This window comes from Kitasatospora sp. NPDC001664 (assembly GCF_053596675.1).
Map to the genome: position 1 here is coordinate 1 of NZ_JBSFGS010000029.1, position 54,953 is coordinate 54,953.

55 protein-coding genes and 1 pseudogene (1 of these 56 running past the window's edge) are annotated in these 54,953 nt (G+C 73.5%); 30 read left to right on the forward strand and 26 right to left on the reverse strand.

The genetic code is table 11. The annotated features are described in order from the left end of the window. The 3 genes and pseudogenes from ACWCYY_RS31935 to ACWCYY_RS31945 form a co-directional block, all read left to right on the forward strand. Positions 1-744: pseudogene (locus ACWCYY_RS31935) on the forward strand (hypothetical protein); the annotation flags it as partial. Next, on the forward strand, positions 741-1,262 hold the full coding sequence (locus tag ACWCYY_RS31940) for a hypothetical protein (protein WP_345280782.1): 522 nt from the start codon (positions 741-743) through the stop codon (positions 1,260-1,262). The pseudogene ACWCYY_RS31935 and the gene ACWCYY_RS31940, both read left to right, overlap by 4 nt. 265 nt (positions 1,263-1,527) lie before the next feature. After that, positions 1,528-2,511 (forward strand): hypothetical protein, encoded by a 984-nt coding sequence (locus tag ACWCYY_RS31945; RefSeq protein WP_449798021.1) that lies wholly within the window; start codon positions 1,528-1,530, stop codon positions 2,509-2,511. Positions 2,512-2,668: 157 nt separating this feature from the next. On the opposite strand, the gene ACWCYY_RS31950 is transcribed toward ACWCYY_RS31945, so the two are convergent. Next, entirely contained in the window at positions 2,669-3,073 is a 405-nt protein-coding gene (locus ACWCYY_RS31950) for a Rid family hydrolase (RefSeq protein WP_345280778.1), read from the reverse strand. A 211-nt stretch (positions 3,074-3,284) separates the two neighbouring features. Between ACWCYY_RS31950 and ACWCYY_RS31955 the strand changes: the two genes are divergently transcribed. After that, positions 3,285-3,872, forward strand: coding sequence for an HD domain-containing protein (locus ACWCYY_RS31955; RefSeq protein WP_345280776.1), 588 nt, complete (start codon positions 3,285-3,287; stop codon positions 3,870-3,872). 15 nt (positions 3,873-3,887) lie between these two features. Here the strand turns inward: ACWCYY_RS31955 and hemC are convergent, their stop codons facing one another. Then, on the reverse strand, positions 3,888-4,823 hold the full coding sequence (hemC, locus tag ACWCYY_RS31960) for a hydroxymethylbilane synthase (protein ID WP_449798022.1): 936 nt from the start codon (positions 4,821-4,823) through the stop codon (positions 3,888-3,890). 87 nt (positions 4,824-4,910) lie between these two features. Beyond that, positions 4,911-5,834 carry a LysR family transcriptional regulator gene (locus tag ACWCYY_RS31965; RefSeq protein WP_345280772.1) on the reverse strand — a complete coding sequence of 308 codons (924 nt, stop codon included), beginning with the start codon at positions 5,832-5,834 and terminating at the stop codon, positions 4,911-4,913. A 353-nt stretch (positions 5,835-6,187) separates the two neighbouring features. On the opposite strand from ACWCYY_RS31965, the gene ACWCYY_RS31970 reads away from it, so the two are divergent. Continuing rightward, positions 6,188-10,243: a molybdopterin-dependent oxidoreductase gene (locus tag ACWCYY_RS31970; protein WP_449798023.1), complete on the forward strand. Its 4,056-nt coding sequence runs from the start codon at positions 6,188-6,190 to the stop codon at positions 10,241-10,243. Positions 10,244-10,258: 15 nt separating this feature from the next. Here ACWCYY_RS31970 and ACWCYY_RS31975 read toward each other — a convergent pair whose 3' ends face one another. Beyond that, on the reverse strand, positions 10,259-10,534 hold the full coding sequence (locus ACWCYY_RS31975) for a DUF6343 family protein (protein WP_449798024.1): 276 nt from the start codon (positions 10,532-10,534) through the stop codon (positions 10,259-10,261). A 62-nt stretch (positions 10,535-10,596) separates the two neighbouring features. On the opposite strand from ACWCYY_RS31975, the gene ACWCYY_RS31980 reads away from it, so the two are divergent. Then, positions 10,597-10,776 (forward strand): I78 family peptidase inhibitor, encoded by a 180-nt coding sequence (locus tag ACWCYY_RS31980; protein ID WP_345280766.1) that lies wholly within the window; start codon positions 10,597-10,599, stop codon positions 10,774-10,776. Here the strand turns inward: ACWCYY_RS31980 and ACWCYY_RS31985 are convergent. The 3 genes from ACWCYY_RS31985 to fabG form a co-directional block, all read right to left on the reverse strand. Next, the gene (locus tag ACWCYY_RS31985) at positions 10,727-11,491 is read right to left on the reverse strand and encodes a phosphatase PAP2 family protein (RefSeq protein ID WP_449798025.1); all 765 of its coding nucleotides are present in this window, start codon (positions 11,489-11,491) and stop codon (positions 10,727-10,729) included. The two genes, ACWCYY_RS31980 and ACWCYY_RS31985, sit on opposite strands and share 50 nt — an antisense overlap. A 315-nt stretch (positions 11,492-11,806) precedes the next feature. Continuing rightward, entirely contained in the window at positions 11,807-12,001 is a 195-nt protein-coding gene (locus tag ACWCYY_RS31990) for a hypothetical protein (protein ID WP_380149869.1), read from the reverse strand. Positions 12,002-12,092: 91 nt separating this feature from the next. Then, entirely contained in the window at positions 12,093-12,857 is a 765-nt protein-coding gene (fabG, locus tag ACWCYY_RS31995; protein ID WP_345280762.1) for a 3-oxoacyl-ACP reductase FabG, read from the reverse strand. A 466-nt stretch (positions 12,858-13,323) separates the two neighbouring features. Here fabG and ACWCYY_RS32000 point away from each other — a divergent pair, with 466 nt between their 5' ends. Beyond that, positions 13,324-14,148, forward strand: coding sequence for a MarR family winged helix-turn-helix transcriptional regulator (locus ACWCYY_RS32000; RefSeq protein ID WP_345280760.1), 825 nt, complete (start codon positions 13,324-13,326; stop codon positions 14,146-14,148). A 145-nt stretch (positions 14,149-14,293) separates the two neighbouring features. Here the strand turns inward: ACWCYY_RS32000 and ACWCYY_RS32005 are convergent, their stop codons facing one another. Then, on the reverse strand, positions 14,294-15,151 hold the full coding sequence (locus tag ACWCYY_RS32005; RefSeq protein ID WP_345280758.1) for an aldo/keto reductase: 858 nt from the start codon (positions 15,149-15,151) through the stop codon (positions 14,294-14,296). 371 nt (positions 15,152-15,522) lie between these two features. Between ACWCYY_RS32005 and ACWCYY_RS32010 the strand changes: the two genes are divergently transcribed. The 10 genes from ACWCYY_RS32010 to ACWCYY_RS32055 all read left to right on the forward strand — a co-directional run bounded on the left by ACWCYY_RS32010 (position 15,523) and on the right by ACWCYY_RS32055 (position 24,314). After that, on the forward strand, positions 15,523-17,322 hold the full coding sequence (locus ACWCYY_RS32010) for an ABC transporter ATP-binding protein (RefSeq protein WP_345280756.1): 1,800 nt from the start codon (positions 15,523-15,525) through the stop codon (positions 17,320-17,322). Then, entirely contained in the window at positions 17,319-19,091 is a 1,773-nt protein-coding gene (locus tag ACWCYY_RS32015; protein ID WP_345280754.1) for an ABC transporter ATP-binding protein, read from the forward strand. The genes ACWCYY_RS32010 and ACWCYY_RS32015 overlap by 4 nt, the downstream gene beginning before the upstream one ends. Positions 19,092-19,226: 135 nt before the next feature. Continuing rightward, a complete protein-coding gene (locus tag ACWCYY_RS32020; protein ID WP_345280752.1) occupies positions 19,227-19,610 on the forward strand; it encodes a hypothetical protein in 384 nt (127 codons plus the stop codon). A gap of 15 nt (positions 19,611-19,625) precedes the next feature. Next, positions 19,626-19,979: a hypothetical protein gene (locus ACWCYY_RS32025; protein ID WP_345280750.1), complete on the forward strand. Its 354-nt coding sequence runs from the start codon at positions 19,626-19,628 to the stop codon at positions 19,977-19,979. A 621-nt stretch (positions 19,980-20,600) separates the two neighbouring features. Beyond that, positions 20,601-20,801, forward strand: a complete 201-nt coding sequence (locus ACWCYY_RS32030) for a hypothetical protein (protein WP_345280748.1) — start codon at positions 20,601-20,603, stop codon at positions 20,799-20,801. A gap of 79 nt (positions 20,802-20,880) precedes the next feature. Continuing rightward, positions 20,881-21,123: a LapA family protein gene (locus ACWCYY_RS32035; protein ID WP_345280746.1), complete on the forward strand. Its 243-nt coding sequence runs from the start codon at positions 20,881-20,883 to the stop codon at positions 21,121-21,123. 5 nt (positions 21,124-21,128) lie between these two features. Then, positions 21,129-21,875 carry an amino acid ABC transporter ATP-binding protein gene (locus ACWCYY_RS32040; protein WP_345280817.1) on the forward strand — a complete coding sequence of 249 codons (747 nt, stop codon included), beginning with the start codon at positions 21,129-21,131 and terminating at the stop codon, positions 21,873-21,875. A gap of 13 nt (positions 21,876-21,888) precedes the next feature. Continuing rightward, positions 21,889-22,776 (forward strand): glutamate ABC transporter substrate-binding protein, encoded by an 888-nt coding sequence (locus tag ACWCYY_RS32045; RefSeq protein WP_345280744.1) that lies wholly within the window; start codon positions 21,889-21,891, stop codon positions 22,774-22,776. Between the two features lie 21 nt (positions 22,777-22,797). After that, complete coding sequence (locus tag ACWCYY_RS32050) at positions 22,798-23,442, forward strand: amino acid ABC transporter permease (protein WP_345280742.1); 645 nt, start codon at positions 22,798-22,800, stop codon at positions 23,440-23,442. Continuing rightward, positions 23,439-24,314 (forward strand): amino acid ABC transporter permease, encoded by an 876-nt coding sequence (locus ACWCYY_RS32055; protein ID WP_345280740.1) that lies wholly within the window; start codon positions 23,439-23,441, stop codon positions 24,312-24,314. The genes ACWCYY_RS32050 and ACWCYY_RS32055 overlap by 4 nt, the downstream gene beginning before the upstream one ends. Positions 24,315-24,357: 43 nt before the next feature. On the opposite strand, the gene ACWCYY_RS32060 is transcribed toward ACWCYY_RS32055, so the two are convergent. Both ACWCYY_RS32060 and ACWCYY_RS32065 read right to left on the reverse strand, forming a co-directional pair. Then, positions 24,358-25,242: a hypothetical protein gene (locus tag ACWCYY_RS32060; RefSeq protein ID WP_449798026.1), complete on the reverse strand. Its 885-nt coding sequence runs from the start codon at positions 25,240-25,242 to the stop codon at positions 24,358-24,360. A 71-nt stretch (positions 25,243-25,313) separates the two neighbouring features. Continuing rightward, positions 25,314-25,748 carry a peptidase inhibitor family I36 protein gene (locus ACWCYY_RS32065; protein WP_345280736.1) on the reverse strand — a complete coding sequence of 145 codons (435 nt, stop codon included), beginning with the start codon at positions 25,746-25,748 and terminating at the stop codon, positions 25,314-25,316. Positions 25,749-25,917: 169 nt separating this feature from the next. Here ACWCYY_RS32065 and ACWCYY_RS32070 point away from each other — a divergent pair, with 169 nt between their 5' ends. The 5 genes from ACWCYY_RS32070 (at position 25,918) to ACWCYY_RS32090 (ending at position 30,635) form a co-directional block, all read left to right on the forward strand. Further along, on the forward strand, positions 25,918-26,823 hold the full coding sequence (locus ACWCYY_RS32070; RefSeq protein ID WP_345280734.1) for a LysR family transcriptional regulator: 906 nt from the start codon (positions 25,918-25,920) through the stop codon (positions 26,821-26,823). Between the two features lie 132 nt (positions 26,824-26,955). Continuing rightward, positions 26,956-27,513, forward strand: coding sequence for a cysteine dioxygenase (locus tag ACWCYY_RS32075; protein ID WP_449798027.1), 558 nt, complete (start codon positions 26,956-26,958; stop codon positions 27,511-27,513). A gap of 7 nt (positions 27,514-27,520) precedes the next feature. Continuing rightward, positions 27,521-28,720, forward strand: coding sequence for a YeiH family protein (locus tag ACWCYY_RS32080; protein WP_449798028.1), 1,200 nt, complete (start codon positions 27,521-27,523; stop codon positions 28,718-28,720). 76 nt (positions 28,721-28,796) lie between these two features. Continuing rightward, positions 28,797-29,894 (forward strand): hypothetical protein, encoded by a 1,098-nt coding sequence (locus ACWCYY_RS32085; RefSeq protein ID WP_449798029.1) that lies wholly within the window; start codon positions 28,797-28,799, stop codon positions 29,892-29,894. 48 nt (positions 29,895-29,942) lie between these two features. Beyond that, positions 29,943-30,635: a spermidine synthase family protein gene (locus ACWCYY_RS32090; RefSeq protein WP_345280728.1), complete on the forward strand. Its 693-nt coding sequence runs from the start codon at positions 29,943-29,945 to the stop codon at positions 30,633-30,635. 13 nt (positions 30,636-30,648) lie between these two features. Here ACWCYY_RS32090 and ACWCYY_RS32095 read toward each other — a convergent pair whose 3' ends face one another. The 6 genes from ACWCYY_RS32095 to ACWCYY_RS32120 all read right to left on the reverse strand — a co-directional run bounded on the left by ACWCYY_RS32095 (position 30,649) and on the right by ACWCYY_RS32120 (position 38,775). Next, positions 30,649-32,895, reverse strand: coding sequence for a glycosyl hydrolase family 18 protein (locus ACWCYY_RS32095; protein ID WP_449798030.1), 2,247 nt, complete (start codon positions 32,893-32,895; stop codon positions 30,649-30,651). A 347-nt stretch (positions 32,896-33,242) separates the two neighbouring features. After that, a complete protein-coding gene (locus ACWCYY_RS32100; RefSeq protein WP_449798031.1) occupies positions 33,243-35,288 on the reverse strand; it encodes a hypothetical protein in 2,046 nt (681 codons plus the stop codon). A gap of 307 nt (positions 35,289-35,595) precedes the next feature. Continuing rightward, positions 35,596-37,134, reverse strand: a complete 1,539-nt coding sequence (locus ACWCYY_RS32105; protein WP_449798032.1) for a CATRA conflict system CASPASE/TPR repeat-associated protein — start codon at positions 37,132-37,134, stop codon at positions 35,596-35,598. Beyond that, positions 37,121-37,426: a hypothetical protein gene (locus ACWCYY_RS32110; RefSeq protein WP_449798033.1), complete on the reverse strand. Its 306-nt coding sequence runs from the start codon at positions 37,424-37,426 to the stop codon at positions 37,121-37,123. Before ACWCYY_RS32110 ends, ACWCYY_RS32105 begins: the two co-directional genes overlap by 14 nt. A gap of 45 nt (positions 37,427-37,471) precedes the next feature. Further along, positions 37,472-38,242 (reverse strand): TetR/AcrR family transcriptional regulator, encoded by a 771-nt coding sequence (locus ACWCYY_RS32115; RefSeq protein WP_345280718.1) that lies wholly within the window; start codon positions 38,240-38,242, stop codon positions 37,472-37,474. A 26-nt stretch (positions 38,243-38,268) separates the two neighbouring features. After that, on the reverse strand, positions 38,269-38,775 hold the full coding sequence (locus ACWCYY_RS32120; protein ID WP_345280716.1) for an NUDIX hydrolase: 507 nt from the start codon (positions 38,773-38,775) through the stop codon (positions 38,269-38,271). A gap of 129 nt (positions 38,776-38,904) precedes the next feature. On the opposite strand from ACWCYY_RS32120, the gene ACWCYY_RS32125 reads away from it, so the two are divergent. Then, positions 38,905-40,140: a serine hydrolase domain-containing protein gene (locus ACWCYY_RS32125; protein WP_449798034.1), complete on the forward strand. Its 1,236-nt coding sequence runs from the start codon at positions 38,905-38,907 to the stop codon at positions 40,138-40,140. Between the two features lie 64 nt (positions 40,141-40,204). Here the strand turns inward: ACWCYY_RS32125 and ACWCYY_RS32130 are convergent, their stop codons facing one another. After that, a complete protein-coding gene (locus ACWCYY_RS32130) occupies positions 40,205-41,677 on the reverse strand; it encodes an MFS transporter (RefSeq protein ID WP_449798035.1) in 1,473 nt (490 codons plus the stop codon). 91 nt (positions 41,678-41,768) lie between these two features. Continuing rightward, a complete protein-coding gene (locus ACWCYY_RS32135) occupies positions 41,769-42,092 on the reverse strand; it encodes a nuclear transport factor 2-like protein (protein WP_345280710.1) in 324 nt (107 codons plus the stop codon). A gap of 162 nt (positions 42,093-42,254) precedes the next feature. Between ACWCYY_RS32135 and ACWCYY_RS32140 the strand changes: the two genes are divergently transcribed. After that, the gene (locus ACWCYY_RS32140) at positions 42,255-42,749 is read left to right on the forward strand and encodes a GNAT family N-acetyltransferase (RefSeq protein ID WP_345280708.1); all 495 of its coding nucleotides are present in this window, start codon (positions 42,255-42,257) and stop codon (positions 42,747-42,749) included. Positions 42,750-42,805: 56 nt separating this feature from the next. Here the strand turns inward: ACWCYY_RS32140 and fdxA are convergent, their stop codons facing one another. After that, positions 42,806-43,129, reverse strand: coding sequence for a ferredoxin (fdxA, locus tag ACWCYY_RS32145; RefSeq protein WP_345280706.1), 324 nt, complete (start codon positions 43,127-43,129; stop codon positions 42,806-42,808). A 112-nt stretch (positions 43,130-43,241) separates the two neighbouring features. On the opposite strand from fdxA, the gene soxR reads away from it, so the two are divergent. From soxR to ACWCYY_RS32165, 4 genes are all read left to right on the forward strand, one after another. Further along, positions 43,242-43,709 carry a redox-sensitive transcriptional activator SoxR gene (soxR, locus tag ACWCYY_RS32150; protein ID WP_380149873.1) on the forward strand — a complete coding sequence of 156 codons (468 nt, stop codon included), beginning with the start codon at positions 43,242-43,244 and terminating at the stop codon, positions 43,707-43,709. 119 nt (positions 43,710-43,828) lie between these two features. After that, positions 43,829-44,260 (forward strand): DUF6325 family protein, encoded by a 432-nt coding sequence (locus ACWCYY_RS32155; protein ID WP_345280700.1) that lies wholly within the window; start codon positions 43,829-43,831, stop codon positions 44,258-44,260. A gap of 12 nt (positions 44,261-44,272) precedes the next feature. After that, positions 44,273-44,629, forward strand: a complete 357-nt coding sequence (locus tag ACWCYY_RS32160; protein ID WP_449798036.1) for an SHOCT domain-containing protein — start codon at positions 44,273-44,275, stop codon at positions 44,627-44,629. A 140-nt stretch (positions 44,630-44,769) separates the two neighbouring features. Beyond that, positions 44,770-45,348 carry a GNAT family N-acetyltransferase gene (locus ACWCYY_RS32165; RefSeq protein ID WP_380149874.1) on the forward strand — a complete coding sequence of 193 codons (579 nt, stop codon included), beginning with the start codon at positions 44,770-44,772 and terminating at the stop codon, positions 45,346-45,348. A gap of 111 nt (positions 45,349-45,459) precedes the next feature. Here the strand turns inward: ACWCYY_RS32165 and ACWCYY_RS32170 are convergent, their stop codons facing one another. From ACWCYY_RS32170 to ACWCYY_RS32190, 5 genes are all read right to left on the reverse strand, one after another. Continuing rightward, positions 45,460-45,891 carry a GNAT family N-acetyltransferase gene (locus ACWCYY_RS32170; RefSeq protein ID WP_449798037.1) on the reverse strand — a complete coding sequence of 144 codons (432 nt, stop codon included), beginning with the start codon at positions 45,889-45,891 and terminating at the stop codon, positions 45,460-45,462. 18 nt (positions 45,892-45,909) lie between these two features. Beyond that, positions 45,910-46,461 (reverse strand): YbaK/EbsC family protein, encoded by a 552-nt coding sequence (locus tag ACWCYY_RS32175; protein ID WP_380149875.1) that lies wholly within the window; start codon positions 46,459-46,461, stop codon positions 45,910-45,912. Further along, the gene (locus ACWCYY_RS32180) at positions 46,458-47,684 is read right to left on the reverse strand and encodes an MAB_1171c family putative transporter (protein ID WP_449798038.1); all 1,227 of its coding nucleotides are present in this window, start codon (positions 47,682-47,684) and stop codon (positions 46,458-46,460) included. The genes ACWCYY_RS32175 and ACWCYY_RS32180 overlap by 4 nt, the downstream gene beginning before the upstream one ends. After that, entirely contained in the window at positions 47,681-48,256 is a 576-nt protein-coding gene (locus ACWCYY_RS32185; RefSeq protein ID WP_449798039.1) for a ParH-like protein, read from the reverse strand. Before ACWCYY_RS32185 ends, ACWCYY_RS32180 begins: the two co-directional genes overlap by 4 nt. Before the next feature lie 95 nt (positions 48,257-48,351). After that, entirely contained in the window at positions 48,352-48,774 is a 423-nt protein-coding gene (locus ACWCYY_RS32190; protein ID WP_345280690.1) for a helix-turn-helix domain-containing protein, read from the reverse strand. A gap of 89 nt (positions 48,775-48,863) precedes the next feature. On the opposite strand from ACWCYY_RS32190, the gene ACWCYY_RS32195 reads away from it, so the two are divergent. After that, complete coding sequence (locus ACWCYY_RS32195; protein ID WP_449798040.1) at positions 48,864-49,322, forward strand: hypothetical protein; 459 nt, start codon at positions 48,864-48,866, stop codon at positions 49,320-49,322. 60 nt (positions 49,323-49,382) lie between these two features. Here the strand turns inward: ACWCYY_RS32195 and exaC are convergent, their stop codons facing one another. Beyond that, positions 49,383-50,906, reverse strand: a complete 1,524-nt coding sequence (gene exaC, locus ACWCYY_RS32200; protein WP_449798041.1) for an acetaldehyde dehydrogenase ExaC — start codon at positions 50,904-50,906, stop codon at positions 49,383-49,385. A gap of 219 nt (positions 50,907-51,125) precedes the next feature. After that, a complete protein-coding gene (locus ACWCYY_RS32205; protein WP_345289161.1) occupies positions 51,126-52,076 on the reverse strand; it encodes a terpene synthase family protein in 951 nt (316 codons plus the stop codon). A gap of 283 nt (positions 52,077-52,359) precedes the next feature. On the opposite strand from ACWCYY_RS32205, the gene ACWCYY_RS32210 reads away from it, so the two are divergent. Further along, positions 52,360-54,953, forward strand: the 5' portion of a protein-coding gene (locus ACWCYY_RS32210) for a helix-turn-helix transcriptional regulator (RefSeq protein WP_449798042.1). It continues 340 nt past the right edge of the window; 2,594 of the gene's 2,934 nt are visible here — the first part of the coding sequence; its start codon is at positions 52,360-52,362; its stop codon lies off the right edge, out of view.

Sequence of the window (54,953 nt, forward strand, 5' to 3'; positions counted from 1 at the left end):
GACCCCAACCGCACCCCCACCACCCCCGACCACCACACCACCGACCCCACCCACAACCCCGACCACGACCGCACCGCCCCCGAAGAAGCCGCCGGCACGGATCCGAATTCGGGTGGCGATCATGGTTCTGACGGCACTGAAAACTGGGGCACGCACAATGGTGAGCCGGTCAACTACGCAACGCCGCCCGACGAAAAGGCTGTAGCGGCTTATGACCGAATCCGGGCAACCGAGGGTGATGTCGAAAGGATTGCCGAAGAGTATGGATTCGATCCTGCGGTGATCGAGCGGGCGAAGAACAATTTGTTCATGGAAAAGCATGACGCGCAGGTGGGGCCGGGGCCGGAGAACCTCAAGCAGGACATCTACTTCACTGCCTATGATGAGATCGCGGATCTTTGGACCAAGGCCATGAATGGTAGGTTGAAGCCCGACGAGATCGGGCCCTTCCGTGGGCTGATCGTTCATGAGTATGTGGAAAGTCGCCTCATGGAAGCTGGCATGCCGTACACGTCGGATCATCCGCTAGCATGGGTTGACCAGGGGCGCGACTGGGGGAATGGGCATATCGGGGCCCATGATGTAGCCCCGATTTCTTTCCGAGGGGCGCCAATTACGGTGAGGGGCACGCTTGTGCTCTGGCCGAAGATGGGGCTCACGCCCCCAGACACGCCCATTGCTGATGACCTGTCGAACCTGGATCTGCTCGTTGAGGCTGCCAAGAAGGGACTTGATCTGCCGTGAACGTCAAGGCTGCGGAAGTGATGTTGGAGCGCCTGTCAGCCGTTGACTGGGTAGCGTGGGAGCCCGCGTTCGAGCATGCGGAGTCGCGTGCGCGGCTGTTGCGTGAGTACCTCCGCCGCGCCGCGCTCTGGGCAGAAGCACTGGGCGGGGCTCCCTCCTGGCCGTTCTTCGACATCGCGGGGCTGGTTCACCCGGAAGGGGAGATCGAGCCCGAGCTCACCACGAAGCTCGAGGAGCTCATCGAGGAGAAGGTCCCGGGTGTCACGGCCCCCGATGCATGTCGGTCCGCTGTGCGCTGGGCGTCTCTCCCGGAGGCCGAGCAGTTGCGCTTCCCGCAGCTTCCTGACCCGTTCGAACCGCTGATCCGCATGTTCGAGCGTGGAGGGGGGGTCAGCCTGGAGAACGGCATGGTGGACTTCGTTACTACGCGTGTACGGATTCGTGATTGGCAGTCCAACATCGCGAGTGAGCCGGTCGTCTCGATGGATGATGCTGCCCTCGATGCTCTGGACTCCTGAGGGCGCTGGTGTCCGGTAGCGCCAGCGTTCTCGCTGGACGCGCATGGCGCCGGGTATGCCAGTGGTGGTGGGCGGCGGACTTGCTCAGGCTGCCGCCCACACCCGCGGTCTCGTTCATGTCGGCGTACGGAATCAGCGTCAGTCGGGTGGCCGCTCCTGATCTGAGGCACTTCCGGCGAGTCGACTTCTACCGGGAGCGGCTGGAGGAGTGGATCGCCGAGCGGGGTGGGCGGGTGCGGGTGATTCCGCCACGGGGAGAGAAGGGGTGCGCGCAGTGAGCCGGGCCGCTGCCGTGGCCGCGCGGTTGATGGCGGTCGACTGGCGGGACGAGCGCGACCGGGCGTTGGCGGAGGCGGACACCCGGGCGGTGCTGCTGCTGGAGTACTTCCGGCGGGCCGCGAACTGGGTGGAGTGGTGCGGTGGGACGGAGGACTGGCCGTTCGTCGATCTGGCGGAGCTGGTCGATCCCACGGTGGTGATCCCGGCGGAGGTCGCGGCGCCGTTCGAGGCCTACCTCCACGACAACGTCGGGCTGTTCAGCGCGAGCGAGATGTCCCGCGCGGCCGTGCGGTGGGCGGTGCTGACCGAGGTGTCGACCGTCCCGAGGCCGGCTCTGGAGGATCCGTACGAGCCGCTGATCCGGTGTTTCGAGCTGGGCGGTGGGCTCGCCACCGAGGGGCACTGGGTGGACCTGTGGATGATGATGATCCCCAAGCGGAAGCCGGCCGACTACGCGGGGCCCGACCGAGTGACCCTGCTGCTGGACCGTCTGGCGGCGGTCGGCTGGAACGACGACCGGGCCGCGACGCGGCACGAGGGGTCGAGGGCCGCGCTGTTCGCCGAGTACCTGCGCAGGATGGGGAGTTGGGCGCTGGAGCACGAGGCCGGGCGGCCGTGGCCGACGCTGGATCCGGTGGAGTTCCTCGATCCGTCGGTGCGGGTGGACGAGCGGCACGCGGGGCACCTGGAGCGGATCGTCGCGGAGCACTCGCTCGGGCCGCTGACGGCGCGGCTGTGCCGCAACGCCGTCCGCTGGGCGGAGTTGGGCAGGTGGCGGGCGGTGGGGGAGGAGGACCTGTTCGAGCCGTTGTTGCGCTGCTTCGAGCGGGGTGGGCAGCTCTTCACCGAGAACCGGGTGGCGTTGTTCGGCGCGGGCGGGGTGCCGTTCCGGACGGCGGCGGAGTGTGCGGGGTGGCGGCCGCTGGAGTCCCTGGAGGCAGGCCGCCTGGACGCGTTGGACCGGGGCTGAACCGTGGTGGTCAGTGCCGCCGGGCAACGGCGCGCTCCTCCGCCGGTTGCCCGGGCCCGGCGACGCCGACCCGGGCAACCACGCTCGTCACGACCCGGGCAACCACGCTCGTCACGACCCGGCGAGCGCGATCCGGAAAGCCGGAGCGCAGCCTCGCCTACGGCTTCGCATCGAGGCGCACGAGCGCGCCGATCTCGACGAGTTGGTCCGGCAGCGCCAGGTCGGACACGCCCATGACCGTGCTGGCGGGCCGGTGCTCCCCGAAGTACTCGGAGTGGAGGCGGGCCGTCGCGTCGAAGTTCTCGCGCAGGTTCCGCACCAGCACCGTGGTCTCGACTATCTGGCCGCGCTCGGCGCCGAACTGCCGCAGGACCAGGTCCAGGTTCTCCAGCGCGGTGCGGACCTGCAGTTCGAAGTCGTCGGCGCCCACGAAAGTGCCCTCGCCGTCATGGGACAGCTGCCCCGACACGTAGACCGTGTCGCCGACCCGAGTGGCCTGGCTGTATCCGTACAGCGACTCCCACGGCATGCCGAACCCGAACGCCTGCACCTGAGTACTCATGACCCGCTCCCTTGCCGCAGCTCGTGGGCCGTCCGTCGCGGACGGGCCCCTCATGTGAAGAAGCTACGGATTCGCGTGGACCGTGGTTGCCCGACAGTGCCACCGAAGTGTCCTCCGTGCGCACGGCCGGTCGGGTGGGACCGGATGGTCGGCGAGGTGGCCGATTCTCCGTCAGATCGGCGCCCCGCCGCGGCACGGTAGGGTCCTGCGGATGGCTACCCCGTTGCTGGTCCGTGCCCTGACCGCCCCCGCCGAGCCGCCGTTGCGGCCGCTGCCCGAGGAGGTGGCCGGGCTGCTGCTCGCCCTCGACGCCCCGCCGCGGCTGGCCGCGCACCTGCGGGCGGTGCACGACGTGGCGTACCGCCTGCTGGAGTGGACGGGGGAGCACCACCCGGAGCTGGGGGTGGACCGGGAGGCGGTGCTGTTCGGGGCGGCGACGCACGACATCGGGAAGGTGCGGCACCCGGAGGAGCTGTCCGGGCCGGGCTCGCGGCACGAGGAGGCGGGGCGGGAGCTGCTGCTGGAGCACGGCACCGCCCCGGAGTTGGCGCGCTTCGCCGCCACCCACGCGAGCTGGACGGCACCCGGCACCACGGTGGAGGAGCTGCTGGTGAGCACCGCCGACAAGGTGTGGAAGAACAAGCGGGTGCCGGAGCTGGAGGACCTGCTGCTGGACCGGCTCGCCGAGGCGGCGGGCCGGGAGCGGTGGGAGGAGTACCTGGCCCTGGACGAGCTGCTCACCGCGCTCGGGGACGGCGCGGAGGAGCGGCTCGCGTTCCAGGGGGCGTTCCCGGTCTGACGCCTGGTCGAGGGCTCAGTGCGGGATGGCCGCGATCAGGTCGGAGGCGCCCTGGCGCTTGAGGGCGAGGGCGGTGGCGGTGCCGAGGTCCTCGGGGGTGAGGGAGCCGGCCCACTCGTGGGCGTCGAGGATCTGCTTGCCGTCGGGGGAGAAGACGCGGCCGCGCAGGGAGAGGCGGCCGTCCGGTTCGGCCTTGGCGTAGCCGGCGATGGGGGAGTTGCAGTGGCCCTGGAGGACGTGCAGGAACATCCGTTCCGCCGTCGCCTCGCGCCAGGTGTCGTGGTGGGCCAGGCCGCGCACGGTCTCGATGGTGCGGTCGTCGTCCTCGCGGCACTGGAGGGCGAGCACCCCGGCCCCGATCGGCGGGCACATCGTCTCGACGGACAGCACCTCGGTGATCCGGGCGGTCTCGCCGATCCGCTCCAGGCCGGAGACGGCGAGCAGCAGGGCGTCGTACGCGCCGGCTTCCAGCTTGGCGAGCCGGCTGTTGGCGTTGCCGCGGATCGGGAGGCACTCCAGGTGCGGGTGGGTGGCGGCGAGTTGGGCCACCCGGCGCACGGAGGAGGTGCCGATCCGGGCGCCGGGCGGGAGCTGGTCGAGGGTGAGGCCGGCCGGCTGGACGACCGCGTCGCGGATGTCGTCGCGGCGCAGGTAGGCGGCGAAGACCGTCCCGGCCGGCAGCGGCCGGTCGGCCGGGACGTCCTTGAGGCAGTGGACGGCGAGGTCCGCCTCGCCGGCCAGCAGCGCGGCGTCGACCTCCTTGGTGAAGGCGCCCTTGCCGCCGAGCCGGGCGAGGTCACCCATCCAGCGGTCGCCCGAGGTGGTGACGGGCACCACCTCGGTGCGCAGGGCCGGGTGGAGGGCGGCCAGCTCGGCCTGGACCCGCTCGACCTGGGCGAGGGCCATCGGTGAGGAGCGGGAGACGATGCGGATCAACTCGGCTGCGGGCATGGAGGGATGATAGTCCGTCACGCTCGACCGGCCGTCCAGCCGCCGTCCAGCCGCCGTCCACCGGAGGCGGGCGGGCGCGGCGCCCCGTCAGAGCAGGACGGCCTGCCGGGCGGTGGCACCCGGGGCCTGCCGGACGAGGTCGAGGAAGGCCGAGACGGCGGGGGAGAGGCGGGCGCCCGCCGACCACAGGGCCTGGGCGTAGGTCTCGGCCCGGGGCAGCCAGGGCAGGACGGAGAGGCCCTGCCCGGCCAGGCCCGCGCCGCTGACCGCGCTCTCCGGGACCATGGCGACCCCGAGTCCGGCCTGGGCCATGCTGAGGGCGCCGCGGGTGGAGCCGGTCTCCATCACGGCCGGGTCGATGCCGTGCTCGCGGCGCAGGTGGTGGACGAGGGCCTCCTGGGAGGCGCAGTCCGGGTCGACCACCAGGACGCGTTCGATGGAGTCGGTGCTGGGCGGCGTGGTGGTGCCGTTCGGCTGCGGCTCGCCGACCGGGACCATCGGGACGCGGAACAGGGACTGGCGGCTGACCCCTGGCAGGCCGGTGGCCTCGTCGTCGGGGTCGGCGGTCAGGGTGAGGGCCACGTCCACCTCGCCCTCGGCGACGGCGCTCTCCACCTCGGTGGCGGTGAGCACCTTGGGCGAGATCCGGACCTCCGGGTAGCGGAAGCGGCACTGCCGGACCAGCTCGCCCATCTCGTACTCCATCAGGAGGGTGGTGGAGCCGACCACCACCCGGCCGGTGGCCTGGCCGCCGATCTTCATGGCGGAGTTGAGCTCGTCGAGCACGGAGAAGATCCGGGCGACGTAGTCGCGGGTGGTCTCGCCGGCCGGGGTGAGGCGGACCCCGTGGGGCAGGCGGTGGAAGAGCTGGGCTCCCAGCCGGCTCTCCAGGGACTGGATGTGGGTGGTGACGCTCGACTGCGAACAGCCGAGGTTCTTCGAGCTCCTGGTCAGACTGCCGGTCTTGGCGACGTCCCAGAAGGTTCTCAGCTGACGGACCGTGAAATCCACGTATGCCCCCCGACGGCACATGGCGACGTTGAGAATCTAATGGCTATGGTGCTCTCTAGGCATTAGATGGTGGCACGCGTGTTCGGGTTTCTCAAACCCCCGTCGGCCGGGGTGTGACGCAAGGGTCGGGATTCTCCGTCAGTTACGCGCGAGTAGGGGCAACCAGAGGGGCGGTAGGTCAGTCACAGGGTTCGTGACGCGCATGATGACGGGCCGCTGAGCTGCGCGAGCTCACAGCTGAGCGGCCGTCAGGTGCGCCGTGCGTAACGCGGTGGGCCCGACCCTCGTCATCTGATCGCAACAGGGGCTTCTTACGGTGGAGCGCCAGGATCCGCCGGAGGAAGGGACGCAGCGTGGACGAGGGACGCGGCGTGGACCAGCGACGCAGTGTGGACCAGGTACGGACCGCCTGCTCGTACTGCGGGGTCGGCTGCGGCATCGTGCTCGACCTGGCCGCCGGCCCCGACGGCCGGACCACGGCCGCCAAGGTCTCGGGCGACAGGGAGCACCCGGCCAACGCCGGACGCCTGTGCACCAAGGGCGCGACCCATGCCGAGCTGCTCGCCGCCCCCGGCCGGCTCTCCACCGCGCTGGTCCGGGCCGAGCGGGGCGCGCCGCCGGCTCCGCTGGACGTGGACGAGGCGATCGCCGAGACCGCCCGGCGGCTGCGCGCCGTGCTGGACGAGCACGGCCCCGACGCGCTCTCCCTCTACGTCTCCGGTCAGATGTCCATGGAGGCCCAGTACCTGGCGAACAAGCTGGCCAAGGGCTACTGGCGGACCAACAACATCGAGTCCAACTCGCGCCTCTGCATGGCCAGCGCGGGCAGCGGCTACAAGCTCTCGCTCGGCGCCGACGGTCCGCCCGGCTCGTACGAGGACCTGGACCGGGCCGACCTCTTCCTGGTGATCGGCTCCAACATGGCCGACTGCCACCCGATCCTCTTCCTGCGGATGATGGAGCGGGTCAAGGCCGGGGCGAAGCTGATCGTGGTGGACCCGCGCCGCACCCCGACCGCCGACAAGGCCGGCCTCTTCCTCCAGGTCCGCCCCGGCACCGACCTGGCCCTGCTGAACGGGCTGCTCCACCTGCTGGTCGAGAACGGCCGCACCGACCGGGCCTTCATCGACGCGCACACCGAGGGCTGGGAGGAGCTGCCCGCCTTCCTCGCCGACTACACCCCCGCCGCCGTCGCCGCGCTCACCGGCATCCCCGAGGCCGACCTGCGCACCGCCGCCGAGTGGATCGGCGCCGCGGGCGAGTGGACCAGCTGCTGGACCATGGGCCTCAACCAGTCCACCCACGGCACCTGGAACACCAACGCCCTGGTCAACCTGCACCTGGCCACCGGCGCGATCTGCCGTCCCGGCAGCGGCCCGTTCTCGCTCACCGGCCAGCCCAACGCGATGGGCGGCCGCGAGATGGGCTACATGGGCCCCGGCCTGCCCGGCCAGCGCTCCGTCCTGGTGCCCGAGGAGCGGGAGTTCACCGAGCGGGTCTGGGGGATCCCCGGGGGCAGCCTGCGCACCGAGGTGGGCAAGGGCACGGTCGAGATGTTCGAGCGGATGGCCGCGGGGGAGATCAAGGCCTGCTGGGTGATCTGCACCAACCCGGTGGCCTCGGTGGCCAACCGGGCCACCGTGATCCGGGGGCTGGAGGCGGCCGAACTGGTCGTCACCCAGGACGTCTTCGCCGAGACCGAGACCAACGCCTACGCCGACCTCACCCTCCCCGCCACCCTGTGGTCCGAGTCCGACGGCGTGCAGGTCAACTCCGAGCGCTGCCTGACCCTGATACCGGGCGTGCTGGACGCCCCCGGACAGGCGCTCCCCGACTGGAAGCTGATCGCCGAGGTGGCCCGCGCGATGGGCTACGCCGAGGGCTTCACCTACGCGAGCGCCGAGGAGGTCTACCAGGAGATCCAGCGGTTCTGGAACCCGGCCACCGGCTGGGACCTGCGCGGCGCCGACTACGAGCGGCTGCGCCGCACCCCCGTGCAGTGGCCGGCCGCGCCGGGCGGCCCGGAGCGCAACCCCGTCCGCTACCGCAACGACGGCGTCAGCCAGGCCCTGCTGGAGCGGCCGGACGGCAGCCGCCCCGCGCTGGTCTTCGCCACCCCGTCCGGCCGGGCGAGGTTCTTCGCCCGCCCGCACCTGCCGCCGGCCGAACTCCCGGACGCCGAGCACCCGTTCACCCTCACCACCGGCCGGGTCCAGCACCAGTGGCACACCCTCACCAAGACCGGCAAGGTGGCCAAGCTCAACAAGCTGGACCCGGGCTCCTTCGTCCAGGTCCACCCCGAGGACGCGGCCGAGCTGGGCATCGCGGAGGGGGACCAGGTGGAGGTGGCCTCGCGCCGCGGCCGCGCGGTGCTCCCGGCCCGGGTCACCGACCGGGTGCTGCCCGGCACCTGCTTCGCGCCGTTCCACTGGAACGACCTGTACGGCGAGTACCTGAGCGTCAACGCCGTCACCAACGACGCCGTCGACCCGGTCTCCTTCCAGCCCGAGTTCAAGGCCTGCGCGGTGCGGCTCACCAAGGTCGCGACGGCCCCGGCCGCCCTCCCGGCGCTCGACGCCCCCGCCGAACTCCCGCTCACGGTCCCGCTGTTGGCGGCTGCCCTGGGCCTCGGCGAGCTGACCCCGCCGGTGCTGGCGGCGGAGGAGCGCAGCTACCTCGCCGGGTACCTGGCCGGGATCACCGCCGCCCCGCCGGAGAGCGGGGTGCCGGTGCTGCCCGCGCAGGCGCCGCTCGCCCCCGCCACCGCCCGGTGGGTGGACGGCCTGCTGGCCGGGATGTACTCGCGCACCCCGCCGCCCGCGGACGGCGGGCCGCAGGTGCTGGTGCTCTGGGCGTCCCAGACCGGCACCGCGGAGGAGGCCGCCGCCGCCGTCGCGGCCCGGCTCACCGCGGCCGGCCGGTCGGCCAGGCTGCTCGCCATGGCCGACTGCACGCCCGCCGAACTCGCCGGGGGCGCCGACCTGTTGGTGGTCAGCAGCACCTTCGGCGACGGCGAGGCCCCGGACAACGGCGCGGCCTTCTGGCAGTGGCTCAGTGCCGAGGACGCACCCCGGCTGGAGGGCACCCGCTACGCGGTGCTGGCCTTCGGCGACCCGAGCTACGCCGACTTCTGCGGCCACGGCCGCCGCCTGGACGAGCGCCTGGCCGAGCTGGGCGCCGAGCGGGTGCTGCCGCGCACCGACTGCGAGCCCGGGCAGGAGCAGCGCGCCGCCGACTGGTCCGCCCGGGCGGCGGAGGCGCTGGCCGTCGCCCCGCCGGCCGCGCCGAAGGCCTCGAAGCGTCGCGAGCACCAGGCCAGGCTGACCGGCAACCGGCTGCTCAGCCTGCCCGGAGCCGCCAAGGAGATCCGCCGCTTCACCTTCGAGCTCGGCGAGGACGGCCCCGAGTACGAGGCGGGCGACGCGCTGGGCGTCCGCCCGGTCAACTGCCCCTCCCTGGTGGAGGAGTGGCTCACCCTGACCGGCCACCACCCGGACACCGCCGTCACGGTGGACGGCCTCGGCGAGCTCCCCTTCGCCGAGGCGCTCACCCGCCACCTGGACATCACCCGGCTCACCCCCGACCTGCTCCGCCTGGCCGCCGAGCGGACCAGGGACCGCGAACTGCGTGCCCTGCTCCGTCCGGACAACAAGGACGGCCTGGCGCAGTGGAGTTGGGGCCGCCAGGCGGTGGACCTGCTGGCCGAGCACCCGCTCAAGCTGAGCGCCCAGGAGTGGGCCGAGGCGTTGCGGAGGCTCCAGCCCCGCCTCTACTCCATCTCCTCCAGCCCGCTCACCGAGCCCCGCCGGCCCAGCATCACCGTCTCGGTGCTGCGCTACGAGGGCCCGCGCGGCCAGCAGCGCAAGGGCGTGGCCTCCACCTTCCTGGCGGACGCCGCACCTGACCTCCCGGTCCCGGTCTTCGTCCAGCGCTCCCCGCACTTCCGCCCGCCCGCCGACCCCTCCGCCAAGACCGTGATGATCGGCCCCGGTACCGGGGTGGCCCCCTTCCTCGGCTTCCTGGAGCACCGCCGTGCGCTGGGCCACCTGGGCTCCAACTGGCTGTTCTTCGGAGAGCAGCGCCGCGCCACCGACTTCTACTACCGCGACGAGCTGGACGAGCTCTACCGCTCCGGCACCCTCTCCCGCCTGGACCTCGCCTTCTCCCGCGACCAGCGCGCCAAGGTCTACGTCCAGGACCGGATGCGCGAGCACGGAGCCCAGCTCTGGCGCTGGCTCCAGGACGGCGCCCACCTCTACGTCTGCGGCGACGCCACCCGGATGGCCAAGGACGTGGACCGCGCCCTGCGCGAGATCGCCGTCACCCACGGCGGCCTCACCGAGGAGGAGGCCGAGGTCCACCTCAAGCAGCTGGCAGCCGACCGCCGCTACGCCCGGGACGTGTACTAGACGCGCACCGGAGGTCTACCGCTCCGTCCGGCGCCGCCGGACCACGACCGCCAGGTCCACCGCCGCCAGCAGGGTGAGCACCCCGCAGACGATCGCGAAGGTGCGCAGGCTGGTGTCGCTGGGCACGTCGGCGGGGCCGTTCACCGCCGCCCAGACCGCGAAGCCGGCCGTCATCAGGGCGAAGAGGGGGGTGAAGAGGACGGAGAGCAGGAAGCGGAGCCTGAGGTCGCTGCGGGCCGTCATCGGCTCGGTGCCGCTGCGCCAGTCGTGGGGAGTCCTGGTCGGTCGCATCGCCGCACCACCTCCTGGGCCTACGATCGGCATGTACCCACGAGGGGAGAGGGGTAACGGCGATGGACGAGGACGAGTACCTGGGGCTGACCGCGGAGCGGGCGCGGCTCCTGGCCGCCGAGCGCGGCTGGTCGGCGGTGCGGGTGCTGGAGCCGGGGGCGCTGATCACGCTGGAGTACCGGGAGGACCGGCTCAACCTCCAGGTGCGTGACGGCCTGGTGGAGCGCTGCTGGCAGGGCTGAGCCTGCCCGGGGCGGCGCGGACGGGGGCGGCCCGCCAGAGGCCGGTGATCCTGCGGTCGACGGCTGTGACCAGCGGCTCGCCGGCCGGCAGGGCGAGCAGCACCAGGGCGCCCGCGGCCCATCCGGCGAGCACGTCCGAGAACCAGTGGGTGCCCAGGTAGACGGTGGTGAGGCCGACCGAGGCGGCGACCAGTGCGACCAGCGCCGTGCCGGTCCGCCGCCAGCGCACCGCCAGGTAGGCGAGCACGCCCCAGGTGACCACCGAGTTGGCGGTGTGCCCGGAGGGGAAGATGGTGCCGCCGAGGAAGAGCTCGGGGTCGTCGAGGTAGTGCGCGTAGTGCGGGCCGAGGCGGCCGGTGAGGATCTTCACGCTGCCCACCGTGACGTTGAGCAGCAGCAGGGCCCCGACCATCACCAGCAGGGGCCGCACCGTGCGCTGCCTGACGCTCCGCCAGCCCAGCCAGAGGCAGGCGGCGATGGCGGAGGGCCCGCGCTGGCCGATCACCACCCAGAGGTCGAGGAAGTCCAGCACCTGCGGCCAGCGCTTGTACGGGCGCAGCTGCTTGAGCCACCAGTCCAGCTGTACCAGTGAGGTGTCGAGCACCACCGCCAGCACGATCAGCAGGTAGGCCAGCCCGACCAGCACGGTGAGCGCCCGGTGGCCCCGGCTCATCGGGAACGGCGGGCTGACGGATCGTCGGGAAGCGGTCGGCACAAGCCAGACACTACCCGGACAGAAACGGACATTACGTCAGCCCGGAGCCGGGACGGCCGCTTCCGCAGGGTGGGGGTCCCGCGGAAACGGCCGTCGTACCTGGCCCGAACACGGGCCGTCCCGCAGGTGTCGGCCGACTTGTTCGGACACCGGTTGCAGAGGAACTTAGCAGCCCCCCAGGGCCCGTGGTCACTCGATTCGGTCTCGATTTCCCGGCGCGGCCGGTCCGCCGGAAGCCCCCGGGCCCCGCACGGTGTGCGGGGCCCGGGGGCTTCGTCCGGCGCTGCGGCGCGCGCTGCAGTATGTAAGGAGTGGTCAGGGGGTGAGCCGCTCTACCGCGGCCGCCCCCTCCAGCTCCAGCTGGCGCCGGGCGCGCTCGATCAGCGCGGGGGTGGGGGTCCGGCCCGAGGCCATCACCAGGTCCTCGGGGTCGACCGGGTGCTCGGCGCCGGTGTGCAGCAGCCGGTCGGGCGTGGGCATGGAGTCGGCGTCGTCCGCGGGGTTCATCATCGTGCTGCCTCCAGGGTCCTCGGGGGGTGCGCACCGGCACCCGTGCCCCGAGTCTGCCCCCGCCGCCCCGGCCCCGCGAGCGGACGCTCCGTCAGTCCAGCGGGCCGCCCGCCACGTAGATGACCTGGCCCGAGACGAAGCCGGCCGCCTCGGCCGCGAGGAAGGAGATGGTGTTGGCCACGTCCTCCGGCAGGCCGACCCGGGCGACCGGGATCTGGGTGGCGGCGGCCGCCTTGAAGGCCTCGAACTCCATGCCGACCCGGGCCGCGGTGGCGGCGGTCATCTCGGTGGCGATGAAGCCGGGGGCGACCGCGTTGGCGGTGATGCCGAACTTGCCGAGCTCGATCGCCAGGGTCTTGGTGAAGCCCTGCATGCCGGCCTTGGCGGCGGAGTAGTTGGCCTGGCCGCGGTTGCCCTGGGCGGAGGAGGAGGAGAGGTTGACGATCCGGCCGAAGCCGGCGTCCACCATGTGCTTCTGGCAGGCCCGGGACATCAGGAAGGCGCCCTTGAGGTGCACGTCCATCACGGTGTCCCAGTCCGACTCGGACATCTTGAAGAGCAGGTTGTCGCGCAGCACGCCGGCGTTGTTGACCAGCACCACCGGGGCGCCGAGCTCGGTGGCGATCCGCTCCACGGCGGCGGCCACCTGGGCCGCGTCCGAGACGTCCGCGCCGACCGCCAGGGCCCGGCCGCCGGCCGCGGTGATCCGCTCGGCGGTCTCCTTCCCGGCCTCCTCGGTCAGGTCCACCACCGCGACCGCGTAGCCGTCGGCGGCCAGCCGCTCGGCCGTGGCCGCGCCGATCCCGCGCGCGGCTCCGGTGACCACCGCGACGCGGGGGGTGCTCTGCTCGGTCATGTTCGTACTCGTCTCTCTCTCGGGGGTGACGGGAGAACGCCATCGGTGCCGCCGAACGTTCGGACGGGCGCCGCAGGCGCTAGATTACCGACCGGTAGGAATGCTGACCAGGGGGCAGAGCCGCAGGTGACGCAGGGTGAGGATGGCTCATGTTCGGAGCCGCGGAGGCCGGGTCGACGTGGACGCGACACCTGGCGGAAATATGCCAACTCCGCCGAACAAACATCTACTCTTGGCCCCCGCCTGCCAGTTCTGGCCGACCGTTTGTATAGTGTGCGCCAGCAGCCACCGGCTGCACGGCTGGCGCGCTCACCCTCACAGCGGGTCGCTCACTCGCCGTTACTGCCCGCCCGGGTGTCCCACACACACCGGGTGTGACATCGGGACGGATTTCATGGTGCTGGGGGAGATCCCGACAACCCGCGTGCCCGGCCGACTTCAGCAGTCGCCCGGTCACCTCATCCGCGTGGCCCAGCAGGTGCACACCCGCCTCTGGTCCGAGCATGTCGGCAACGAGTTGACGGCGCCTCAGTTCGCCGTGCTGCTCGTGCTGGCGCTCGAACCGGGAGCGGACCAGCGCACCGTCGGCGAGCGGGCCTCGCTCGACAAGGCCACGATGGCCGAGATGGTCGCCCGGCTGGTCCGGCGCGGCCTGGTCCTGCGCCGCCGCGATCCTGCGGACGGCCGGCGCAAGCTGCTGGCGCTCTCGCAGAACGGCGCCCAGGTGGTCCGCGAGGCCACCGGCGGCGTGGTCCGGGTCCAGCGGACCCTGTTCGAGCCGCTCACCCCTGAGGAGCAGCTCGAACTGGTCCGGGTGATGGCCCGCATCGCCCGTCTGGAGCCCGCCGCGGTGGCGGCGATGACCGACGCCAGGCCCCTGCTGGACGCGCAGCGCGCCGTCGGCTACCTCATCCGGGTGGCGCAGCAGGTGCACACCAAGCTCTGGTCCGACCAGGTCGGTTCCGACCTGACGGCGCCCCAGTACGCGGTGCTGGACGCGCTGGAGACCGAGCCGGGCGCCGACCAGCGCACCGTCGGCGAGCTGGCCTCGTTGGACAAGGCGACCATGGCCGAGATGGTCAGCCGACTGGTCCGGCGCGGTCTGGTGCTCCGCCGCCGCGACCCGCTGGACGGGCGCCGCAACCTGCTCTCGCTCTCCCCGGCCGGCCAGGAGCTGCTCCACCGCTCCTCGGCGGGGGTGCGCGCGGTGCAGGAGCTGCTGCTCGCCCCGCTGGAACCGCACGAGCACGCGCCCGCCATGGTGCTGCTGGCCAAGGCGGCCCGGCTGTAACGATTCATCAGGCTCCAAGGACCTGGCAGGAACGATTTTGCCCAGATTTTTCCGGAGCGCCTGACCGGCCGGCCACCACCCTTTCCGCAGAGGGTGGTGGCCGGCCGGTTTCGGTCCGTCGCCGGGCCGGTGCCGCGGTGGGCCGTCAGTTCCAGTCGAACTGCTGCGGGTCCGGGCCGAGGCGGGTGCCGGTCTCGACGGAGGCGACCGCGGCCAGGTCCTCGGCGTCCAGCTCGAAGCCGGCCACGTCGAGGTTCTCCCGGATGCGCGAGGGGGTGACCGACTTCGGGATCGCGATGATCCCGCTCTGCAGGTGCCAGCGGAGCACCACCTGGGCGACGGTGCGGCCGTGCTTCTCGGCCACCTTCACCAGGGCCGGCTCGGAGAGCAGGTCCTTGCCCTGGCCCAGCGGGCTCCAGGCCTCCGTCGCGATGCCGTGCTCGGCGTGGTAGGCGCGCAGCTCGTGCTGCGGGAAGTGCGGGTGCAGCTCCACCTGGTTGAGCACCGGCACCAGCTCGCTGCGCTCGCGCAGCTTGTCCAGCTGCTCGGGGCCGAAGTTGGAGACGCCGACCGAGAGGGCGCGGCCGTCGGCGGCCAGCTTCTCGAAGACCGTCCAGATGTTGAGGAAGCTGTCCCCGTGCATCGGGCGCGGCCAGTGGATCAGGTAGAGGTCCACGTGGTCGAGGCCGAGCTTGGTGAGGGACTCCTCGAAGGCGCGCTCCACCCGGGCCCGGCCCTGCTCGCCGGACCAGTCGAGCTTGCCCGAGTTCCACAGCTTGGTGGTGACGTACAGCTCCTCGCGCGCCACGCCCGAGGCGGCGAGGGCCTTGCCGGTGCCCGCCTCGTTCTCGTAGATCGCCGCGGTGTCGACGGAGCGATAGCCCGCCTCGATCGCGGTGGCGACGGCGGCGGTGGCCTGGTCGTCCTCGACCTGCCAGACGCCGAAGCCGAGCTGCGGGATCGAGCGGCCGTTGTTGAGGGTGATGCTCGGGATGGTGCTCACGGGAAGGGGTGCCCTCCAGGTCGTACGGTCTTTGCCGTCAAGCACCCAACTGGTGGTCCAGGCCACTTGTTCCCGTCTCGGCCGAATTCGTCCGAAAATTCCCGCACACGGAGCACACCGGCCACCCCCGCCCCGGCCGGCGACCGTCGTGGGGCGTCCTGACGTGGCCGGACCGGACGGGCCGGGCGGAAAAGCGGTTGCGGCGCGCGCCCGGCCCCCGGCACGCTCGATGGCCATGACCTCGTGACGGAGCATCACCTCCCCCTGCCGCAGGCCGCCTCCCTCCCGCCGGAGCCCGCCTCCCCCTCCGCCGCCCCCGGTGATCCGGGCCCGGCCGTCCTCCCCCGCCCGCACCACCGCATCGGAGCGTCATGCCGCTCACCACCCTTCCGATGGCCGATCCCGGCCGTCCCGACCTGAACTCCCCGCTGGCGTTCCTGCGCTGGCTCCAACGCAGCCAGCGCCGGGGCAGCTGGCTCGCCACCCTCTGGGGCACCGTCGAGATGGCCGCGATGGCGGCCCTCCCGGCCGCGCTCGGCCTCGGCATCCAGGCCGTGGTCGACGGCGACAGCGGCGCACTCTGGCGGGCGGGGGCGCTCGCCGTGCTGCTCACCACCCTCCAGGCCGTCGGCAGCGTCCTGCTGCACCGTCAGGCGGTGTGGAACTGGATCACCGCCGCCGCCCAGGTCCGCCAACTGGTGGCCCGTCAGGCCAGCGCGCTCGGCGCCGGGCTCTCCCGGCGGATCGCCACCGGCGAGATCGTCGCCGTCAGCAGCGGCGACGTGGAGAAGATCGGCTGGTACGTGGAGCTGGTCGCCAGGGTCCGGGCCGCCGTCCTGGTCTGGCTGGCCGTCAGCCTGGTGGTGCTGGTGCAGCAGCCGCTGCTCGGCACCGCCGTGCTGCTCGGCGTCCCGGTGCTCGCGCTCTCCGTGCTGCCGCTGCTCGGCCCCTTCGAGCGCCGCTACGACGAGCAGCGCCGGCTCGGCGGCAGGGCCACCGAGCTGGCCGCCGACACCGTCGCCGGCCTGCGGGTGCTGCGCGGCATCGGCGGCGAGGAGCTCTTCCTCTCCCGGTACCGCGAGGCCTCCCAGAAGGTGCGCGGCGCCGCCGTGCGGGCGGCGAAGGTCTGGTCCCTGATGCAGGCCCAGCAGGTCCTGCTGCCCGGCCTGTTCGTGGTCGGGGTCACCTGGTACGGGGTCGAGCTGGCCGCCGAGGGCCGGATCACCGTCGGCGAGCTGGTCGCCGTCTACGGCGCCACCGCCTTCCTGGCCGCCCCGCTGCGCATCCTCGGCGAGGCCGCCCACGCCTGGAGCGTGGCCCGGGTCTCCGCCGCCCGGGCCACCCGGGTGCTCGCGCTGCACCGGACCGACGGCAGCCGCCCGCTCACCGCCGAGCTGCCCGCCGCCCCCGGCCTGGCCGACCTGCACGACCCGGTCACCGGCCTCACCGTCCGGGCCGGCCGGCTCACCGCGGTGGTCTGCGGCGACCAGGAGACCGCCGGATCGCTGGCCGCCCGGCTCGGCGGCCACGTGCCGCTGGCCGAGGACGAGAGCGCGGCGCCCTCCGTCCGGCTGGGCGGCGTCGAGCTGGACGCCGTACCGCTGGACGAGGCCCGGGCCGCGGTGCTGGTCCACGACAAGGAGCCGGTGCTGCTCTCCGGCACCCTGGCCGAGCTGCTCGCCGTGCCCGCCTCCGGGCGGGTCGGCGCCGAGGAGGCGGTGCGCGCCGCCCAGGCCGAGGACGTCCTGGACGCCCTGGTCGACGGCTCGCCCGAGGCCGGCGGGGACGCCCTCAAGGCCGTGATCACCGAACGCGGGCGCTCGCTCTCGGGCGGCCAGCGCCAGCGCCTGGCACTGGCCCGGGCCCTGGTGGTCGACCCGCCGGTGCTCGTCCTGGACGAGCCCACCAGCGCCGTCGACGCCCACACCGAGACCAGGATCGCGGCCGGCCTGCGCGCCGTCCGCGAGGGCCGGACCACCGTGGTGCTGGCCACCAGCCCGCTGCTGCTCGACCAGGCCGACACCGTCGTGCTGGTCGAGGACGGCAAGGTGGCCGCCACCGGGCGCCACCGCGAACTGCTGCGCACCACCCCGGCCTACCGCGCCGTGGTCACCCGCGAGGACGACGAGGCCGCCGCCTCCGTTCCCGCCGTCGTCGAGGAGACCGTGTGAAGCCGCCCCTGGTCCAGGAGCAGGGCCCCGCCACCGTCCTGCCCGTCGCCACCCCCGCCACCGTCCGCGGCTACGTCCGCCACCTGGCGCGCCGTCACCGGGGCGGCTTCGGCGCGGTGGTGGGCCTGCACACCGTGGCCACCCTGGCCGGTCTGGTCGGGCCCTGGGTGCTCGGCTCGCTGGTCGAGGACCTGAGCGCCGGCACCGCGGAGGGCAAGGTGCTCGCCGCCGTCGGCTGGTACCTGGCCGCGCTGGTGGTGCAGGCCGCCTTCATCGGCTGGTCCCGGCTGCGCGGTGGGGTGCTCGGCGAGGAGGTGCTGGCCGACCTGCGCGAGGACTTCCTGGTGCGCTCGGTCGCCCTGCCGCCCGGTGTGCTGGAGCGGGCCGGGACGGGCGACCTGGTCTCCCGCGGCACCACCGACGTGGACCGGCTCGCCAAGTCCGTCCGCGAGGCGGTGCCCGAACTGGCCGTCGCCGTGGTCTCGGTGGTGCTGGTGCTCGGCGCCCTGGTGCTCACCTCCCCGCTGCTGGCGGTCTCGGTGGCGCTCGCGCTGCCGCTGCTGCTCTCCACCTCCCGCTGGTACTTCCGGCGCGCCCCGCAGTCCTACCGCTCCGAGTCCGCCGGCTACGCGGCCGTCAACACCGTGCTCGCCGAGACGGTGGACGCCGGCCGCACCGTCGAGTCGCTGCGGCTCGGCGGCCGGCGGGTGGAGCTGACGGACCGCAAGATCCACGAGTGGCAGGCCTGGGAGCGGTACACCCTCTGGCTGCGCTCGGTCTGGTTCCCGACCGTCTCGGCCTCCTACGCGATCGTCATCATCGGCACCCTGGTGCTCGGCGGCTGGTTCGCGCTGCGCGGGTGGCTGACGGTGGGCCAGCTGACCGCCGGGGTGCTCTACGCCCAGGCGCTCACCCACCCGGTGGACCTCATCCTGCGCTGGTACGACGAGCTCCAGGTCGGCCAGGCCTCGCTGGCCCGGCTGGTCGGCGTCCGCGAGGTGGCCGACCCGGAGACCGACGCCTCCGTCCGTCCGGCGGGCCGCCGGGTGGCCGCCGACGACGTGCGGTTCGGCTACCGCGAGGGCGCCGACGTGCTGCACGGCATCAGCCTGGACGTCGCCCCCGGCAGCCGGGTCGCCCTGGTCGGCCCGTCCGGGGCCGGCAAGTCCACCCTCGGCCGGCTGCTCGCCGGGATCTACGCCCCGGGCCGCGGCAGCGTCACCCTCGGCGGCGCCGCGCTCTCCCGGATGCCGGCCGAGCGGGTCCGCGCCGAGGTGGCCCTGGTCAACCAGGAGCACCACGTCTTCGTCGGCACCCTGCGGGACAACCTGCGCCTCGCCCGGCCGGAGGCCTCCGACGCCGAGCTGCGCGGCGCGCTGGCCGCGGTCGACGCCGACGAGTGGGCCGACGCCCTCCCCGAGGGCCTGGACACCGAGGTCGGCTCCGGCGGACTCGCCCTGACGCCCCCTCAGGCCCAGCAGCTGGCCCTCGCCCGCCTGGTCCTCGCCGACCCCCACACCCTGGTCCTCGACGAGGCCACCTCCCTCCTCGACCCGCGCGCCGCCCGGCACCTGGAGCGCTCGCTCTCCCGCGTGCTGGCCGGCCGCACCGTCATCGCCATCGCCCACCGCCTCCACACCGCCCACGACGCCGACGTCATCGCCGTCGTCGAACGCGGCCGGATCAGCGAGTACGGCCCCCACGAAGCGCTGGTCAGCGCCGACGGCCCGTACGCGGCCCTCTGGCGCTCCTGGCGCGACGAGGGCTGACGCCCCGACGGCGGACGGCCGCCCGGCGAGGGCCGCCAGCCCTCGTCCGGGCAGCCCGAAGAGGTAGGCGGCCCGGACCGAGGGCTCGCGGGTGGCGAGCACCCGGTCGGTCAGCAGCTCGGCCAGGGAGTGCCGTTGCGCCTCGGTCAGCAGGGCGGCGAGCACCAGCAGGTCACCGGTCCGCCTGACCCGCGCGGCGTGCTCGACGGCGTGCCGGACCGTCGAGGTGAGGTGGAAGGCCGTCTCCAGGCGCAGCAGGGTCGGGACGAGCTGCTCGGGCGGCTGGTGCTCGGCGGCGGCGGTCGCCACCGCGTCAGCCGGGGCGTGCGGGAGCCTGCGCCGGTGGAGGTGGAGCACCAGGTTCCCGACGGCCTGGTGGTCGTTCTCCCGGACGAAGACCGCGGCGGCGGCCGAGACCTGGTCGGTCAGGCCGAGGCCGGCGAACGCACCGACCAGGTCGGCCGCCTCGACGACGTCGCGGCCCCGCACCGCCTCGGGGAAGGCGGCCAGGGCGGGTGACGAGGGCGCCGCCCCGTGCAGGGCCGTCAGGAGCGAGACGGCCTCGCCCGCCGGACGGTGCCGGGCCGTGGCGCGGACCAGCTCGACGATCACGTCCCGGTACCGGGCGTCCGGGTGGACGGCGAGGTGGAACAGCTGCTCGGCCGAGGCGCAGCGCAGGTCGTTCATCAGCTCGTCGGCCCGGGCGACCGGGGACACCAGGTCGAGGGCGAGCCGCTGCTCCCAGAGCAGCTGGCGGACCCGTTCCTCCGCCGCCAGGGTCCGGGCCCGCTCCCTGAGCAGCTCCTCGCGGAGGTGCAGGACCTCCCGGTGGAGCGTGTCGCGCTCGTGGCGCAGCCGCAGGTGTTCGGAGTCGTCGGTGGTGAGTGACTGCCGCAGGGCACGGAGCCGGTCGTCGGAGAGCGCCAGCGCCCTCTCCCGCTCGGCCAGCCTGCCGGCCAGGACCTCCTGCTCCTGGTGGCTGCTGGACAACTCCGCCCGCGTGCGTTCGAGTTCGAGCCGCAGGTGCTGCGAGTCGCTCCGGCCGGCCGAGGCCCGCTCCAGCAGGGCGAGCAGTTCGGTGCGCACCTCCGGGCCGACCGGCCGTCCGGCCGCGTCCAGCTCCTCGCAGAGGCCGGTGACGAAGGCCGGTTGCGGCAGGCGTTGGCCGGCCACGTAGCGGTACACCGCCGAGTGGTCCAGGTTGTGCCGCTCACCGTACTCGCGGTAGGTGCTGCCCAACTGCTCGTACAGGGGGCGCAGCCGGGCCGCGAAGGCCGACCGGTCGGAATGGTCTTGCTGGGACACCGCACCGTCCTCGCTCTCGCCGTGGATGGCTCGATCCTCCCGGCTCCGTCGCGCCGTGGCCGGTGTTGCGGACGGATCGTCAACACATGGGTGGGGAAACGGCGATGACGGTTGCCGGGACGACCGGCAACGTGTTGCGGCTTACGCAACGCGCACGCCGCACGGCACGGTGGGGTCCTCGTCCCCGCACACCCTGGAGCTCCGGTGTCCCGTACCGCCCTCGTCCTGCTCGCCGCCGCCGTGGTGGCGCTCGCCGCCCTGCTGGTCGCCGCCGCGGCCGCCGGGCTGGCCCGTTGGGAGGGGGCCGGGCGTCCGGCGGCGGTGCGGGCCGGGGCGGTGGCGTTCGCGGGCACCGTGACGCTGGCGGTGGTGGTCGCCTCGTACCTGGGGGACGTGCTGGGCTGACTGGGCCGTACGGATGGTGTCGGTGCGATGGTCGGAGTGGTGCGGCGGGCCCCGGCGGGGGTGGGCGCATGCTCGGCGGGTGACCAAGACAACGGGTGATGGGTCGGGGAAGCGGAGCGAGATCGCGGGGATCCCCACGCGGGTGATCGCGATCGGGGCGATCGTGGTGCTGGCGGTGTGGTTCCTGCTGGCCAACCTGGACAAGGTGAAGATCCAGTTCTGGGTGTTCACGGTGTCCTGTCCGCTGTGGATCGCGCTGCTGGCGACCCTGCTCGCGGGCGGGGCGCTGGGGTGGCTGCTCAAGGGGCGGCGCTCGAAGTGAGCGGGGTGGCCGCGTTCACCCCGCTGATCGAACTCCGGGGGGTGAACAAGCACTTCGGGGCGCTGCACGTGCTCCAGGAGATCGACCTGACGGTCGGCCGGGGCGAGGTCGTGGTGGTGATCGGGCCGTCCGGGTCGGGCAAGTCGACGCTCTGCCGGGCGGTCAACCGGCTGGAGCAGATCGAGTCGGGGACGATCACCATCGACGGGGTGCCGCTGCCCGCGGAAGGCAAGGGCCTGGCGAAGCTGCGCGCCGAGGTGGGGATGGTCTTCCAGTCCTTCAACCTGTTCGCCCACAAGACGGTGCTGCAGAACGTGGTGCTGGCCCAGGTGAAGGTCAGGAAGCGCGCCAGGCCGGAGGCCGAGGCCAAGGCCCGCGCCCTGCTGGACCGGGTCGGGCTGGCCGCGCACGCGGACAAGTACCCGGCCCAGCTCTCCGGCGGGCAGCAGCAACGGGTGGCGATCGCCCGGGCGTTGGCGATGGACCCGAAGGCGCTGCTGTTCGACGAGCCGACCTCCGCCCTCGACCCGGAGATGATCAACGAGGTGCTGGACGTGATGAAGGGCCTCGCCGACGAGGGCATGACGATGGTGGTGGTGACGCACGAGATGGGCTTCGCCCGCAGTGCGGCCCACCGCGTGGTGTTCATGGCGGACGGGCGGATCCTGGAGGACCGCGCGCCGGAGGAGTTCTTCGCCAGCCCGCGGACGGACCGGGCCAAGGACTTCCTCTCCAAGATCCTGAAGCACTGAGGGGCGGTCAGCGATGCGAAGGATCGCGGTCGTTGCGGTGCTGCTCCTCGCGGCCGCCGCCTGCGGCAAGCCCGGCACCCCGCCGCCCAAGGGCCCGCAGCCCAGCGCGCTGCCGAGCTACCAGGTGAACAGTGCGGACGCCGTGCAGGGCTCGCCCACCCTGGAGGCGGCCCGCGGGCGCGGCCGGCTGGTGGTCGGCGCCAAGGAGGACCAGCCGTACCTGGGTCAGAAGAACCCGGCCACCGGCCAGTACTCCGGCTTCGACATCGAGATCGCCAAGATGGTCGCCGCCGACCTGGGCTTCGCCCCGGAACAGATCCAGTTCCGCACCATCGCCTCGGCCAACCGCGAGACGGCGCTGCAGAACGGCCAGGTGGACTACTACGTCGGCACCTACACCATCAACGACAACCGCAAGAAGCTGGTCGGCTTCGCCGGGCCGTACTACATCGCGGGCCAGGGCCTGTTGGTGCGTCAGCAGGAGAAGGACATCGCCGGGCCGCAGGACCTGGGCGGCAAGAAGGTCTGCTCCGCCGCCGGCTCCACCCCGTACCAGCGGATCCAGAAGGACTACCCGCAGGCCACCCTGGTCGGCTACGACACCTACTCGGCCTGCGTGGACAACCTGATCACGGCCCAGGTGGACGTGGTGACCACCGACGACACCATCCTGATGGGCTACGCGGCCAAGGTCCCGGACGAGTTGAAGCTGGTCGGGCAGCCGTTCTCCAAGGAGCCGTACGGCATCGGCACGCCCAGGAACGACACCGTGCTCAGGGGCGCGATCAACGACGCGCTCCAGCACCACGAGCAGAACGGCGACTGGAAGAAGGCGTACGACGCCACCCTCGGCCTCTCCGGGGTGCCGGCACCGGCGCCCCCGCCGATCGACCGTTACTGACGCTACCGAGAGGCGCCCGGGTTGAAGGTCCTGACGGACAACTGGTCCACGTACTGGGAGGGTTTCCTCGGCACGCTGGAGCTGACGGCGGTCAGCGCGGTGCTGGCCCTGGTGCTCGGGGTGCTGATGGCGGCCTGCCGGGTCTCGCCGGTGAAGCCGCTGCGCACGCTGGGGACGGCCTGGGTGACGGTGCTGCGCAACACGCCGCTGACCCTGCTGTTCTTCGCGGTGCTGCTGGGGCTGCCGCGGTTCGGGATCTCGCTGCCGTTCTTCACCTTCGCGGTGATCGCGCTCGGCTGCTACACCTCGGCCTTCGTCTGCGAGGCGCTGCGCTCGGGCATCAACACGGTGCCCACCGGGCAGGGCGAGGCGGCCCGCAGCCTGGGCATGACCTTCGGTCAGACCCTGGGCCTGGTGGTGCTGCCGCAGGCCTTCCGCTCGGTCGTGGCGCCGGTCGGCAGCGTGATGATCGCGCTGGCGAAGAACACCGCGATCGCCGGCTCCTTCTCGGTGGTGGAGCTGCTCGGCACCTACCGGACCGTCAACGAGCTGGGGTACAGCATCATCTGGACCTTCGTCTGGATCGCCGTCGGGTACCTGGTCATCACCCTGGCGATCAGTGCGGTCTTCAACCTGATGGAGCGACGGCTGGCGGTGTCCCGGTGAGCGCGGAGGGTACGCCGGCCTCGGCGCTGTACGACGTCCCCGGGCCGAAGGCGGCCGCCCGGCACCGGCTCTACGGGGTGCTGACCACCGTCCTGCTGGCGGCGGCGCTCGGCTGGGTGGTGTGGAAGCTCTTCGACACCGAGCAGTTCACGTACCAGAAGTGGATGCCCTTCGAGTACGAGGGCGTCCAGGAGCTGCTGCTGCGCGGCCTGGGCAACACCCTCAAGGCCTTCGCGCTGACCGCCCTGTTCGCCCTCCCGTTCGGCGCGCTGTTCGCCGCCGGGCGGCTCTCCGACCACCGGCCGGTGCGCTGGGCGTGCACGGTGGTGGTGGAGTTCTTCCGGGCCATGCCGCTGCTGGTGATGATCTTCTTCATCTTCGTCGCCATGCAGGTGCAGCCGCTCTGGGCGCTGGTGGCCGGGCTGACCCTCTACAACGGCTCGGTGCTGGCCGAGGTCTTCCGGGCCGGGGTGCTCGCGGTGCCCAGGGGGCAGCGCGAGGCGGCCTACGCGCTCGGCATGCGCAAGACCCAGGTGATGGCGTACGTGCTGGTGCCGCAGGCCAACCGGGCGATGCTGCCGAGCATCATCAGCCAGCTGGTGGTGGCGCTCAAGGACACCTCGCTGGGCTTCCTGATCACCTACGAGGAGTTCCTGCACGCGGGCAAGCTGATCGCCACCAACCTCGACTACGACCTGCCCTTCATCCCGGTGGTGCTGGTGATCGCCCCGGTCTACATCGGCATGTGCCTGCTGCTCTCCTGGCTCGCCCGCTGGGTCGAGCAGCGTGGCCGGCGCAGCCCGCGGATCAAGGGCGGGGCCCCGATGGCCAAGGCGGGCGTGGCGATGGGGCTGCCGCCGGAGGCGCGGTGACGTGCCGTCATGGGAACGGCTTCCAGCACGCGATGACGCCCCGTCAGCGGGAGGGCTGCCCGGCGGGCGCGCCGAGGACCTCGGCGGCCTTGGCCAGGACGGCGCCCTGGTGCTCCCTGGCCCGGTCCAGCGCCGGGCGGTGGGCCTCGATGGCGGCCCGCTGGAGCTCGCTCTCCACCGTCAGCAGCACGGTCGGCAGCCGGGTGGCGGTCTTGCAGGCGACATCGGCCCGGGCGGTGGCGCGCTCCAGCTCGCTGGGCTGCGCCGCGTTCCACCGGGGGTCGTCGTTGGCCCGCCAGATGTCGGGGTAGGAGTAGCCGGCCCGCTGCATGCAGGCGCTCCACTCCGCGGTCGCGGCCACCGTGCGCGGGTCCTTCCCGGCCCGGGTGAAACTGTCGGTCGGTATCCGGTTGAGCTCGATGCTGCCCTGGCTGAACCTCCCCACCCCGAGGGTGCGCCGGGCCTCGCCGAGGCAGCCGCCCTCGGGCACCGGGACCCCGTTCAGCTCGGCGCCCCCCTTGCCGCCGTACGCCGTCACGACCTCGGGGGTGGGTTCGGGCGCGGCCTCGGCGGCCGGCCGGGGGAGCGGGTGGTAGCCCAGCCGCTCGGCCTCGGCCGGGTCGATCAGCCCGTACCGCTGGGCGTTGACCGGCCCCGCGGAGTCCGGTGGCGGGGCGGCCGGCCGCCAGTCGAGGCCGAAGCGCCGCAGGCAGTCGCCGGCCAGCAGCTGCTCGGCCCGGGCCACCGTGCGCTCCTGGTCCGCCGTCATCAGGTAGGCGTCGAAGGGCAGCACGATGTCGGCTCCGGTCCGGACCTCCCGGACCGGATCCGGCGGCCGGGAGCCGGGCCCGGCCCCCGGCGCGGGAGAGCAGGCGGCCAGGGCGGCCAGGGCCGCGAGCAGCAGGGTGAGCGGGGCGGTCGCGCGCATGTCCGTCCTTGTCCCGTGGGGCCGTTCCGGAGCGGGGCACCTTGCCCGTGCCCCGCTCCGGAACGCGCTGGTCAGAAGTTGTAGACGTTTCCGCAGGTCCCGCCGAAGATGTGCGAGTTCATCCGGTCGTTGGCGTTGGTGCCGTCGGAGAGCGTGACGTAGGCGAAGTTCGACACCTCGCCGCCGGCCGCGACGGTGAAGCAGGCGCCCCGGTACTGGGAGTTGTAGAAGACCCGGATGTTCTGGGCGAGGTCCCAGTTGTCCAGGCTGCTGACGTTGGTGGCCACGTAGTCGCCGCGGTAGAGCTGGATCCCGTTGTTGTAGGTGACCTGACCCCAGTTCGGCTGCCGGTTGAAGTTGTCGAACTTCCCGCCCTGGTAGTTGGCGTCGCTGTAGAGACAGGCGTTGTTCGGCGTGCAGGGCGCGGACGCGACGGCCGTGCCGACACCGGTGCCGACGGCGGCCACGGCGAGCAGTCCGGCCACGGCGAGGTTCCTCAGACGCATGGTGATCCGTTCTCGAAGGGTGCGGGAGCCGCTCCGGCTCCCGCCCACAGACTCTCCCGGGGGTGGTTCGCATTCCTTGTAAAAAAGCGAAGCGGGTGGGACAGGAGTGGATACCAAAGGATCTGACGGGGTATCGGCAGGTACCCCAAAATCTGCTTATGATTCGGGGATGTTCGACTCCCGGCACCTGCGCACCTTCCACGAGGTGGTCCGCACCGGCTCCTACTCGGCCGCGGCCCGCGAGCTCGGCTACACCCAGCCCGCGATCACCCAGCAGATGAAGGCGCTGGAGCGCGAGGTCGGCGTCCCGCTGTTCACCCGGGCCGGGCGCGGACTGCGGCTCACCGAGGCCGGGGAGACCTTGGCCCGGCACGCCGAGGAGATCCTGGCCGGGCTGCGCACCGCGCAGCAGCAGCTCGGCGCGCTCGCCCGGCTGCGGGCCGGCCGGGTCCGGGTCTGCGCCTTCCCCAGCGCCAACGCCACCCTGATACCCGCCGCGATGGCCCGCCTCCAGGCCGAGCACCCCGGCATCCGGGTCGAACTGCTGGAGGCCGAGCCGCCCGAGTCCCTCCAGCGGCTGCTGCGCGGCGAGTGCGACATCACCCTCGCCTTCGGCTACCCCGGCGCCGACCCCGAGGTCCCGCCCGAGGTGGTGGTCACACCGCTGATGGAGGACCAGCTCACCGTGCTGCTCCCGCTCGGCCACCCGCTGGCGCGCCGTCAGGCCGTCCGGATCGGCGACCTCTCCGAGGAGCGCTGGATCGCCGGCTGCCCGCGCTGCCGGGCCAATCTGCTCCAGGTCTGCTCCGACCAGGGCTTCGCCCCCGACGTGGTCTTCACCACCGACGACAACCTCGCCGTGCAGAGCCTGGTCGCCGCCGGCGTCGGCATCGCCCTGATGCCCGCCCTGGTGCTCTCCTTCATGTGCCACGCCAAGGTCACCGGCCGCCTCGCCGAGCCGCACGTGCGCCGCCAGGTCTCCGCCTACGTGCTCCGCGACCACCTCCGGGTGCCCGCCACCGGACTGGTCCTGGACGAACTGGTCCGGGCCGCCGCCGCCCGCGTGGGCTGCTGACCAGCCCCAACGGCCGCCCTCCGAACGGGCGAACGGCGCACCCGAACGGTCCGCCATCCATAAGCGCGAGCTGGCGGAACGTCAACGAATCCTCGTTGGACGCGTGCGCGCACGCGTCGCACGCTCGGTGGCATGACAACCACCACCGCGCCCCTGGACGCCTGTACCGAGCGGATGCACGGCCTGGTCGACGAGCTGCGCCGCGTGGTCGGCCGGGCCCTGCCACCGGAGCTGACGGTCCGGCTGGTCGCCGCCGCCCTGGCCCCGCACCTCGGCAGCCCGGACCTGCTCACCCCCGCCCAGCAGGAGGGCGACCCCGAGCGCTACCGCCAGCACCTGCTGCACGCCGAGTCCGACGGCAGCCTCTCGGTGGCCGCCCTGGTCTGGCTGCCCGGCCAGCACACCTCGATCCACGACCACGTCTCCTGGTGCACCACCGGCGTCCACCGGGGCGAGGAGAGCGAGCGCCGCTACCTGCTCGTCCCCGACGGCCGCACCGGACGGCTGGTCGCCACCGAGGACGTGGTGAACCGTCAGGGCGAGGTCTGCGGCTTCACCCCGCCCGGCGACATCCACCGGGTGGCCAACACCGGCCCCGGGACCGCGATATCCCTGCACGTCTACGGCGCCGACCTGGCCCGGCTCGGCAGCAGCGTCCGCCGGGTCTACCAGCACCCGGTCGAGGGCTGAGCCCCCGATGGCCTACAGGCTGACCGGCGATCGGGGGGCGGCGTCGCGCCGCCGGGGCACGCACCTCGCCGGCTTCTCGTCGGTCGCCGATGCTCCGCATGGACTCCCTCCTCGGCACCGCCGAGGCACGCACCCCAACGCCGCTCCTTCACCCACCCCCCGATCGCCGGTCAGCCTCACCCTCCGCGCCGTCGCGCACCCCACCCTCCCCGGCCCGGTCCGCCGCCACGGCCCCGGGCTCGCCCTGGCCGCCACCGGCGTGGCCGCCGCCTGGGCCGTGCACCGGGCCGTCCCGGCCGTGCCGATGCTCACCGCCGCCGTGGTGCTCGGGGTGACGGCCGGTCAGCTGCCGGCGCTGCGCCCGCTGGTCGGCGGCGCCGCCAAGGCCGGCCTCGGCCTGGCCTCCAAGCGGCTGATGCGCGCCGGGATCGTGCTGCTCGGCCTCAAGCTCGGGCTGCGCGACGTGCTCGGCCTCGGCTGGGCCAGCGTGCTGATGGTGCTCACCGTGGTCGCCGCCACCTTCTTCGGCACCGTCTGGCTGGGCCGCAGGCTCGGCCTGCCGGGCGACCAGCCGCTGCTGATCGCCACCGGCTACTCGATCTGCGGGGCCTCGGCGATCGGCGCGGTCGGCCAGGCGGCCGGCAGCGAGGAGGAGGACATGGCCACCTCCGCCGCCCTGGTCACCCTCTGCGGCACCCTGGCCATCGCGGTGCTGCCGCTGCTGCGCACCCCGCTCGGGCTGGACGCGGGGGAGTTCGGCCGCTGGGTCGGCGCCGGGGTGCACGACGTCGGCCAGGTGGTGGCCACCGCGCAGACCGCCGGGGCCGAGGCGCTGCGGGAGGCCGTCCTGGTCAAGCTGATGCGGGTGGCCATGCTGGCCCCGCTGGTGGCCGGGGTCGGGATCGTGCTGGCCCGCCGCGGACCGCGCGGCGGGAAGGCCGGGGCCAAGCCGCCGGTGCTGCCGCTGTTCGTGGTCGGCTTCCTGGCCATGGTGGCCGTCAACAGCACCGGCCTGGTCCCCGCCGCGGCCCTGTCGCTGGCCGCCCACGCCCAGGAACTCCTGCTCGCCACCGCCCTGTTCGCCCTCGGCAGCGCCGTCCGGCTCTCCTCGCTGACCCGCACCGGCGCCCGGGTGGCCCTGCTCGGCCTGGCCTCCTGGGTGCTGATCGCGGGCGTCGCCTACGGCGGCGTCCTGCTGACGTCCTGAATCGGTAACTCTTCGCCCCGGCTGTCGACTTGCCGCTCCCGAACGGGCATCCTCGCAGCGGACGGGGGTGGGAGCGATGGAGTTCCACAGGGCGGGACGGCTGCGACGACGCGCGGCCAAGGTGCTGACGGTGGCGGTGGCGATGCTGCTGGCGGACGGCATCTGGGTGGCGCGCAGCGGCCTCGGCGACGCCGGGCAGTACGCGCTGGCGGTGGTCGCGCTGCTCGCGGCGGTCTTCGGGGTGTCCCGGCTCGTGGAGGCGGCACGGCCGTTCCGGCTCCGGGTGGACGACCACGGGATCGCGCTGCACGACCACGAGCTGAGCTGGAGCCGGATCACCGCCGTCGCGCTGGAGTACCCGGACGCGGTGGAGGGCTACGAGGGCGACGACCGCAGCTACCCCGATCCATGGCTGGTGCTCTGGCCGGTGCCCCCGGTGGTGCTCGCCGGGAAGCCGGCCGGGCGGCGCGGCGGCCACCCCGGGTACCGGGTCGCCAGCTGCACCGATCTCACCCCCGGCGTCGGGGAGTTGAGCGCCGCCCTGGTGCGCTGGGGCGGCCCGCGGTTCGTCACCGCCCCGGCCGGGATCGGCGCCGAGCCGACGGCCGGTCTCCCGGCCGGCTACCACGGCCCCGAGGAGTGGCAGGAGTACGTCGTCACCGACGACTCGCACCGCCGCGTGGCGGCGGCCCGCGTGGTGTGGGTGGCCGGGCTGCTGTACGGCACGGCGGTCGGCCTCGGGCTCGCCGGGGTCCGGTCCTTCGACGCCTTCGGCCGGGCCCCGCTGCTCCCCTTCGGCCTCCTCGCCCCCTACCTGGTGCTGGCCGGTCTTTCCCGGGCCCGCCGCTACCGCCGCTGGGCCCGCCGGCCCCAGCGGCTGCGGATCGGCAGCCGGGGGATCGGGCTGCGGCCGCGCGGCGGGCAGGAGGTGCTGCTGGACTGGGCCGAGTTGACGGCGGTGCGGATCGCGCCGCGCCCCGACCTGACCGACGGCGCCGCCTGGCTGACGGTCTGGGCGGTCCCGGGCACCCGGTACGGGGCCTCCGGCGACTTCCGCCAGGACGGCCTCTGGGCCCGGGCCCTCATCCCGGTGGCCGGACTGCCGGCGCGGTTCCTGACGCCGGAACAGGCCCTGCTCCGGTACTCCGGCGGACGCTACCGCGAGAGCGGCTAGAGTCGGGGGCGCACAGCCGCAGACGAACGACCGAAGGGCCCCAGCGAGATGACCGTGCTCCCGGACCGGGACGGATTCGACGCCCCCGTCACGATCGACCGCCGCGAGGGCCCGTACGGCGAGGTGGCGCTGCGGCGGCGCGGAGCGCACTACGAGATCATCGCCAACGGCTGCTTCCTGATGGACACCGCCGACGGCCGCTCCGAGCGCCTGCTGATCCAGGCGGCGCTCGACCAGCTGGCCGCGGTGGAGAGCCCCGCCGTGCTGATCGGCGGCCTCGGCGTCGGCTTCTCGCTGGCGTACGCGGCGGCCGAGCCGCGCTGGGGCCGGATCGCGGTGGCCGAGCGGGAGGACGCCATCATCGACTGGCACCGCACCGGCCCGCTCGCCGCGTTCTCCGAGCACGCGCTGGACGACCCCCGGGTGGCGGTGCTCCACGGCGACCTGGTCGCCTACCTGGCCGCCGAGGGGGAGTCCTTCGACGCGCTCTGCCTCGACATCGACAACGGCCCGGACTGGACCGTCACCGAGGAGAACTCCGGCCTCTACGGCCCGGCGGGCCTGGCCGCCGCCCGGCGCCGGCTCAACCCGGGCGGGATCCTGGCGGTCTGGAGCGCACAGCCGTCCGCGGCCTTCGAGGAGGCGCTGCGGACGGCCGGCTTCGCGGACGTGCGCACCGAGGAGATCCCGGTGCTGCGCGGCGTGCCCGATGTGGTGCACCTGGCACGCCGCGCGGACTGACGGGCGGCTGACGCTACTTCAGACCGCTGTCCACCGCGGTCATCAGCTCACCGTTGGTGGTGTCGCCGTCGAAGGACCAGATCATCGCGCCCGCCAGGCCCTGGGACTTGATCCAGGCGGTCTTGCGGGCGATCTCGGTCGGGTCGTCGTAGGTGTAGAACACCGTGCCGTTGTAGATGTAGGAGTGGCCGGCCACCGGGTCGCGGTAGATGGTGTAACCGCCGCCGTTGGCCATGGTCTTGAGCTTCTTGTAGTCCTCGAAGCCGTTCTCGTACGAGCCCGGGGCCGGGCCGGTCGCGCTCTGGAACAGGCCGTTGGTGGTGCCGCGCGGCACGCCCGTCCAGCCGCGTCCGTAGAACGGGATGCCCAGGGTCAGCTTGCTCTTCGGGGCGCCCCTGCTGAGGTAGGCGCCGATGGCGATCTCGGAGCTGAACTGACGGGCCACCGGGTTCGGGTCACCGGCCGCCAGCTTGATGCCGGACTGCTGGTTGGTCTGCATCTCCCAGGCGCCGTGGTAGTCGTAGCCCTGGATGGTGGCGAAGTCGAAGGCGCCGAACAGGCCGGGCACGTCGATGCCGAGGTCCACCTTGGCCGGGTCGGCCGGGAGGAACGCGCTGAGGGTGTACTTCTTGCCGGTGGTGGCGGTCAGCGCGTCCAGCTGGCGGCGGAACTCCTGGGCCAGCAGGGTGTAGTTGGCCTTGTCGGCCGGGCGGAGGATGTTGCCGAGGTGACCCTCGGAGTTCGGCCACTCCCAGTCGAGGTCGATGCCGTCGAAGATCCCGGCCGCCGAGCCCGCGCCGCCGCGGCCGTCGATGGTCGGCAGGTTGCCCTTGATGTACATGTCGATGCACGAGCTGACCAGCGCCTTGCGGGAGGCGTCGGTGAGCGAGGCGTCGGAGAACCACTTGCTGTACGACCAACCACCGATGGAGATCTGCATCTTGAGGTTGGGGTACTTGGCCTTGAGCTGCTTCAGCTGGTTGAAGTTGCCGGCCAGCTTCTGGTCCCAGGTGTCGGTGGTCCCGGCCACCGAGTTGCCCGCGTCCCAGCCCTTGCCGAAGTCCGCCCAGGCGTCACCGGCACCGTCACCGGCGTTCGGGTCCGAGTCGTTGCCGGCCGCCTTGTTGGTGATGAAGCAGGTCTTGCTGGTCGGGTGGATGTTGGCGAAGGCGTAGTTGAGGTGGGTCAGCTTGGCCGCCGTGCCGGAGGTGTCCAGCTGCTTCACGCTGTAGCCGCGGGCGTAGATGGACCACTGGGTGAAGTAGCCGATCTTCAGCGCGTTGGGGTTGACCACCTCCTTGGTGGTCCGGGTGGCGACCTGGTCGGAGGCGACCGAGGAGTTGCCCGCCGCGTCGCGCGCCTTCACGGTGAAGGCGTAGTCGGTCTCGGGGGTGAGGCCGCTGATCACCGCGTTGGTGCTGGTGACGGTGGCCGCCAGCGCCGGGCCGTTGTAGACGTCGTAGGCGACCACGCCGACGTTGTCCGTGCTGGCGCCCCAACTCAGCGCCACCGAACGGGAGTCCGGGATCGCCGAGGGGGTGCCGGGCTTGCTCGGCGGCTGGGTGTCCGGCTGCGGCGGGGGCACCACGACCTGGACCGGCCCGGCCGGGGCGGAGCGGTTCCCGGCGGCGTCGAAGGCCACCACGGTGATGTTGTAGGTCCCGGCCGGCAGGCCCGCGATGGTGGAGCTGGTCCCGGCGACGGTGGCCAGCTTGGTGGAGCCGTTGAACACGTCGTAGCCGGTGACCCCGACGTTGTCGGTGCTGGCGCTCCAGGAGGCGGTGATCGAGCCGCTGCCGGGGGAGGCCTGGAGGTTGCCCGGCACGCTCGGCGGCACGGTGTCGGAGCCGGTGCCGTCGCACGGCTTGCCGTTCAACTTGCAGTTGAGCAGCGGGGCGTAGGCGCCGGAGTAGGCGATGTTGAAGCCCAGGCTGTACGAGCCGCCGGGCGCGATCGAGGTCTGCCAGCTCGGCGGCTTGACCGTGACGTGCGAGGCGGCGGTGGTGTAGGTCGCGTTCCAGAGCGAGGCGACGGTGTTGTTGGCGGGCAGGTCGAACTCGAGCACCCAGTTGTTCAGGGCGGTGGTCTCGTTGTTCTTGACGGTGTAGCTGCCCTCGTAGCCGGAGCCCCAGTCGCTGCCCTTGGCGAAGGTCGCGGTGGGGGCGGCGGCCTGGGCGGTGCTGGGCAGCGCCACTGCCAGCAGCGGGGCGATCAACGCCCCTGCCGCGAGCAGGGGCAGGCTGAACCGACGTCTGCGCATGGCTGAGCTCCTGTCCAGGGAGCGCCGCCCGGTGCACGGACGGTCTGCTCCCTACCTGTGGGGAGGTGACGGTTCCAGGTGCGGGTACTGCCGGGCCGCCGGGCCGTCGGGTTGCCACGGAGATCCTGTGTCATGCGAGCGTAGGGACGGACCCCGGCGCTGGCAATAGGTCTGGACCAGGGTCGTGCACCTGCCAGTGCTGCGTCAGGTCCGGCGGGGCGCCGCCTGCCGGTGCCGCGTCAGGTCCGGCCGTGCGTTGCGGTGCCGGGACGCCGAACGGCCGCCGGCCACGGGGCGGTTGCCTCGTGGCCGACGGCCGTCGGGGTGCGTCGTGGGCTGACCGCCCGTCAGCCGAAGGGGTTGTTCGCGGGCGGCGCGGGCTGGGCCGGGGCCGCGGGGGCTGCCTGGGCGGCGGGGGCCGGGGCGCCGAAGGGGTTGAAGTCGGCCGGGGGGACGTGGACGAAGCGGCCCTTGGCGTCGTCCTCCTTCTCCTCGGCGGCCGGGGCGGCGGCCTTGGGCTTCGGCGGGGCGAAGGGGTTGAAGTCCGCCGGGGGCACGTGCACGAAGCGGCCCTTCACCTCGTCGTCGTCGACGGGTGCCGGCGGGGCGGCCGGCACCACCGGGGGCGGCGGGGTGGTCGGGCGCGGCGGGGCCGCGGGCGCGGCGGGGGCCGCCGGCCGAGCGGTCGTCACGGTGCCGAACGGGTCGGCCGCCTGAGCGGTCGTCACCGTGCCGAACGGGTCCACGGCGGCCGGGGCCGGGGCCGGCGGGGCCACCGGAGCGGCGGGCGCGGGGGCGGCCTGGGCGGCGGGGGCCGGGGCGCCGAAGGGGTTGAAGTCGGCCGGGGGGACGTGGACGAAGCGGCCCTTGGCGTCGTCGTCCTCGGCCGCCGGGGCGGTGGCCGCCGCTGCGGGCTTCGGCGGGGCGAAGGGGTTGAAGTCCGCGGGCGGGACGTGGACGAAGCGGCCCTTGGCGTCGTCCTCCGTGGCCGGGGCGGCGGCCGCCGCTGCGGGCTTCGGCGGGGCGAAGGGGTTGAAGTCCGCCGGGGGGACGTGGACGAAACGCCCCTTGGCGTCCTCCTCGGCGGAGGCGAGCGCGGTGGCCGCGGGCTGCTGGGCCGGCACCGTCGGCGGGGCGGTCGGGGCCGGCGGCACGGGCGGGGCCGGGGGAGCGGCGGGCGGCGGCGCCACCGGCTGCGGCGGGAGGGCCGACTGCACGTCGCCCTGGTAGGCCGGCTGGTAGGCGGGCGGCTCGGGCTGCTGGTACTGGGGCTGGGCCTGCGGCTGGGCCTGCGCTTGGGCCTGCGGGGCGACGGCCTGCGGCGGCAGCGCGGCGCGGGTGCCGTCCCAGCCGAGCTGGATGCCGGCCAGCACCTCGGCGAAGGCGCCCGCGTAGAGCTCGAAGTCCTCCGGGTGGGCGGTGCCGAGCTGCACCGTCAGCACCGAGACGCCGTCCGGCAGCGGGAGGAAGGCCTCGACCACCGAACTCACCGTGTTGTCCTGCGCGTCCGGCTCGTCGGCCGCCTGGCCGACCGGCAGCAGCAGGGGCGGAACCGAGGCGATCCGGGTCTCCACCAGCACCGCCGCAGGGCCGGCCGGGACCAGTACCGTCCACACCTCGGCCTGCGGCCGGGAGTCCGCCAACTCGGCCGAAAGCTCGGTGATCTGACGGCCCGAACGCCCCAGCGAGACCACCAGCGAGGCCCGGCTCGGACGGCCGTCCGCCTCCAGCGCGGCCAGACCGGCGAAGACCACCCCGGCCGCGGCGGCGGGCTGCGCCAGCAGACCCGTCAGCACCGACCACTCCAGCCGGTCCAGCGCGGTGCCGCCGGCGTACAACTCCTCGGCCACCTCCGCCAGATGACCGGCCCGGTCGGCCCGCCCGCCGCGCACCACCAGCGGGTGGAACACCGGCGGAACCACGAACCGGACCTCGACGCCCGCACCCGTCGCCAGCTCCTCCGGCTCCGCGACGGGACGGTCCGAGGCGAACCGCGCCACGGCCGACGGGAACTCCGGCCGCAGGAACGCGTCCGCGGCGTCCGCCACCACCGGCAGGCCGATCTGAGCGGCCGTCACCGCCTCGGCGGGCAGCCCGCGCAGCTCCTTCGCCCCGTACCGGCCGAACAGCTCCGCCGTCGGGGCGTCCGCCTCCGCGAACGCCGTCACCGTCGAGGCCTCCACCACGGCCCCCAGCCCCCGGACGGTCAACCGCCCCGGGCCGGACCGGGCGAGCCGCAGACCGAACAGCGCGGACGCCGCCGGATGCGCGGACGGCCCACCGCTCAACGAGCTCACCGGGTAGTGCGTGGCCACCCGGCTCAACAGGCTGTCGGCCAGTACGTCGATCGTGGCGCCGATCCGCTCCGCGCCCGCGAAGCCGTCCAGAGTCATGGCGGTGGGCCCCCTCGCTCCCCGGTGGAAATTCCGTTCACTTTCTATCAGAACCGCCCGACGACTTGGTGTTCAGCCCGTGTGGACCTGCTGCTCCGCACCCCTCGCGACGAGCCGCGACCGGCCCGCCCGGAGGCCGACGGCGTACGGACGGCCGCCCGGGACGGCGAGTTGACGCCCTGCCCGCGCAGCCTCGCCGCAGGCGGTGTCCTACGCCGTGGGCGTGTGCCGCGCCTGCGCTGTCCGCTCGCCCGGTTGCCCGCCGCAGGCGATCTCCCCCTGCCCGCGCAGGCTCGCCGCAGGCGGGTCAGCGGCGGCGTTCGAGGAGTGCGGCGGCCAGGGCGCCGAGGGCGGCGGTGGTGAGGGACCAGACGGGCGGGGCCGGGGCGGCGGTGCGCCAGACGGAGACGGCGGTGGCGGCGAGCCAGCCGGTGCATGCGCCCAGGGCGGTCATGGCGAGGCGGTCGGTGAGGGAGGGGCGGGCGCGGCGCCCGGTCTCGCGGGCCCAGCGCAGCACGGAGCCGGGCAGCACCGTGGCCAGGGCGCCGAGCAGCGCGATCACCGGCCCGTGGAACGGCCCCGGCAGCGGCGGCCGGTAGTCGAGCGCCTGCACGGCGGCCAGCACCATCAAGACCCCGCCCAGCACCGAGGTCTGGAGCAGCGTCAGCTGCTGCTGCCGCTGGTGCAGGCGCTGCTGCACCAGCGCGGTGGCGTTCCGCACCACCGTGTCCGCCCGGTCGCCGACCAGTCGGAAGTCCTCGGCGTCGTGCTCGGTCTGCCGCAGCAGCCATCCCCGCAGCGCGAGGTCCTCCGCGAACAGACCGCCCAGCGGGGCGCCGGCCACCGGTGGGACCGCCAGGTCGGCGTTCTCGGCCGCGAGTTCGGCCTGCCGCCGGAACCGCTCCAGTCTCGTGCGGTACGTGAGCAGGGTGTCGGCGGCCTGCTGGAGCTCACCGAGGGCCAGCTCCAGTGCGAGGAACTGGTCGGCCCGGTCGGAGGCCCCGGTGCGGGCCGGTTCGGCGCAGAGGCCGACGACCCGGTCGGTGAGGCGGTTGACCTGGTCGCGGTGGGCCCGGAAGCCGGCCTGGCGGTCCACGAACGCCAGGTACTGGTCGCGGAGTTTGGCGGTGTGGAGGAGGTAGCGGTGGAGCCCGGTGGGCCGCAGCGCGGCGGCCTCGGTGGCGCCGTAGCTCCAGATCCAGGAGTCCAGCAGCCCCTCGTCGGCGCGGGCGGCCAGCACGGCGAGCTGCCGCGACCGCCCCTCCGCACCGTCGACCGGGGGCGAGAGGACCAGGAACTCGCCCGGGGCTCCCGGCAGTTGGAGCGCACGGGCGGCCGGAACCGGCACGCTCGTGACGGGCGCGAAACCGACCCGCAGCGCGGCCTCGCCGGCCACCGTGGCGGGCGGCGCGGTGTCCGGTACCACCCGGTGGACCACGGCGGTGCCGAGCACCCCCTCCGGGGCCGGATCGCCCGCCACGCCCCCGCCGTGCCGGGCCACGGCCGCCCGCCAGTCGCGCTCCGCCCGGGTCCACGGCTCGCCGGGGGCGGTGGCCAGCAGCACGATGACGCCGACCACGTCGTGCTGGAGGTAGCAGAGCGCCTGCTGCGCGGCCCCCGCCGTCCCGGGCCGCTTCCGCCCGGCCAGCACCCGGAACGACCCCGGCCGCCCACCCTCCTCGGGCAGCCCCTCCGGGACCTCCAGCGGAAGCTCCAGCAGGGGCTGCGTCATCCCGTGGTCCCGGCACGCCCGCCACCACGCACGCACCAGCGCCCCGGCGGGGCCGTCCAGCGCGTCCCGCCCGACGAACAGATGGAGGATCAGATCGTGGTCAGCCGGCGTCACCGGGCTCCTCACGGTCGGCTGACGGCTGGCTGGACCGCGGCACCTCCGGCTTGAGGTCGATCCGGGTGTTGACCAGGTCGGTCTGCAGCCGCGGAGCCGGCACGTCCCCGGGTTCATCTGCTCCGCGGACGGCGCCGAGGGGCTCGAAGGCCTCGTCCAGCCCCTCCTGGGCCTCGACCAGCTCTTCGGGGTACTCCGCGAGAAGGTCGAAGATGTACTCGAAGGCATCCGTGTCCGCGTCCCTGGACTGCGCGGCTGGTCCGTCGTGGCCTTCGGCGTGCTGGTCCGTCACTGTCGTCCCCCCGGACGCTCTCAACTGTCCCTCGGAGCACCCAGGTTACGCCGGGCCGGCCAGGCGGGCGAGGGCCTCGGGGAGGTCGGGGACGGCGAGGAGGGTGGTGAGCTGGCGGACGAGCTGGGCGGTGGGGCCGGTGGTGGACTCGGTCGCGAGGAAGTCCGCCAGGTCGACGGCGAGGGAGGGTTCGCGGGCTGCGCAGACCACCAGCGCGGCGGTGAACTCCTGCACCAGCTGGAGCTGCAGCTCCTCCGGCGGGACGGTGCCCTCGTCGGCCAGCCAGTCCAGCGAGGTGATCTCGACGTTGGCGATCCAGGCCCGGACGGTGCGCCGCAGGTTGGGGCTGGGTTCGCCCAGGGAGAGGTGCGAGAGGATCTGCTCGGCGGCGGCCCGCCGGACCTGGTCGATGACCGCCGTCCCGGCCGGGCTGGAGGTCACCGAGCCGCCGCGCAGCAGGGCGGTGAAGCCCGGCCCGTGGCTCTGCACGAAGTCGAGGTAACGGCCCATCACCCGGTAGAGCCGCTCGGAGAGCGGGCCCTCCCGCGGCTCCTCGAAGCGGCCGGCCAGCTCCTGACCGGCGCGCCGCAGGGACTCCTCGTAGAGCGCCTGCTTGCCGGGGAAGTAGTGGTAGACCAGCGGGCGGGAGGCACCGGCCGCCGCCGCGATGTCGTCGATCGACACGTCCTCCGGCGCGTGCCGGCTGAACAGGTCGAGTGCCACGGCGATCAGCTGCTCCCGGCGCTCGTCCACGCTCAGCCGTCGGCGGGGTGCCCGCCCGTCCCGATCCGCCACCGGCGGCGTACGCGAAACCATGGGCGTCACCCTACTGCCCCGGCGCGTCAGCTCCGATGGGCCAGGTAGCGTCGGTAGGCCTCCAGGCCGTCGGGCACGAACTCCCACTCCGTCAGCCGCTGGGCCAGCTCGGCCTCGGTGAGCCAGCCGTGCCAGTCGATCTCCTCGACCTGCGGCTGCACGGGGCCGTCCCAGCGGGCCTCCCAGACGTCGCACCACCAGGAGAGCCCGGGCTGGGAGAACAGGAACTTGAACAGCGGCCGCGGCTCCACCCCGGAGACGCCGAGCTCCTCCTCGGCCTCCCGGACGGCGGCCTCGGCGTAGCTCTCGCCGGTGCCGACCACGCCGCCGACGAAGGCGTCGTACGTCCCGGGGCCGTAGCCCTTGGTGGCGGCCCGGCGGTGGACGAAGATCCGGTCCTGCGGGTCGCGGACCAGGACGAAGGAGCAGCGGTGGGTCAGGCCCTGCCGGTAGACCTCGGCGCGCGCGGCGGTGCCGATCACCTCGTCGCGCTCGTCGACCACGTCCAGGATCTCGTCCTCGGGGTTCGTCATGGCGCCCACGCTACCCACCTGACGGGGTGTCGGGGGAGAGGGGACGGGAGGCCCCGCACGTCAGCGCACCACCGATGATCGGACTATCGTTCAGGGGCGGACTGTACGGCGGAGCGAAGGCGGCACGTGGTGGTGGAGATCTGGGGCGAGGTGGCCGAGGGCTTCGAACCGGTCCGGGAGGCGTTCGCGCGCAACTTCCGCGAGTACGGCGAGCTCGGCGCGGCCTTCGCGCTCTACCACGACGGCCGCAAGGTCGCGGACCTCTGGGGCGGCGACGCCCGGCCCGAGGTGGGCGGCCGCCCGGCCCCGGCGGTGGCGTGGACGGCGGACACCGCGCAGGTGCTCCGCTCGGTGACCAAGGGTCTGACGGCCGCCGCCGCGCTCCACCTGGTGGGGCATGGGCGGCTCGACCTGGACGCGCCGGTCTCCTCGTACTGGCCGGAGTTCAAGGCGGCGGGCAAGGACCGGGTGCCGGTCCGCTGGCTGCTCTCGCACCAGACCGGCATCCCCGCACTGGACGTGCCGCTGCGGGTGGAGGACGTGATCGCCTGGGAGCCGGCCGTCGCGGCGGTGGCCGCCCAGGCGCCGTTCTGGGAGCCCGGTCGGGCGCACGGCTACCACCCGTACACCTTCGGCTGGCTGGTCGGCGAGGTGGTCCGGCGGGCCGACGGCCGCTCCGTCGGGCGCTACTTCGCCGAGGAGATCGCCCAGCCGCTCGGCCTGGACCTGTGGATCGGCCTCCCGGCGGGTGCCGCCCCCCGGGTCGGCCGGCTGGTCGACCTGCCCGGCCCGGCCGCGGCGGCCCAGAGCGCCTCGGGCGGGCTGCGGCTGCGGCCGAAGGCCTCCGTGACGGCGGCCTACCAGGACCGCACCTCGCTGACCTCCCGTTCGTTCGCCTCGGTCCGCTCGGCGGTGGACCTGAACGACCCGGCCATCCAGGCCGTCGAGATCCCCGGCGCCGGCGCGATCGGCACCGCCCGCTCGGTGGCCCGGCTGTTCGCGGCGCTGATCGGGGCGGCCGACCGGCACGGCGGCACCCCGGGCGAGCGGCTGCCCGCGCTCTTCGGACCGGAGCTGCTGGGCGAGGCGATGGGGCCCGCGGTCAGCGGCCCGGACAAGGTGCTGATCGTCAACACCACCTTCGGCCACGGCTTCTTCCGGCACGGGCCCAGCTCGCCGATGGCCTCCCCGGCCTCCTTCGGCCACCCGGGCCGCGGCGGCTCCCTCGGCTTCGCCGACCCCGAGCTGGGCATCGGCTTCGCCTACGTCACCAACGGCATGATGCCGGGCGTCACGGGGGACATCCGCTCCCGCACCCTGATCGCCGCAGTCCGTCAGGTCCTGGCGGACCGTCAGCCGGTCTGAGCCGTACGGCCCCGGGTCCCGGCGCTCGCGGCGGTGCTCACGGACCGTCGGGTCCGACCGCCCGTCAGGCCCTGCCGCGCCGCCGCGACAGGTCGACCAGGGCGATCACCAGGGCGGCCCCGACGATCGCGGCCGAGGTGAGGACGCCCGCGCGGAACGCGGCCTGCCACCCGTCGCCGACCCGCGCGAAGAAGACCGAGCTGACGATCGCGATGCCGGCCGCCGAGCTGACGCGCTGTCCGGTCTGGAGCATGCCGCTGGCCGTGCCCGCCTGGGCGACCGGGACGTCCTGGAGGGTGAGCGTGGAGTTGGGGCTGATCACCGCGCCCGAGCCGACGCCCGCCACGAACAGCGGCAGCGCCGTCGCCCAGCCCGCCGCCGGACCGGAGGCCAGCGAGGCCGCCAGCCAGGTGCCGGTGAGGCCGAGCACCACCAGCACCAGACCACCGGTGATCATCCGGCGGCCGAAGCGGTAGACGTTCCGCCCGGCGACCACCGAGCTCGCGGCGGTGCCCACCGCGAACGGCGTGATGGCCAGCCCGGCGGCCAGCGCCGAGTACCCGAGCCCGCTCTGCAGGTAGAGCGTGAAGATGAAGAAGATGCTGGTGAACCCGGCGAAGTAGACCGCCCCGAGCAGCGCGCCCAGCGAGTACGAGCCGAAGCGGAACATCCCGAGGTCCACCAGCGGCGCCCGTCCGCCGCGCGCGTAGCGGTGCTCCCACCCGAGGAAGGCCGCCAGCAGGACCGCGCCCAGTCCGAGCAGCAGCCACTTCGCGGAGCCCTGCCAGCTCCGCTGCTCGATCAGCGGCAGCAGCAGGGCGAACACCGCACCGCCCAGCAGCAGCACGCCCACCGGGTCGAGTCCGGCCCGGGCGCCGCGGGCGCCCTGGGCGGCGCGCTCACCGCGCGGCAGCAGGCGTCGGGCCAGCGGGAAGGCCAGCAGACCGATCGGCAGGTTGACGAAGAAGACCCAGCGCCAGCCGTGCTCGGTGCCCAGGGCCTGGATCAGCAGCCCGCCGAGCACCGGCCCGACGGCGGTGGCGATCCCGATCGTGGAGCCGAGCAGGCCGAAGGCCCGGCCGCGCTCGGCGCCCCGGAAGAGCTGCTGGATCAGGCCGGAGATCTGCGGGGTGAGCAGCCCGGCCGCGACGCCCTGGCCGAGCCGGGCGGCGATCAGCCAGGTCTCGCTGCCGGCCAGGCCGCAGAGCACCGAGGCGGCGGTGAAGAGCGTCAGCCCGGCGAGGAAGAAGGTGCGGCGCCCGTACGCGTCGCCGAGCCGGCCGGCCGGGACGAGGGTGAGGCCGAAGGCCAGCACGTAGCCGGAGAGGACCCAGGACAGGCCCGCCTCCGAGGTGTGCAGCCCGCTCTGGATGGAGGGCAGGGCGACGTTGACGATCGACACGTCCAGGAAGGACATGAAGCCGACCAGCAGGCAGACCCAGAGGGCCTTCCACCGCCTCGGGTCGAGACCGTCGGCCGGGTCCGGGGCGGGCCCGGTCCGGACGACGGGGGTGCTGGTGGCGGCCTTGCTGGTCAACGCGGCGTCATCCTTCGGGGCGGATTGGTTCGGTAGGGCAAGTAATAGTTTACGCCCGAACTCTCCCGGTCCGCCCGGTCGGCCGCCCCGGTCAGGCCTGGCCGGTCTCGAAGCGGCTCACCTTCCCGTCGGTGACGGTGAAGCGCCAGGCCGTCCGCATCGCGCCCCAGGTGTCGTTGCGGTAGTCCGCGACGAGGGCGCGGCCGCCGTCGCTCTCGCTCGCCACGTCGATGTGGCCGTTGGAGGAGAACACCTCCCGCTCGGTCCAGTCGTGGAGGTCGCGCTCGGTGCCGTCGTCGGACATGGTGGCGTCCGGGGTCAGGGCGGCCCGGAAGGCGGCGCGGTCGTTGGCGTTGAGCGCGGTGAGCAGCGCGCGCACGGCGGGGTCGCCGAGCTGGGAGATCGGGACGGACATCGGGGCCTCCGGGGAACGGGGGACGGCGGTCGCGTCCAGCGAACACTCCGGCGGCCCCGGTGCGGGTGACCTTGCGCCGTCCGTGGCGCGCCGCGGCTGACCGCCCGTCAGTGATCGAAAAGAGCTGGGCCGCCGGCCGCCCCGCTGGTTAGCCTTCGCGGCATGAGCTGGCTTCCCGAGGACTTCGTCCACCCGCTGCACGAGCCCCTGATCGAGGGCTTCCACCTGCGTCCGATCAGGGCCACCGACACCGAGATCGACTACCCGGCCGTGATGGGCTCCCGCGAGCGGCTGTTCGAGCTCTTCGGCCCGGCCTGGGGCTGGCCCGCGGCCACCATGACCGAGGAGGCGGACCGGATCGACCTGGCCCGCCACGAGCGCGAGGCCGAGGCCCACCAGTCCTTCAACTACGCGCTGCTGAACGCCGCCGAGACCGAACTGCTCGGCTGCGTCTACATCGACCCGCCGGAGCGCGCCGGCGCGGACGCCGAGGTCTCCTGGTGGGTGGTGGACGCCCGGGTCGGCAGCGAGCTGGAGGCCGCGCTGGACGCCTTCGTGCCGCGGTGGATCGCCGAGCGCTGGCCGTTCGAGCGGCCGCGCCTGATCGGACGGGACCTCAGCTGGGCGGAGTGGATCGCCCTGCCGAAGCCCGAGTAGCCGACGTCCCGGCGCGGGCCCGCCCCTCCCCCCGGAGGGGCGGGCCCGCGCCGTGCTCAGCCGGCGTTCTGCGGCGGCAGCGCGGCCACGACCGGGTGGTCGTAGCCGAGCGGGCCGAGCCGGGTGGCCCCGCCGGGGGTGCCGATCCCGTCGGTGAACTCCACGTTGACCGCGGTGAAGTGCTTCCACTCCTCCGGGGTGTCGTCCTCGTAGAAGATCGCCTCGACCGGGCAGACGGGCTCGCAGGCGCCGCAGTCGGTGCACTCGTCCGTGTTGATGTAGAGCATCCGGTCGCCCTCGTAGATGCAGTCCAGCGGGCATTCGTCGATGCAGGCCCGGTCCTTGACGTCGACACAGGGCAGGGCGATCACATAGGTCATCGGGCGGCCGTCCTCACGGTTGGTTCCAGGTGGGTGTTCTGACGCGCTGTCCGGACGCGGGTCGACCGTATGACCTCAAGTAAACTTGAGCACAAACAGGAGGCCGCCCCGCATGACGCGCCATCAGCCCGGCGAAGCCCGGGCCACCCCCGACGACTGGCTGGCGATCGGCGAGGTCAGCGCCCGCACCGGCGCGGCGGTGTCGGCGCTGCGCTTCTACGAGGAACTGGGCCTGATCGCCTCCGAGCGGGACGGGCGCAACCAGCGCCACTACCCGCGCCACATGCTCCGCCGGATCGCCCTGATCTCGGTGGCGAAGCGGATCGGCATCCCCTTGCAGGACCTCCGGGAGGCCTTCGCCGACGTGCCGCTGGACCGGCCGCCGAGCCACCAGGAGTGGCAGCGCGCCTCGCGCGAGTGGCGGCTCCGGCTGGAGGAGCGCCGGCTGACCATCGAGCGGCTGGAGGCCGAGCTCACCGGCTGCATCGGCTGCGGCTGCCTCTCGATGAAGGCCTGCGCGCTGCTGAACCCGGGCGACGAGCTCGGCGAGGACGGCGCCGGCGCCCGTCGGCTCTTCTGACGGACGGTCATCCCGTCCCGCCCGTTCCGCCCTTGCCGTCACCGTGTCGGCCGGGATCCGGGGCGGTGGTGTGCTTGTATCCCTTTTGCGGGGGATTCATCCACCGAAGGGAGCCCTGGATGGGGCCGGCCGAACTGCTAGTCCTGACCTTCCCCCAGGAGACCATCACCGTCGAGGCGGTGAAGGCCCTGGGCCTCCTCCGGGCGGCGGGCGAGATCAGGGTGATCGACACCCTGGTGGTCACCCGTCAGCCCGACGGGGAGGCGACCTACGGGGAGCTCGAGGACTTCGAACACCTCCGGGGCGTGGTCGACCCGGACCGCGAGGAGCTCCAGCTGATCGGGCCCGAGGACGCCCAGGAGGCCGCCGAGCTGCTGGCGCCCGGGACGGTGGCGCTGCTGGTGCTGATCGAGCACGTCTGGGCGGCGGCCGCCGCCGGCGCGCTCCGGGAGCTCGGCGGCCGGATCGCCACCGGCGTCCGCATCCCGCAGGAGAACATCGAACAGGCCGTCCGGGCCGCCGAGGCGCGTCGCGTCGCGGCCGGACAGTAAGAGGAGGAGCCCGTGTTCCGACCCCTGCGTCCGATCCGCCCCGTCCGGGTCGTCCGACCGGTGGGCGCCCCGCTGGTCCGCGGCCTGGTGGTCGGCGGCGCCGCCTACGCCGCCGGCCGCAGCGCGGCCCGCTCGGCCCAGAACGAGCAGGACCAGAACGCCGCCATCGCCGACCTCCAGGCCCAGCAGGCCGCCGGCGCCCAGCCCGCGTACCAGGCCCAGCCCGCCTACCAGCCGCCCCCGGCACCTCCGGCGCCCGCCCAGCCGGACGTCGCGACCAAGCTCGCCGACCTCGGGCAGATGGTCCAGCAGGGCCTGCTCACCCCGGAGGAGTTCGCCGCCGCCAAGGCCAAGCTGCTGGCCGGCTGAGCCGGGCCGGCCCTTCGGGCCGCGCACCGAGGGCACGTCCTGCGGCGCGCGGCCCGATCTCCTTCCCCCGTCCCGTCCCGTCCTTCCGCTTCGTGCCCGGCCCTCGTCGTCCCGGCCCTCCCTCCGGGATGATCGGTGGCATGCCGACCCTCGTGCCGCCCACCGTTCCCGCCGGATCGCTCGCCGCCCGTCCGCAGCCCGAACTCGACGGCGGCGACGGCCTGTTCCTCCGGCCCTGGCAGCCCGGCGACGCGCCGGCGGTGCTGACGGCCTACCAGGACCCGGAGATCCAGCGCTGGCACGTGCGCCGGGCCGACTCCCTCGCCGAGGCGGAGGGCTGGATCGCCGACTGGCGCGGCGGCTGGGCGACCGAGACCGAGGCGCACTGGGCGGTGGTCGACGCCGGCGGCGGACTGCTCGGCCGGGCGGCGCTCAAGGGCCTGGCCCTCCCCGACGGCACGGCCGAGGTCGCCTACTGGGTCGTCCCGGCGGCCCGGGGCCGGGGCGTCGGCCCGCGCGCGGTGGAGGCGGTGGCCGACTGGGCCTTCGCCACCGCAGGCCTCGCCCGGCTCGAACTCTCCCACGCCGTCGGCAACGCCGCCTCCTGCCGGGTGGCCGTCAAGACCGGCTTCATCTTGGAGGGCACCCGCCGCAGCGCCTGGCCCCAGGCCGACGGCCGCCACGACGCCCACCTGCACGCGCGCCTGCGCACCGACTGACCTCGCCGCCTGTCCGTCCGTCCGTTCTGCGGCCCGCCTCCCGCCCCGGCGCAACCGGCGGGCCCGAGCGGGCGCGGGCGCCCGAGTGCCACCTGACGGGCCGTCGGGCTCCTACTGCTGCCCGATCATCATCAGCTTCTGCGGGTCCCGCACCGGCTCGAACCCGGCCCGGGCGTAGACCTCGTGGGCGTCCAAGGTGGAGAGCAGCAGGCGCTTCAGCCGGTAGGGCGCGAGCAGCTCCACCACCGACTCCGCGATCCAGGTGCCGAGGCCGCGGCCCCGGGCGGGCCGGTCCACGTAGACGTCGCAGAGCCAGCCGAAGGTCGCGTGGTCCGTCACCACCCGGGCGAAGGCCAGCTGTTCGGCGTGCCCCGGGGTGTAGACGCCGAGCACCACCGAGTTCGCGATGCTCCGGACGACGGTCTCGCGGTCACGCCCCAGGGCCCAGAAGGCGTCCGTGGACAGCCAGTGGTGCACCAGGTCGAGGTCGATCCTGGCGGGGTCGGTGTCGAGGACGAGGCCGTCCTCCCGGGTGAGCTGCACGGTGTCTCCCTCGGACGTTCAGGCGGCCAGGCCGACGAGGACCTCGGCGCGCGGCAGCCCGGCCACCGCCGCACCGGGCAGGATCAGCTTGCCGCGCCGCCGCCCGCTGCCGATCAGCACCTGCGGGAGCGCCACCACCGCCTCGTCCACCAGCAGCGGCCACTCCGGCGGCAGCCCGACCACGGTGATCCCGCCGTACTCCATCCCGGTCCGGGCCACGGCCTCCTCCATCGGCGCGAACGACGCCTTCCGGGCCCCGAGGTGCTTGCGCACGACCCCGTTCACGTCCAGGCGCCGGTCCGCCCGGACCAGACAGGCCGCGTACGTCACCTCGCCCCCGCGCTTGGCGGCCACCACCACGCAGTTGGCGGAGAGTTCGAGCGGCACCCGGTAGGCCTCGCAGAAGACCGCCGTGTCCGCCTTCTCCGGGTCGGTGTCCACGTACAGCACCGACTCCGCCGCGTCCCACCCCTTCAAGGCCTCCAGCACCGGCGGGGCCAGCCCCTCCCAGGCCTCGGAGGCGGCCAGGACGGTCCCGAAGTCACCGAAGGGTGCACGCAGTTCGCTCATCCCCCGGACTGTAGCGCAGCCAGTTCCGTCCGCATCCGGCGCCGGACCGAGGCGACGATCGGGGAGTCGGTGAAGGCCTCCGCGACGAGGGCGAGTTGGGAGCTCTCGGTGCGAAGGTCGGGCGCGGTGGCGGGCGGGGTGTGGCCGTCGGTGTCCGGGTACGGGTAGCGCCGCCCGGCGGCCGCCGCCTCGAGTGCCGCCGCCAGCACGGCGGCCTCGACGGTCGCCTCGGTGCGCCGCCGGTCGAGGGCGGCGGCGCGGCAGGCGGCCGAGGCCCAGCCGGGCACCCCGGCGTGCAGGTGCGCGCGGAGCGCCAGCTGCCCGTCGCGGATCTCGATCACCCGTCGGTAGAGGGTGAACTCCGGGTTCCCGGCCGGGCCGCGCAGGCTGCGGGGAGAGGGCGGCTCCAGGGCGATCTCGGGGCGGACGGCGTACAGCGCCGACCAGAGCGGGTCGATCCGGCGGAGCTCGCGCCTGGCCCGCAGCCGGCGCACCCGCGCGGCGATCCGGCCGCCCCAGGCGGTGACCGTCATCCCGCCGATCACCATCACCAGGGTGGCCAGGCCGATGGCGGCCGAGTGCAGGTTGACCCCGCTGGTCTGACGGCCCGTCCGGAACCCCTGGACCAGCGGGAAGAGGCTCATCGCGGACCAGTACAGGCCGCAGGCTCCGGCGACGACGACCAGCCGCAGGCCGGTGCGCAGCAGCCCCGGGCCGAGCCGGCGGGCCGCGCGGTGGACCAGCAGGGTGAACAGCGCGACGCACCAGAGGCTGTGGGCGGTGAAGAGCGCGTTGTAGGCGGTCAGTTCGGCGCGCCCGGCCGCCCCGACGGTGATGTTCCCGGCCACCGGCGTCACCTCGGCGGCCCGGTAGAGGAGGGCGACCGCAGTCATCACCACGACCGAGCACAGGGCCTGACGCCGCATCAGCGGCCGGTCGCGCTCGCCGCCGCGCACCGCGAGGGCCGTCAGCGCCAGGAAGCACTCGGCCGTGAGCTTGAGCTCGGTGCACAGCAGCGGCAGCAGGTAGGCGACCGACGGCTGGGCCGCGATGCCCGGGCTCCGGGAGAACGGCAGCAGGGCCATCGAGAGCCCGAGCGAGGCCGTGAACGCGGCCAGGTAGCGGGCGCCGGGCTGTAGCGGTCCACCGCGCCAGAGCCGGATCCGGTACAGCACCCCGACGATCGCGACCGCCCCGGCCAGCCACTCCACCAGCGAGATCACGGCGCGCCGGCGGGGCGCCGGCCCCGGCCCCGCGGCCAGTCGAAGACGCCGCCGAGCCGGACCGCCTCCTCGCTCTCCTCGCCCGGGCGCGCGGCCCCGGAGCCCGCCCTGCCGCGCAGGCCCGCGGCGCGGTGCAGCACCAGTGAGGCGAACAGTTCGGCCTCCTGCTCCTGCGCGCTGTCGTACGCGCTGCGCCCCAGCACCCGGCGGACCAACTCGCCGGACAGGTGCGGCAGCAGGCCGGCCACGCCCCCGCCGCCGGGCCCCTCGGCCGACGACCGCGCGTCCTGGTGGCCGCAGAGCAGGTGCCCGACCTCGTGCAGCACGATGTGCTGCTGGTGCAGCGGGGTGGTGTCGGTCGGGTAGCCGATGTACTCGGCCCGTTCGGTGCTGATCAGCACCCCGCAGGTGCCGGCCGCCCCGGCGGGCAGCGGTAGGAACTCCACCGGCCGCCCCAGGTGCACGGACAACACCTCGCCGAGGGACGGGAGTTCGAACGGATCGGGGAGGGTCAGCGTCGCCGCGAGCTCCCGACAGCGCCGCCAGAGCCTGCGCCGTTCGCGGTCCTCCATGTCGCCCCCACGCGCTGCCCGAACCCGGGGGACGTCGGTCCGGCGCGCTCCGCACGCGCGCCCGCCCCCGCGCTCCGGAGAGCGCAGACGCGAGCCTACTCGGCGCCCCGGGCTCGCGCCTCACGTCTGGCGATTGCTTCGATCATGTCAGTGATGGTGCCAAGCCCCTCGGGCGAGAGGGTCACGGCCCGGAGCGCGACCTCCTGCACGCCGGCGTCCCGCAGGGCCCCGAGCAGGGCCAGCTCCTCGGCGATCCGATCGCCCTGCTCGTCCTCGAAGAAGTAGGCCGGCGGCACCTGGAAGTACTGTGCCAGCGCCTCCAGGTGACGCTTCGTCGGATTGTCGCGCCGTCCGGTGCGCAGCTGCCAGAGATAGGTGGCGGAGAAGGTCTCCCCGGTCGCCTCCCGGCAGGCCCGCGCCACCTCCTCGTTGCTGTGCGGCTCGCCGTTCGGCCGCCTGACGGTGCGGAAGAGCTGCTCGATCCGCTCCCCGAGGACACCGGGCCCGTCTGCCGTCACTGTGCGCCTCCCCGTCCGGCCGCTCCGGCCTCCCCCCATCGTACCGATGCGTCCCGGCGGGGCCGGAAGGGGCGTGCGAGACTTCCCCGGTGCTGCTGACCTGGATCGCCGAACTGGCCGACGAACCCCTCGCCCTGGAGCCGGCCGACCGGCCGGTGGAGTGGGAGACCAACACCTGGCACCTGAACGCCGAGGTGGAGGACCGCCGCTCCCTCACCGTCGCCGAGGTGGCCGCCGCCTTCGAACGGACCGCCGCCGCCCTCCGGGCCCGGGTCCTCGCCGCCGGGTACACCGGCCCGGCCACCTTCTACGTCTGGCACGACGAGCTCGCCGGACAGCTCCGCTGCTCCACCGGCACGGTCCCCCCGGACGACCTCCCCTTCGGCGGCGCCTACGCCCCCACCACGGACCTCGCCCCCGTCGTCGCACCCTTCCTGGCCGACGGCGACCCGGGCGTCATCACCATCACCGAGGCGGACGGGGGTGACGCGGGCCCCGAGCGCGAACCGGCCCCGTTCCCCGTCTGGGTCAGCGCCGTCGGCTCCTGAGGCCGTCAGGCCCGGGTGGTCGGAGGTGACCCGGGCCTGACGGGGTCTCAGGGGTGGGTCCTAGAAGAAGCCGAGGGCGTCGGGGGAGTAGGAGACCAGGAGGTTCTTGGTCTGCTGGTAGTGCTCCAGGAGCATCTTGTGGGTCTCGCGGCCGATGCCGGAGTTCTTGTAGCCGCCGAAGGCCGCGTGGGCCGGGTAGGCGTGGTAGCAGTTGGTCCAGACCCGGCCGGCCTGGATGGCGCGGCCGGCGCGGTAGGCGGTGGAGCCGTCGCGGGACCAGACGCCGGCGCCGAGGCCGTAGGCGGTGTCGTTGGCGAGGGCGATGCCGTCGTCGAAGTCGTCGAAGCGGGTGACGGCGACGACGGGGCCGAAGATCTCCTCCTGGAAGATCCGCATGGAGTTGTCGCCCTCGAAGACGGTCGGGGTGACGTAGTAGCCGCCCGCCAGGTCGCCGTCCAGCTCGGCCCGCTCACCGCCGGTCAGGAGCTTGGCGCCCTCGGCCTGGCCGATCTCCAGGTAGGCGAGGATCTTGGTGAGCTGTTCGGCGCTGGCCTGGGCGCCGATCTGGGTCTCGGTGTCGAGCGGGTTGCCCTGGCGCATGGCGCGCACCCGCTCCAGGCCGTCGCCGAGGAAGCGGTCGTAGATCGAGGACTGGATCAGGGCCCGGCTGGGGCAGGTGCAGACCTCGCCCTGGTTGAGGGCGAAGAGCGCGAAGCCCTCCAGGGCCTTGTCGTAGAAGGCGTCCTGACGGTCCGCCACGTCGGAGAAGAAGAGGTTGGGGCTCTTGCCGCCGAGCTCCAGGGAGACCGGGATGAGGTTCGGTCCGGCGTACTGGCTGATCAGGCGGCCGGTGGAGGTCTCGCCGGTGAAGGAGATCTTGCGGATCCGCGGGGAGGAGGCCAGCGGCTTGCCCGCCTCCTCGCCGAAGCCGGTGACCACGTTGACCACCCCCGGCGGGAGCAGGTCGGCCACCAGCTCCATCAGCAGCAGGACGGAGGCGGGGGTCTGCTCGGCGGGCTTGAGGACCACCGCGTTGCCGGCCGCGAGCGCCGGGGCGATCTTCCAGATGGCCATCAGGATCGGGAAGTTCCACGGGATGATCTGGCCGACCACGCCCAGCGGCTCGTGGAAGTGGTAGGCGACGGTGTCCTCGTCGATCTGGGACAGGCCGCCCTCCTGGGCGCGCAGGGCGCCGGCGAAGTAGCGCAGGTGGTCGACGGCGAGCGGCAGGTCGGCGGCCAGGGTCTCGCGGACCGGCTTGCCGTTCTCCCAGCTCTCCGCGACGGCGAGGCGTTCGAGGTTGGCCTCGATCCGGTCGGCGACCCGGAGCAGCACCTGGGCGCGCTCGGCGGGCGAGGTGCGGCCCCAGGCGGGGGCGGCGGCGTGGGCGGCGTCGAGGGCGGCCTCGACGTCCTCGGCGGTGCCCCGGGCCACCTCGCAGAAGGTCCGGCCGGTGACGGGGGTGGGGTTCTCGAAGTAGCCGCCGCGCACCGGCGGCGTGAAGGAGCCGCCGATCCAGTGCTCGTAGCGGGGGCGGAACTCGACGATGCTGCCGGGCTGGCCGGGGGGCTGGTAGACCGTCATGGGCGGTATCTCTCCTCGCTGCTGAGGGTGGAGCTGCGGGACGACCACGTACGCGCACCGGTGCAGGGGTCACCGGCCGGACACGCACGGTAGCGACCCCAGGGCGAGACCCTAGCCCCGAAGGGCTCGGGCCGCCATGGTGCGTCGTGCAGCTCGGAGAGGAGGGGAAACGGGGGAGGGGGCGGGGGACGGAAGGGGAGGCGGTGACCTGGTGGGACGTCAGCCCGATACGTACCGACCGGTCCGGAGCTCCCAGCGGAGATAGCCGGCGGTCCATGCGCCGAGTCCGTCGGCGTACCGGTGCGCGGCATGACGATCGGCTACCGTCAGCCGCAACAGGCGGTAGACTTCGGGCAGTTCGTTCATCAGCTCGCCGACCTTGTCGGCCATCAGCTGGGCCTCCGCCATGACCACGGAGGCGGCTTCCTCGGGAGAGCAGTCGCGCTCGCGCTGCACGATCATCACCAGGTTGGCCACGTCGCCACGGGCCAACTCCTGGGCGTAGGAGCGGACATCATTGGTGAGGGAGGGTATGTCGGCCGCCAGCTGGCGGAGTTGGCGGAGCACGGGATGGTGCAGCACGGCCTGCGGCACCTCGAAGCGCCCCAGCCGCTCGATCATGTCGAAGATGGTCTCCATCGCGGCGGTGCCCCGACGGAGCATCAGGTAGCTTTCCCGGTCCGGTGGTCGGCTGGCTATTCGCCCGGCGGCCTCGGCGGGGTGGGAGGCGAAGTAGGACTCCCAGTTGTACGCGGCCCTGGCTCTCCAGCGGGGCGACATGCCCTCGATGCTGCGGCGCCACAGGTCGGAGAAGGCGCGTTCGGCGGGGGTGCTGCCGACCGGTCTGGGGCTGTGCATGAGGGCGGTGAGCCGCTCGCAGATCTCGGCGACCTCTTCGGGGCGTCGTCCCAGCGCGTCGTCGAACTGGTCGTCGAAGAGGAAGTAGAAGCCCATCAGGTCAGCGGCCAACCCGAGGTCCTCGGCCGAGCTCTCCGGGTAGGTCAGCGCCGCCAGTTCCGGTACGTCCCACCTCTCGTAGCTCAACTGGCCGGTGGAGGCGGCCAGTTCACGGTGGCGGTGCAGCCACTCGGCGTGGTGCCGGGCGGCCTGTGCTTGGTGGGGGCTGCGTCGGTGGGGGAAGGGGAGCTCAACTGAGCTGTCGTCGGACATCGGACTCCAGGCGCTCGGTACTGTGCGTAGTTCTGGCGCTCTCCACGGCTCTGTGTGTGTCAGCCTTTGCGCCGTATGCGTCTTAATGATCAACGGCGCCCGTTCCGGGCGAAGATTATCCGATCTGATCATCAGACGGCAGGGGTACCAAGGCATTTGCCCTCGGTGTCCGGCCTGAATCCTGAACGTGGGCTCCGGCCTGCGCGAACGCGCGCCACGGGGGCGGCCACGGTATTACGCTCACCACCAGGACCAAGGGACGGGTGCGAAGCGGAGGCTGGCAGTGGTCGATCAGCAGGGCGGGCCGAGGGACGGTCACGGGCACGGCGGTCACGCCCGCCTGCACGAGCGGGAGGAGGAACTCCACACCGCCGAGCAGGCGTTGGACCGCCTCTGCGAGGACTTCGAGGCCGGTGGCACCGAGATCGGCGAGCTGCTCGTCTACGCCTCCCCGGCCGGCGTCGGCAAGACCGCCGTGATGGACCAGATCCGCCGGCTGGCCAAGCTCCGCAAGACCTGCACCGTGCTCTCCGGCCGGGGTGGCGAACGGCAGACCAAGGAGCCGTTCCACGTCCTCAAGCAGCTGCTGCTGCCGGTGCTCGGCGGACTCTCCGAGTCCGAGCGGTCCGAGGTCTTCGGCGGCTGGTACTCCATCGTGGGCCCGGCGATCGGCCTGCTCCCGCCCTCCGGCGAGGTCGAGCAGATGGACCCCCAGGGCGTCCGCGACGGGCTCGACTACGTGCTCACCCAGCTGGCGCCCAGGCGCGCCCCGCTGGTGATGATGGTGGACGACCTGCACTGGGCCGACCAGGAGTCGCTCACCTGGCTGGCCTCCTTCGCCGCCCGGGCCCGGCTGCTGCCGGTCCTGCTGGTCTTCGCCTACCGCAACGAGTTCGAGGAGAGCCGCGAGCTCCAGCAGCAGATCGAGGGCCAGGCCACCCGCCGGCACGCGCTGCGCCCGCTCAACCCGACCTCGGTCGGCCAGCTGGTCCGGGCCGAACTCGGCCCGGAGACCGAGGACCTGTTCTGCCACGAGGTCTGGGCCGTCACCAAGGGGAACCCGTACGACGTCGCCGTCCTGCTGCGCGAGGTCCGTGACCAGCAGCTCGACCCCTTCGAGGAGAACGTCAAGCAGCTGCGCGACCTGGCCGCCGCGGCCAAGGGCATGACGCTGCAGTACTGGCTGGACAAGCTCGGTAGCAACGTCCTGCGGTTCGCCTGGGCCTGCGCCCTGCTCGGCACCGACATCAAGCAGGACCTGGCCGCCACCATCTGCGCGCAGAGCCCGGCCGAGGCCGAGGAGTCCGTCCGCCAGCTGCGCCGCCAGCACGTGCTGACCACCGGCCCCACCGGCCGGCTCGACTTCGTCCACCCGGTGATCGGCACCTCGATCTACCAGACCATGCCGCCCAGCACCCGGACCGGCATGCACGGCATGGCCGCCACCGCCATCGAGCACTCCGGCGGCTCGCTCCTGGACGCCTCCCGCCACCTGCTGGAGACCCACCCCGAGGGCGACGACGGCATGGTGGCCAAGCTCCGCCAAGCCGCCACCGAGCACCTGGCGATCGGTGCGCCCGAGGCCGCGCTGCGCTGTCTCCAGCGCGCGCTGTACGAGCCGCCGGAGGAGGACGTCCGGGCCGAGGTGCTCTACGAGGCGGGCTGCGCCGCCCTCCTGACGGACCCCCTGACCACCGTCCACCAGCTCCGCCAGGCCCTCGCGCTGGAGCCCGGCCTCAGCGCCGAGCTGCGGGTCGACGCCACCTTCCGGCTCTCCGAGGTGCTGGCGCACGCCGGACAGCTGGTCGAGGCCGCCGAGGTCTGCCGGGCCGAGGCGGAGCACACCGCGCCCGGCCCCGGGCGGATGCGGCTGGAGGCGCTGCACTTCATGTGGATCGCCTGGCAGCGCGACGAGGACGACGGCCCGGCGCGCTCGCGCCGGCTGGCCGAGCTGGGCCGCACGGTCAGCGGCCGCGGCGACTCCGACCGGGCCGTCCACACCATGCGGGCCTGGGACCTGACGCTGCGCGGCGAGCCCGCGGGCCGCGCGCTCGACCTGGTCGGCCAGGCGATGGACGGCCACCGCCTGCCCGAGGGCCTCGGCTGGCGCAACAACACCTGGGGCTTCGAGTTCCCCGCCATCCTCGGCCTGACCTACACGTACACCGACCAACTCGCGACCGCCGAGCGGCTGTTCGCCGACGCCATCACCGAGTACGAGGTGGCCGGCTGGAGCGGTGGGCACCGAGGGTTCTCCTACTTCCTGATGGGCCTGGTCCGGTTCCGCCGCGGACTCCTCGCCGAGGCCGAGGACTTCCTCCGTCGCGGCCTGCGGCTCTCCGAGCGGATCGCCCCGGACATCCCGCTCCAGTGGGACACCGTCGGCGTGCTGGCCGACACCCTGCTGGCCCGCGGCCGGGTCGACGAGGCCTGGGAGCTGGCCCGCAAGTACCGCTTCGCACCGCCGTACCACCCCACCGCCATGGTGCTGCCCGACGCGCCGACCCTCTACGGCAAGCTGCTGCTCGCCAGGGGCGACCGCCACGGAGCGGCCCAGGTCTTCCGCACCGTCGGCGAGCAGCTGGACCGCCGGGGCTGGCACAACACCGTCTGGGCCCCGTGGACCGGCCACCTCGCCAAGGCCATCTCCCCCGAACGCCCCGACGAGGCGCGGGAGCTGGCCGCGGAGGCGGTCTCCCGGGCGGAGAAGTTCGGCACCGCCTCGGCGCGGGGCGCGGCCCTGCGGATGCAGGCCTCGGTCTGGGACGGCCAGTTCGCGGTCGACCGGCTGGAGGAGTCCGTCAACCTGCTCACCCAGTCCCCGGTCAGCTACGAACTCGCCTGCTCCCTGGTCGAACTCGGCGGCGCCCTGATCCG

What these genes read in the sequence shown, in the direction of transcription:
- ACWCYY_RS31950 (WP_345280778.1), bottom strand. Translation starts at nt 3,073, where the DNA reads ATGAGTACTCAGGTGCAGGCGTTCGGGTTCGGCATGCCGTGGGAGTCG.
- ACWCYY_RS31955 (WP_345280776.1), top strand. Translation starts at nt 3,285, where the DNA reads ATGGCTACCCCGTTGCTGGTCCGTGCCCTGACCGCCCCCGCCGAGCCG.
- hemC (WP_449798022.1), bottom strand. Translation starts at nt 4,823, where the DNA reads ATGCCCGCAGCCGAGTTGATCCGCATCGTCTCCCGCTCCTCACCGATG.
- ACWCYY_RS31975 (WP_449798024.1), bottom strand. Translation starts at nt 10,534, where the DNA reads ATGCGACCGACCAGGACTCCCCACGACTGGCGCAGCGGCACCGAGCCG.
- ACWCYY_RS31980 (WP_345280766.1), top strand. Translation starts at nt 10,597, where the DNA reads ATGGACGAGGACGAGTACCTGGGGCTGACCGCGGAGCGGGCGCGGCTC.
- ACWCYY_RS31990 (WP_380149869.1), bottom strand. Translation starts at nt 12,001, where the DNA reads ATGATGAACCCCGCGGACGACGCCGACTCCATGCCCACGCCCGACCGG.
- fabG (WP_345280762.1), bottom strand. Translation starts at nt 12,857, where the DNA reads ATGACCGAGCAGAGCACCCCCCGCGTCGCGGTGGTCACCGGAGCCGCG.
- ACWCYY_RS32010 (WP_345280756.1), top strand. Translation starts at nt 15,523, where the DNA reads ATGCCGCTCACCACCCTTCCGATGGCCGATCCCGGCCGTCCCGACCTG.
- ACWCYY_RS32045 (WP_345280744.1), top strand. Translation starts at nt 21,889, where the DNA reads ATGCGAAGGATCGCGGTCGTTGCGGTGCTGCTCCTCGCGGCCGCCGCC.
- ACWCYY_RS32060 (WP_449798026.1), bottom strand. Translation starts at nt 25,242, where the DNA reads ATGCGCGCGACCGCCCCGCTCACCCTGCTGCTCGCGGCCCTGGCCGCC.
- ACWCYY_RS32065 (WP_345280736.1), bottom strand. Translation starts at nt 25,748, where the DNA reads ATGCGTCTGAGGAACCTCGCCGTGGCCGGACTGCTCGCCGTGGCCGCC.
- ACWCYY_RS32070 (WP_345280734.1), top strand. Translation starts at nt 25,918, where the DNA reads ATGTTCGACTCCCGGCACCTGCGCACCTTCCACGAGGTGGTCCGCACC.
- ACWCYY_RS32075 (WP_449798027.1), top strand. Translation starts at nt 26,956, where the DNA reads ATGACAACCACCACCGCGCCCCTGGACGCCTGTACCGAGCGGATGCAC.
- ACWCYY_RS32080 (WP_449798028.1), top strand. Translation starts at nt 27,521, where the DNA reads ATGGCCTACAGGCTGACCGGCGATCGGGGGGCGGCGTCGCGCCGCCGG.
- ACWCYY_RS32085 (WP_449798029.1), top strand. Translation starts at nt 28,797, where the DNA reads ATGGAGTTCCACAGGGCGGGACGGCTGCGACGACGCGCGGCCAAGGTG.
- ACWCYY_RS32090 (WP_345280728.1), top strand. Translation starts at nt 29,943, where the DNA reads ATGACCGTGCTCCCGGACCGGGACGGATTCGACGCCCCCGTCACGATC.
- ACWCYY_RS32095 (WP_449798030.1), bottom strand. Translation starts at nt 32,895, where the DNA reads ATGCGCAGACGTCGGTTCAGCCTGCCCCTGCTCGCGGCAGGGGCGTTG.
- ACWCYY_RS32100 (WP_449798031.1), bottom strand. Translation starts at nt 35,288, where the DNA reads ATGACTCTGGACGGCTTCGCGGGCGCGGAGCGGATCGGCGCCACGATC.
- ACWCYY_RS32115 (WP_345280718.1), bottom strand. Translation starts at nt 38,242, where the DNA reads ATGGTTTCGCGTACGCCGCCGGTGGCGGATCGGGACGGGCGGGCACCC.
- ACWCYY_RS32120 (WP_345280716.1), bottom strand. Translation starts at nt 38,775, where the DNA reads ATGACGAACCCCGAGGACGAGATCCTGGACGTGGTCGACGAGCGCGAC.
- ACWCYY_RS32135 (WP_345280710.1), bottom strand. Translation starts at nt 42,092, where the DNA reads ATGTCCGTCCCGATCTCCCAGCTCGGCGACCCCGCCGTGCGCGCGCTG.
- ACWCYY_RS32140 (WP_345280708.1), top strand. Translation starts at nt 42,255, where the DNA reads ATGAGCTGGCTTCCCGAGGACTTCGTCCACCCGCTGCACGAGCCCCTG.
- fdxA (WP_345280706.1), bottom strand. Translation starts at nt 43,129, where the DNA reads ATGACCTATGTGATCGCCCTGCCCTGTGTCGACGTCAAGGACCGGGCC.
- soxR (WP_380149873.1), top strand. Translation starts at nt 43,242, where the DNA reads ATGACGCGCCATCAGCCCGGCGAAGCCCGGGCCACCCCCGACGACTGG.
- ACWCYY_RS32155 (WP_345280700.1), top strand. Translation starts at nt 43,829, where the DNA reads ATGGGGCCGGCCGAACTGCTAGTCCTGACCTTCCCCCAGGAGACCATC.
- ACWCYY_RS32165 (WP_380149874.1), top strand. Translation starts at nt 44,770, where the DNA reads ATGCCGACCCTCGTGCCGCCCACCGTTCCCGCCGGATCGCTCGCCGCC.
- ACWCYY_RS32175 (WP_380149875.1), bottom strand. Translation starts at nt 46,461, where the DNA reads ATGAGCGAACTGCGTGCACCCTTCGGTGACTTCGGGACCGTCCTGGCC.
- ACWCYY_RS32185 (WP_449798039.1), bottom strand. Translation starts at nt 48,256, where the DNA reads ATGGAGGACCGCGAACGGCGCAGGCTCTGGCGGCGCTGTCGGGAGCTC.
- exaC (WP_449798041.1), bottom strand. Translation starts at nt 50,906, where the DNA reads ATGACGGTCTACCAGCCCCCCGGCCAGCCCGGCAGCATCGTCGAGTTC.
- ACWCYY_RS32205 (WP_345289161.1), bottom strand. Translation starts at nt 52,076, where the DNA reads ATGTCCGACGACAGCTCAGTTGAGCTCCCCTTCCCCCACCGACGCAGC.